At 48.2% G+C, this 57,671-nt stretch carries 58 protein-coding genes (1 of these 58 running past the window's edge); 38 read left to right on the plus strand and 20 right to left on the minus strand.

The genetic code is table 11. The features are described 5' to 3' along the window. Positions 1-505 precede the first annotated feature (505 nt). Positions 506-1,057: a gamma carbonic anhydrase family protein gene (locus F0265_RS23045; RefSeq protein ID WP_171750486.1), complete on the plus strand. Its 552-nt coding sequence runs from the start codon at positions 506-508 to the stop codon at positions 1,055-1,057. Here the strand turns inward: F0265_RS23045 and F0265_RS23050 are convergent. The 4 genes from F0265_RS23050 to F0265_RS23065 all read right to left on the minus strand — a co-directional run bounded on the left by F0265_RS23050 (position 1,047) and on the right by F0265_RS23065 (position 3,718). Further along, complete coding sequence (locus F0265_RS23050) at positions 1,047-1,313, minus strand: DUF1488 domain-containing protein (RefSeq protein ID WP_045987380.1); 267 nt, start codon at positions 1,311-1,313, stop codon at positions 1,047-1,049. The genes F0265_RS23045 and F0265_RS23050 overlap by 11 nt on opposite strands. After that, positions 1,313-2,146: a shikimate dehydrogenase gene (aroE, locus tag F0265_RS23055; RefSeq protein WP_171750487.1), complete on the minus strand. Its 834-nt coding sequence runs from the start codon at positions 2,144-2,146 to the stop codon at positions 1,313-1,315. Before aroE ends, F0265_RS23050 begins: the two co-directional genes overlap by 1 nt. A gap of 75 nt (positions 2,147-2,221) precedes the next feature. Next, entirely contained in the window at positions 2,222-3,139 is a 918-nt protein-coding gene (gene hemF, locus F0265_RS23060) for an oxygen-dependent coproporphyrinogen oxidase (protein ID WP_171750488.1), read from the minus strand. 21 nt (positions 3,140-3,160) lie between these two features. Further along, entirely contained in the window at positions 3,161-3,718 is a 558-nt protein-coding gene (locus F0265_RS23065) for an L-threonylcarbamoyladenylate synthase (protein WP_019274031.1), read from the minus strand. A gap of 196 nt (positions 3,719-3,914) precedes the next feature. Here F0265_RS23065 and purE point away from each other — a divergent pair, with 196 nt between their 5' ends. Next, complete coding sequence (purE, locus tag F0265_RS23070) at positions 3,915-4,400, plus strand: 5-(carboxyamino)imidazole ribonucleotide mutase (protein ID WP_006957519.1); 486 nt, start codon at positions 3,915-3,917, stop codon at positions 4,398-4,400. Between the two features lie 4 nt (positions 4,401-4,404). Beyond that, complete coding sequence (locus F0265_RS23075) at positions 4,405-5,538, plus strand: 5-(carboxyamino)imidazole ribonucleotide synthase (protein WP_171750489.1); 1,134 nt, start codon at positions 4,405-4,407, stop codon at positions 5,536-5,538. A gap of 49 nt (positions 5,539-5,587) precedes the next feature. Here the strand turns inward: F0265_RS23075 and F0265_RS23080 are convergent, their stop codons facing one another. Genes F0265_RS23080 through dprA form a run of 3 tightly spaced genes read right to left on the minus strand, consistent with a single transcriptional unit; the run spans position 5,588 to position 7,785 of the window. After that, positions 5,588-6,172, minus strand: coding sequence for a type I DNA topoisomerase (locus F0265_RS23080; RefSeq protein ID WP_171750490.1), 585 nt, complete (start codon positions 6,170-6,172; stop codon positions 5,588-5,590). Between the two features lie 15 nt (positions 6,173-6,187). Continuing rightward, positions 6,188-6,667, minus strand: a complete 480-nt coding sequence (locus tag F0265_RS23085; protein WP_006957516.1) for a DUF494 family protein — start codon at positions 6,665-6,667, stop codon at positions 6,188-6,190. Positions 6,668-6,669: 2 nt separating this feature from the next. Next, positions 6,670-7,785 carry a DNA-processing protein DprA gene (dprA, locus tag F0265_RS23090; RefSeq protein WP_171750491.1) on the minus strand — a complete coding sequence of 372 codons (1,116 nt, stop codon included), beginning with the start codon at positions 7,783-7,785 and terminating at the stop codon, positions 6,670-6,672. 250 nt (positions 7,786-8,035) lie between these two features. Between dprA and def the strand changes: the two genes are divergently transcribed. Genes def through F0265_RS23120 form a run of 6 tightly spaced genes read left to right on the plus strand, consistent with a single transcriptional unit; the run spans position 8,036 to position 14,356 of the window. Then, a complete protein-coding gene (gene def / locus F0265_RS23095) occupies positions 8,036-8,557 on the plus strand; it encodes a peptide deformylase (RefSeq protein ID WP_006957514.1) in 522 nt (173 codons plus the stop codon). Between the two features lie 22 nt (positions 8,558-8,579). Then, a complete protein-coding gene (fmt, locus tag F0265_RS23100; protein ID WP_171750492.1) occupies positions 8,580-9,527 on the plus strand; it encodes a methionyl-tRNA formyltransferase in 948 nt (315 codons plus the stop codon). 56 nt (positions 9,528-9,583) lie between these two features. After that, complete coding sequence (gene rsmB, locus F0265_RS23105) at positions 9,584-10,864, plus strand: 16S rRNA (cytosine(967)-C(5))-methyltransferase RsmB (RefSeq protein WP_045987373.1); 1,281 nt, start codon at positions 9,584-9,586, stop codon at positions 10,862-10,864. A gap of 49 nt (positions 10,865-10,913) precedes the next feature. Beyond that, positions 10,914-12,290, plus strand: coding sequence for a Trk system potassium transporter TrkA (gene trkA, locus F0265_RS23110; RefSeq protein WP_006957511.1), 1,377 nt, complete (start codon positions 10,914-10,916; stop codon positions 12,288-12,290). Between the two features lie 10 nt (positions 12,291-12,300). After that, positions 12,301-13,746: a TrkH family potassium uptake protein gene (locus F0265_RS23115; RefSeq protein WP_045987372.1), complete on the plus strand. Its 1,446-nt coding sequence runs from the start codon at positions 12,301-12,303 to the stop codon at positions 13,744-13,746. A gap of 10 nt (positions 13,747-13,756) precedes the next feature. Then, positions 13,757-14,356, plus strand: coding sequence for a DUF3157 family protein (locus F0265_RS23120; protein WP_171750493.1), 600 nt, complete (start codon positions 13,757-13,759; stop codon positions 14,354-14,356). Here F0265_RS23120 and F0265_RS23125 read toward each other — a convergent pair. Further along, positions 14,353-15,006 carry a hemolysin III family protein gene (locus tag F0265_RS23125; protein WP_082312994.1) on the minus strand — a complete coding sequence of 218 codons (654 nt, stop codon included), beginning with the start codon at positions 15,004-15,006 and terminating at the stop codon, positions 14,353-14,355. The two genes, F0265_RS23120 and F0265_RS23125, sit on opposite strands and share 4 nt — an antisense overlap. A gap of 84 nt (positions 15,007-15,090) precedes the next feature. Continuing rightward, entirely contained in the window at positions 15,091-15,888 is a 798-nt protein-coding gene (locus tag F0265_RS23130) for a sporulation protein (protein ID WP_171750494.1), read from the minus strand. Between the two features lie 312 nt (positions 15,889-16,200). Here F0265_RS23130 and F0265_RS23135 point away from each other — a divergent pair, with 312 nt between their 5' ends. The 5 genes from F0265_RS23135 (at position 16,201) to F0265_RS23155 (ending at position 20,131) form a co-directional block, all read left to right on the plus strand. Further along, positions 16,201-16,368 (plus strand): hypothetical protein, encoded by a 168-nt coding sequence (locus F0265_RS23135; RefSeq protein WP_171750495.1) that lies wholly within the window; start codon positions 16,201-16,203, stop codon positions 16,366-16,368. A gap of 133 nt (positions 16,369-16,501) precedes the next feature. After that, positions 16,502-16,768 (plus strand): YihD family protein, encoded by a 267-nt coding sequence (locus F0265_RS23140; protein ID WP_065740920.1) that lies wholly within the window; start codon positions 16,502-16,504, stop codon positions 16,766-16,768. Positions 16,769-17,019: 251 nt separating this feature from the next. Further along, complete coding sequence (gene ccoG / locus F0265_RS23145; RefSeq protein ID WP_171750496.1) at positions 17,020-18,438, plus strand: cytochrome c oxidase accessory protein CcoG; 1,419 nt, start codon at positions 17,020-17,022, stop codon at positions 18,436-18,438. A gap of 55 nt (positions 18,439-18,493) precedes the next feature. After that, on the plus strand, positions 18,494-19,480 hold the full coding sequence (locus F0265_RS23150; protein WP_171750497.1) for a serine/threonine protein kinase: 987 nt from the start codon (positions 18,494-18,496) through the stop codon (positions 19,478-19,480). A gap of 30 nt (positions 19,481-19,510) precedes the next feature. Further along, positions 19,511-20,131, plus strand: coding sequence for a thiol:disulfide interchange protein DsbA/DsbL (locus F0265_RS23155; protein WP_006957502.1), 621 nt, complete (start codon positions 19,511-19,513; stop codon positions 20,129-20,131). Between the two features lie 55 nt (positions 20,132-20,186). On the opposite strand, the gene F0265_RS23160 is transcribed toward F0265_RS23155, so the two are convergent. Beyond that, complete coding sequence (locus F0265_RS23160) at positions 20,187-21,071, minus strand: acyltransferase (RefSeq protein WP_171750498.1); 885 nt, start codon at positions 21,069-21,071, stop codon at positions 20,187-20,189. Between the two features lie 183 nt (positions 21,072-21,254). Between F0265_RS23160 and F0265_RS23165 the strand changes: the two genes are divergently transcribed. Then, positions 21,255-22,241, plus strand: coding sequence for a DUF2860 domain-containing protein (locus tag F0265_RS23165; protein WP_171750499.1), 987 nt, complete (start codon positions 21,255-21,257; stop codon positions 22,239-22,241). A gap of 32 nt (positions 22,242-22,273) precedes the next feature. Here F0265_RS23165 and F0265_RS23170 read toward each other — a convergent pair whose 3' ends face one another. Further along, on the minus strand, positions 22,274-23,797 hold the full coding sequence (locus tag F0265_RS23170; RefSeq protein ID WP_171750500.1) for a YifB family Mg chelatase-like AAA ATPase: 1,524 nt from the start codon (positions 23,795-23,797) through the stop codon (positions 22,274-22,276). Between the two features lie 504 nt (positions 23,798-24,301). Between F0265_RS23170 and ilvG the strand changes: the two genes are divergently transcribed. The 6 genes from ilvG to F0265_RS23200 all read left to right on the plus strand — a co-directional run bounded on the left by ilvG (position 24,302) and on the right by F0265_RS23200 (position 31,750). Beyond that, positions 24,302-25,948: an acetolactate synthase 2 catalytic subunit gene (gene ilvG, locus F0265_RS23175; RefSeq protein ID WP_171750501.1), complete on the plus strand. Its 1,647-nt coding sequence runs from the start codon at positions 24,302-24,304 to the stop codon at positions 25,946-25,948. 1 nt (position 25,949) lies between these two features. Then, complete coding sequence (gene ilvM, locus F0265_RS23180) at positions 25,950-26,234, plus strand: acetolactate synthase 2 small subunit (protein ID WP_006957495.1); 285 nt, start codon at positions 25,950-25,952, stop codon at positions 26,232-26,234. A 12-nt stretch (positions 26,235-26,246) separates the two neighbouring features. Further along, positions 26,247-27,191, plus strand: a complete 945-nt coding sequence (gene ilvE, locus F0265_RS23185) for a branched-chain-amino-acid transaminase (RefSeq protein WP_171750502.1) — start codon at positions 26,247-26,249, stop codon at positions 27,189-27,191. A gap of 13 nt (positions 27,192-27,204) precedes the next feature. Further along, a complete protein-coding gene (gene ilvD, locus F0265_RS23190) occupies positions 27,205-29,046 on the plus strand; it encodes a dihydroxy-acid dehydratase (protein WP_038163830.1) in 1,842 nt (613 codons plus the stop codon). A gap of 3 nt (positions 29,047-29,049) precedes the next feature. After that, positions 29,050-30,597: a threonine ammonia-lyase, biosynthetic gene (ilvA, locus tag F0265_RS23195; RefSeq protein WP_171750503.1), complete on the plus strand. Its 1,548-nt coding sequence runs from the start codon at positions 29,050-29,052 to the stop codon at positions 30,595-30,597. 172 nt (positions 30,598-30,769) lie between these two features. Next, positions 30,770-31,750, plus strand: a complete 981-nt coding sequence (locus tag F0265_RS23200; RefSeq protein ID WP_171750504.1) for an MDR family oxidoreductase — start codon at positions 30,770-30,772, stop codon at positions 31,748-31,750. 62 nt (positions 31,751-31,812) lie between these two features. On the opposite strand, the gene F0265_RS23205 is transcribed toward F0265_RS23200, so the two are convergent. Together F0265_RS23205 and F0265_RS23210 are read right to left on the minus strand one after the other, a co-directional pair. Further along, on the minus strand, positions 31,813-32,754 hold the full coding sequence (locus tag F0265_RS23205) for a LysR substrate-binding domain-containing protein (RefSeq protein WP_171750505.1): 942 nt from the start codon (positions 32,752-32,754) through the stop codon (positions 31,813-31,815). 157 nt (positions 32,755-32,911) lie between these two features. Further along, complete coding sequence (locus F0265_RS23210; RefSeq protein WP_006957487.1) at positions 32,912-33,097, minus strand: hypothetical protein; 186 nt, start codon at positions 33,095-33,097, stop codon at positions 32,912-32,914. Positions 33,098-33,232: 135 nt separating this feature from the next. On the opposite strand from F0265_RS23210, the gene tusA reads away from it, so the two are divergent. Continuing rightward, positions 33,233-33,481 carry a sulfurtransferase TusA gene (tusA, locus tag F0265_RS23215; RefSeq protein WP_043009580.1) on the plus strand — a complete coding sequence of 83 codons (249 nt, stop codon included), beginning with the start codon at positions 33,233-33,235 and terminating at the stop codon, positions 33,479-33,481. A gap of 54 nt (positions 33,482-33,535) precedes the next feature. Here the strand turns inward: tusA and F0265_RS23220 are convergent, their stop codons facing one another. Both F0265_RS23220 and F0265_RS23225 read right to left on the minus strand, forming a co-directional pair. Continuing rightward, on the minus strand, positions 33,536-33,796 hold the full coding sequence (locus F0265_RS23220) for a hypothetical protein (RefSeq protein WP_006957484.1): 261 nt from the start codon (positions 33,794-33,796) through the stop codon (positions 33,536-33,538). 208 nt (positions 33,797-34,004) lie between these two features. After that, complete coding sequence (locus F0265_RS23225; RefSeq protein WP_171750506.1) at positions 34,005-34,559, minus strand: TMEM165/GDT1 family protein; 555 nt, start codon at positions 34,557-34,559, stop codon at positions 34,005-34,007. A 478-nt stretch (positions 34,560-35,037) separates the two neighbouring features. Between F0265_RS23225 and glyQ the strand changes: the two genes are divergently transcribed. The 3 genes from glyQ (at position 35,038) to F0265_RS23240 (ending at position 39,505) form a co-directional block, all read left to right on the plus strand. Further along, positions 35,038-35,961 (plus strand): glycine--tRNA ligase subunit alpha, encoded by a 924-nt coding sequence (glyQ, locus tag F0265_RS23230; protein ID WP_006957480.1) that lies wholly within the window; start codon positions 35,038-35,040, stop codon positions 35,959-35,961. 2 nt (positions 35,962-35,963) lie between these two features. After that, positions 35,964-38,030, plus strand: coding sequence for a glycine--tRNA ligase subunit beta (gene glyS / locus F0265_RS23235; protein WP_171750507.1), 2,067 nt, complete (start codon positions 35,964-35,966; stop codon positions 38,028-38,030). Positions 38,031-38,254: 224 nt separating this feature from the next. Next, positions 38,255-39,505 (plus strand): valine--pyruvate transaminase, encoded by a 1,251-nt coding sequence (locus tag F0265_RS23240; protein WP_171750508.1) that lies wholly within the window; start codon positions 38,255-38,257, stop codon positions 39,503-39,505. A 106-nt stretch (positions 39,506-39,611) separates the two neighbouring features. Here the strand turns inward: F0265_RS23240 and F0265_RS23245 are convergent, their stop codons facing one another. From F0265_RS23245 to dnaA, 5 genes are all read right to left on the minus strand, one after another. Next, positions 39,612-40,046 carry an Hsp20 family protein gene (locus tag F0265_RS23245; protein ID WP_019273978.1) on the minus strand — a complete coding sequence of 145 codons (435 nt, stop codon included), beginning with the start codon at positions 40,044-40,046 and terminating at the stop codon, positions 39,612-39,614. 497 nt (positions 40,047-40,543) lie between these two features. Next, complete coding sequence (gene gyrB / locus F0265_RS23250) at positions 40,544-42,961, minus strand: DNA topoisomerase (ATP-hydrolyzing) subunit B (RefSeq protein ID WP_171750509.1); 2,418 nt, start codon at positions 42,959-42,961, stop codon at positions 40,544-40,546. 13 nt (positions 42,962-42,974) lie between these two features. Continuing rightward, positions 42,975-44,057 carry a DNA replication/repair protein RecF gene (recF, locus tag F0265_RS23255; RefSeq protein ID WP_019273976.1) on the minus strand — a complete coding sequence of 361 codons (1,083 nt, stop codon included), beginning with the start codon at positions 44,055-44,057 and terminating at the stop codon, positions 42,975-42,977. A 1-nt stretch (position 44,058) separates the two neighbouring features. After that, the gene (gene dnaN, locus F0265_RS23260; protein WP_043009586.1) at positions 44,059-45,159 is read right to left on the minus strand and encodes a DNA polymerase III subunit beta; all 1,101 of its coding nucleotides are present in this window, start codon (positions 45,157-45,159) and stop codon (positions 44,059-44,061) included. A 70-nt stretch (positions 45,160-45,229) separates the two neighbouring features. Next, positions 45,230-46,636: a chromosomal replication initiator protein DnaA gene (dnaA, locus tag F0265_RS23265; RefSeq protein ID WP_029235934.1), complete on the minus strand. Its 1,407-nt coding sequence runs from the start codon at positions 46,634-46,636 to the stop codon at positions 45,230-45,232. Between the two features lie 417 nt (positions 46,637-47,053). On the opposite strand from dnaA, the gene F0265_RS23270 reads away from it, so the two are divergent. The 13 genes from F0265_RS23270 to F0265_RS23330 form a co-directional block, all read left to right on the plus strand. Next, complete coding sequence (locus F0265_RS23270; protein WP_006957464.1) at positions 47,054-47,800, plus strand: amino acid ABC transporter substrate-binding protein; 747 nt, start codon at positions 47,054-47,056, stop codon at positions 47,798-47,800. 125 nt (positions 47,801-47,925) lie between these two features. Beyond that, the gene (locus F0265_RS23275) at positions 47,926-48,597 is read left to right on the plus strand and encodes an amino acid ABC transporter permease (RefSeq protein WP_006957462.1); all 672 of its coding nucleotides are present in this window, start codon (positions 47,926-47,928) and stop codon (positions 48,595-48,597) included. Beyond that, positions 48,594-49,331 (plus strand): amino acid ABC transporter ATP-binding protein, encoded by a 738-nt coding sequence (locus tag F0265_RS23280; RefSeq protein WP_006957460.1) that lies wholly within the window; start codon positions 48,594-48,596, stop codon positions 49,329-49,331. The genes F0265_RS23275 and F0265_RS23280 overlap by 4 nt, the downstream gene beginning before the upstream one ends. A gap of 230 nt (positions 49,332-49,561) precedes the next feature. Continuing rightward, complete coding sequence (gene rpmH / locus F0265_RS23285) at positions 49,562-49,696, plus strand: 50S ribosomal protein L34 (RefSeq protein ID WP_004411068.1); 135 nt, start codon at positions 49,562-49,564, stop codon at positions 49,694-49,696. 45 nt (positions 49,697-49,741) lie between these two features. After that, positions 49,742-50,065, plus strand: coding sequence for a ribonuclease P protein component (rnpA, locus tag F0265_RS23290; protein WP_006957457.1), 324 nt, complete (start codon positions 49,742-49,744; stop codon positions 50,063-50,065). Beyond that, positions 50,032-50,289 carry a membrane protein insertion efficiency factor YidD gene (gene yidD, locus F0265_RS23295; protein WP_080555897.1) on the plus strand — a complete coding sequence of 86 codons (258 nt, stop codon included), beginning with the start codon at positions 50,032-50,034 and terminating at the stop codon, positions 50,287-50,289. The genes rnpA and yidD overlap by 34 nt, the downstream gene beginning before the upstream one ends. 2 nt (positions 50,290-50,291) lie before the next feature. Further along, complete coding sequence (yidC, locus tag F0265_RS23300; RefSeq protein WP_019273974.1) at positions 50,292-51,911, plus strand: membrane protein insertase YidC; 1,620 nt, start codon at positions 50,292-50,294, stop codon at positions 51,909-51,911. A 120-nt stretch (positions 51,912-52,031) separates the two neighbouring features. Continuing rightward, entirely contained in the window at positions 52,032-53,393 is a 1,362-nt protein-coding gene (mnmE, locus tag F0265_RS23305; RefSeq protein ID WP_171750510.1) for a tRNA uridine-5-carboxymethylaminomethyl(34) synthesis GTPase MnmE, read from the plus strand. A 53-nt stretch (positions 53,394-53,446) separates the two neighbouring features. Beyond that, the gene (gene mioC / locus F0265_RS23310; protein ID WP_038163802.1) at positions 53,447-53,881 is read left to right on the plus strand and encodes an FMN-binding protein MioC; all 435 of its coding nucleotides are present in this window, start codon (positions 53,447-53,449) and stop codon (positions 53,879-53,881) included. A 448-nt stretch (positions 53,882-54,329) separates the two neighbouring features. Next, a complete protein-coding gene (gene mnmG, locus F0265_RS23315) occupies positions 54,330-56,225 on the plus strand; it encodes a tRNA uridine-5-carboxymethylaminomethyl(34) synthesis enzyme MnmG (protein ID WP_171750511.1) in 1,896 nt (631 codons plus the stop codon). Continuing rightward, a complete protein-coding gene (rsmG, locus tag F0265_RS23320; protein ID WP_171750512.1) occupies positions 56,225-56,857 on the plus strand; it encodes a 16S rRNA (guanine(527)-N(7))-methyltransferase RsmG in 633 nt (210 codons plus the stop codon). Before mnmG ends, rsmG begins: the two co-directional genes overlap by 1 nt. 14 nt (positions 56,858-56,871) lie before the next feature. Next, complete coding sequence (locus F0265_RS23325; RefSeq protein WP_006957452.1) at positions 56,872-57,645, plus strand: ParA family protein; 774 nt, start codon at positions 56,872-56,874, stop codon at positions 57,643-57,645. A 22-nt stretch (positions 57,646-57,667) separates the two neighbouring features. Next, positions 57,668-57,671 carry the start of a ParB/RepB/Spo0J family partition protein gene (locus F0265_RS23330; protein WP_006957451.1) on the plus strand. It continues 878 nt past the right edge of the window, so the window shows 4 of its 882 coding nt (coding positions 1-4); its start codon is at positions 57,668-57,670; its stop codon lies beyond the right edge, outside the window.

Here is a 57,671-nt window from a genome sequence, read left to right on the forward strand (position 1 = left end):
TGTCGGCTCAATGAATACTGAACATTACATAAAGTAATGTTTGAATTGACTGTGCTGAATCCGAAGATTCAATGGTCACTTCGTTTCATTGAAACCTAATTTGATACCGAAGTATCGAATTGGATTATCATCAACGAGTGCCCACACAGATTGATAGGTTTATATTGTTAAAGAGCGTTCTTCTTTGTGACTCACATCACTTCGAAAGAGGCGGTCATTTTAGCGAGATAAAGTTTAGTGTCAACCACTTTTTTCAAACTTATTTTCAAGCGTTTCCACTTGGCTAATCGACCTTGCTAACTGGGCTTCATCGTTTCGAAACGTAAGCTTCGAAGCGTTCCCGTGTCAGCGAGGGGGCATTATAGAGATCGACGTCACGTTGGCAACCCCTTTTTGCAGTTTTTTTTGATTTTTTTGCTGTTTGAGTATTTTCTATTCAAAGATAGCTATTTTCCTTACTCTTCTACCTCTGTTTATCCAGAATTCCTCTATATAAGGAGAAAAAATGAGCGCCTTGCGTAGTTATAAAGATACACGCCCCGTCATTGGTGAGCGTGTCTATATTGATCAAAGCTCAGTATTGGTGGGCGATATTAAAATTGGCGATGACTCGAGCATCTGGCCTTTGGTTGCGGCTCGCGGTGACGTCAATCATATTCACATTGGCAAGCGAACCAATGTCCAAGATGGCAGCGTATTGCATGTTACGCACAAAAATCAGGAAAACCCTGATGGTTACCCACTTATTATTGGCAACGATGTCACTGTCGGTCATAAAGTGATGCTGCATGGGTGCATTATAAAAGACAGAGTGCTGGTAGGTATGGGCGCGATTGTATTGGATGGGGCGGTAATAGAAGAAGACGTCATGATTGGCGCTGGCAGTTTGGTCCCACCGGGAAAAACTCTCGAAAGCGGCTACTTGTATGTAGGCAGCCCAGTCAAACAGGCACGTCCTCTTAATGATAAAGAACGCGCCTTCCTACAAAAGTCAGCCGACAATTATGTGCAGAACAAAGAAGATTACCTGCATCATGTCGACGTGATTAGCAAATGACTTCGACTTGCCCTGACTGATTGAAGGTTTCGTCTTCAATCAGCTCTTCGGCTAACTCTTCCAGGTCAAATCGGTGCTGACTAAAGCAAACGAGAGCTTGCTCAGCACCTTGAAGTTTTTGCCCAGCCAATACTTCCAGCTGATTCAAGGTAACCACGCACTCTATCAACGCGCCTGACTGCTGCGCGGGAAACACGATTGCTTGCAGGTGGTCATCCCAATGCTGCATATCGGGAAACAGAATCGACTGATTCATTACATACCCTCTAGATTCTTTCTTAATTCGCGTAGAATTTGTTTTGTCCCTGGTCGGATGCCTCGCCATAACATAAAGCTTTCCGCAGCCTGCCCCACCAGCATGCCCAAGCCGTCGTATACTACCGCCGCGTTATGCTCAATTGCCCACTGGTTGAATGTCGTGTGACCGGAGCCATACATCATGTCATAAACTGTAGCGTTAGATGAGAAGATTGCCGATGAAATCGCAGGCAACTCGCCACTGAGACTGGAGGACGTCGAGTTGATGATAATGTCGTAGCTCTGTTCGATGTGTGCCATCTCAACCGCTTTGATCGAACCAAAGCTCGCGAACATCTCTTGTAACGTCTGCGCTTTGGATAAGGTCCGGTTGGTAATCACAATTTCAGCAGGTTTTTGGTCAAGCAAAGGCTTGATTACACCACGGGCAGCCCCTCCTGCGCCGATCAAGAGAATTCTTGCGCCTTCAATCACGACCTGATTCTGCAGTAGGTCCTGTACCAGCCCTTCACCATCGGTGTTATCACCCAAGATCTCGCCATCGTCGAGCTTTTTCAACGTATTGACGGCTCCCGCCAACTGAGCCCGCTCTGTTAAACGTGTCGCCAGTCGGTAGGCATCTTCCTTGAATGGCACTGTGACATTGCATCCTTTTCCGTCTTGAGCAAAAAAGGCTTCAGCCGCCGCAACAAATCCATCCACTGGAGCCAGTTCAGCGGTATACGTCAGTGACTGATTGGTTTGACGAGCAAACAGCGTATGAATAAAGGGAGACTTACTTTGGCTTATCGGGTTTCCAAAAACGGCATAACGATCTATCTGCTGGGTCATATCCTTACCTACTCAAAACAAAAAGGGCCATTGCAAACCAATGACCCTATCATTAACCCTATAAGGAAGAAAGTGTTACCAATCGCGAGGCTTCAAGTAGTTCTGATACAGCTCTGCTTCATGGGTTCCTGGCTCCACTTGGTAACTGTATTCCCATCGCGCCAGTGGTGGCATCGACATCAGAATCGACTCCGTACGCCCACCACTTTGCAGGCCAAACAGCGTTCCGCGGTCATAAACCAAGTTAAACTCAACATAGCGACCACGACGATAGAGCTGGAACTGACGCTCTCGCTCACCGTATTCGGTTGCTTTGCGACGCTCGACAATTGGCAGGTAGGCTTGGCAATACCCTTCACCAACGGCTTTGATGTAATCAAAACACTTATCGAACTCCCAATGATTCAAATCGTCAAAGAACAAACCACCAACACCACGTGTTTCATCACGATGAGGTAGGTAGAAATATTTGTCACACCACTCTTTATGCTCTGGATAAACTTCACTGCCGAACGGTGCACACACCTCTTTCGCAGTGTTATGCCAATATTGGGCATCTTCTTCAAACGGATAGAAAGGTGTCAGGTCAAAGCCACCACCAAACCACCAGATAGGCGCTTCACCGTCTTTCTCGGCAATAAAGAAACGCACATTGGCGTGGGATGTGGGGATATAAGGGTTTTTCGGGTGCATGACCAAAGACACGCCCATCGCTTCAAATCGACGGCCTGCAAGTTCAGGGCGATGTGCCGTAGCCGACGCTGGCATTTCTTTTCCCTGTACGTGCGAAAAGTTCACACCACCTTGCTCAAATACAGCCCCCTCTTTCATCACTCGAGTGCGACCACCACCACCTAAACGTTCACCAGGCTCACGACTCCACGCGTCTTCTATAAACTCAGCATGACCATCGGCCTGTTCAAGTTGCTGACAAATGGAATCCTGTAGCTCCATCAGGAACTGTTTCACTGCTTGCTTGTCGATGGCTGACATGTTTCTACTTCCTTTGCAGGGCTAACCCTGTCTTAATACCTTGGATGTTTTTGCGTCGCGAATTTCACTTGGCTTATCTCGCCCACCCGTTTCTCCCGCCAGAATTGCCACTAAGCGATCACCAAGTTGTTGCTCCACTTCAGCAGTCGTCATACAAGGGGGTTCACCGGTCAAATTTGCGCTGGTAGAGGTTAACGGCTTTCCAAGCGCATTACACATCTTTTGTACCAAAGGATGATCGGTCACACGCACCGCAATCGAGTCAAACTGGCCTGAAACCCAATCCGACACTTTATCGCTGCACGGCATGATCCAAGTAACAGGGCCAGGCCAAGTCTGATGGACTTTCTGTAGCTGCTCATCCGTCAGCTGAGACTCGTCAATGTATGGCAGCAATTGTTCATAGCTAGCAGCGATCAGGATCAGACCTTTTTCCACTGGCCTTTGTTTCAGTTCTAATAGTTTCTGAATCGCTTCAGGGTTATCAGGATCGCAACCAACACCGAACACACCCTCCGTCGGGTACGCAATCACTTCACCGTTTTTCAGAGCCAATAGAGCCTGCTCAAAATTATCCACTGATTCTTTCCTGTCTGATGTACTGTCTAATCACTAAGTTTACAAACAATCATTGGTAGTGACTAAAGCTATTTATTTATAAATTGTGTCAATCTGGATTTAAACCTCGCGCAAACGTTTGCTTGAGATTAAAATCCCCGTATAATGCGCTCAAATTTATCTGCTCATCAATAGAGTTGCATTAAAGGAGTTTAAGATGAAAGTCGGTATCATCATGGGTTCTAAATCTGACTGGCCAACCATGAAACTAGCAGCTGAAATGCTGGATCAGTTTGGCGTCGAATATGAAACAAAAGTGGTGTCAGCTCACCGTACTCCGCAGCTTCTTGCTGACTATGCCAACAGCGCTAAAGAGCGCGGCCTGAAAGTCATCATTGCCGGTGCTGGTGGCGCCGCTCATTTACCAGGCATGGCGGCCGCTTTCACTAGCTTACCTGTTCTCGGTGTCCCTGTTCAATCGCGAGCATTAAAAGGGATGGACTCGCTACTATCAATTGTTCAAATGCCAAAAGGTATCGCGGTAGGCACATTGGCCATTGGCGAAGCAGGTGCGGCGAATGCAGGCATTCTCGCGGCCCAGATCATCGGCACACACGATGACGCCGTGATGGAGAAAGTCGAAGCATTTCGCAACCAACAAACTGAAACCGTGTTAGCGAACCCAAACCCGGCAGAGGACTAATCCCATGCAAGTGTTAGTGCTTGGAGCGGGACAGCTGGCACGCATGATGTCACTGGCTGGTGCTCCTCTGAACATCGATATTATTGCGTATGATGTCGCGAGCGAGAATATCGTCCATCCACTGACTCAGTCGCTACTGGGCAAAGGGTTGGACAATGCGATTGAGCAAGCAGATGTAATTACCGCCGAGTTCGAGCATATCCCACATGATATTCTTGATGTTTGCCAAGCAAGCGGAAAGCTCTTCCCCTCTGCCGACGCCATCAAAGCTGGCGGTGACCGACGAATCGAAAAAGCATTGCTGGACAGGGCTAAGGTCCACAACGCCAAATACCATGTAATCCAAACACGCGAAGACTTTGCTCACGCTATAGAGTATGTCGGTATCCCAATGGTACTAAAGAGTGCCTTAGGTGGTTATGACGGCAAAGGCCAGTGGCGACTCAAAGACCCTGCTCAGATAGACGCAATATGGGCTGAGATGGAAACGTGTATTGGCGCCACCGAAACACAAGCGATTGTTGCGGAGGAGTTCGTTCCTTTTCAACGTGAAGTGTCACTTGTCGGTGCACGCGGTAAAAATGGCGAAGTCGCGGTCTACCCACTTGCAGAAAACGTCCACACCAATGGCGTGCTGAGCGTCTCAACAGCCATTGCCGATACTGAGTTGCAACAACAGGCACAAGAGATGTTCACTGCGGTAGCTAACGAACTTAACTATGTGGGCGTGCTAGCCCTTGAGTTCTTTGATTTGAATGGTACCTTGCTGGTCAACGAAATCGCACCTCGTGTCCACAACTCTGGCCACTGGACACAACAAGGTGCAGAAACCTGTCAGTTTGAGAATCACTTACGAGCAGTGTGTGGCATGCCACTGGGTAGCACCAAGCTGATCCGCGAAACGTCGATGATCAATATCCTCGGTGAAGATACCCTGCCAGAAAGCGTACTCGCTATGCCGGGATGTCACGTTCACTGGTATGGAAAAGACAAACGCGCAGGACGTAAGATGGGCCACATTAACGTGTGCGGTGATTACAGCGGTGAACTGCAACGTCAATTATCTGCTCTGGCAGAAATCCTAGACGCGGATGCTTTCGCGGCGGTTCATGAGATCGCGCGTCACATTAAGCACTAGTCATCGCAAACTTGATAAAAACAAAAACGGCGCTGAAACAGCGCCGTTTTTATTGTTCACTCTGGGTGTGATGGCATTTTCGATCAGCGCACTGATGTTTAATCCCACTAGTGAGCTTTTTCTCAATTAATAAAAGAAAACCACACTTTTCACACTTACCCTTAACTGGCGGCTGATTGACCGCAAACTTGCATTTAGGGTAGTTATCGCAGGCAAAGAAAGCTTTGCCAAAGCGGTTCTTCCTCTCGACCAAATGACCTTTACCACACTCCGGGCACGCATGTTCTACTTGAGCCTCTTGTTCAGTCGGTTGCTCAAGCGACTCGATATGGTCACAGTGCGGATAATGACTGCAACCAATAAACATACCGTAACGCCCTTGGCGGAGCACCAGTTCATTAGAGCACTCCGGACAGGGTACGCCCAGCTCTTTAATGATATGGCCGTCATTCTGATGTAAAGGTTGGATAAAGTCGCAGGTTGGATACTGATTACAGCCCAAAAACGGGCCGTGCTTGCCGTGGCGAAGTTGTAGCTCGCCCTCGCGCTGCTCAGACTGGCATTTAGGGCACGCTTTATGTTCTAAAGCGTGCTCATGGGCCGAAAACAACTGATGATCTATTTTACCGCTCATAGCCACTCATGGAGTTTAGTGAAGAATACCTTGCTCTTTGGTATACAACAGCTCTTCCATAAGCGTGTAGGCGTTTTCATTACCTGGAACATTGAACAGCACCATCAGAACAATCCATTTCAGATCATCCAGTTCGAACTCGTCTGTTTCAAGCCCCATGATACGGTCAATCACCATTTCACGCGTCTCAGTCGTCAGCACATTGACCTGCTCAAGGAAAGTCAGAAAACCTCGCGATTCAAGGTTTAAGCGCTCACACTCTTTCGCGGTATAGATACGCGTTGAGGTGGATGTGCTGCAAATGGAAATCGCGGAATGCGTTTCGCTTTGCTGCAATGCAGCCAACTCTTCCAGCCAGACAAGGGCTTTATAGATGTCTTTTTGATGAAAGCCAGCACGAAGTAATTCTTCTTCTAGCTCATCTTGATTGACCTGTAACTCCGCATCGCTATGGATGTAAGTTTCAAACAGATACATAAGGATATCCATCATCATAGCTAGCCCCTCCCCTTTCGAATATAGCCACCGGAAACCGCAACAACATGCCCTGAGAGCTCAAGCTCCAAGAGCTGCATCATGACTTCATGCACAGGTATATTGGTCCTGCTTGCAAGAATATCAACTGGTGTAGCCTTACTTCCTACGTTAGCTAACAGCTGAGGAAATGGCAATTCTTCTTTGCAATCAATTTGTTCAAATAGATCGCTTTGCACTGGCGGCTTATTAACATCAGACCAGCGAATCAGACTGTCAATTTCATCGGTTATGTCAGAAACCTGCTGAACCAGACACGCGCCCTGTTTTATCAACAGGTTACATCCTCTCGCATGGGGATGATGAATCGAGCCGGGAATCGCAAACACTTCGCGACCTTGCTCCATCGCATAACGAGCGGTGATCAGAGAGCCACTTTTCTCTGCCGCTTCTATGACTAAAACGCCCAATGACAAACCACTAATGATTCGATTTCGGCGTGGAAAATTATCGGCTTTTGGCTTCACATTAGGATGGAACTCAGACACCAATGCCCCTTGTTGAACGATTCGTTGAGCTAACTTCTTATGCCGTGCCGGATACACAGAATTTAAGCCACAACCGAGCACGGCGATGGTTTGGCCATTGCCATTCAGAGCCCCATCATGAGCATAACCATCAACGCCTAACGCTAAACCACTGGTCACGACCATATCTTGATTCACCAGTTGGGTTGCAAAGTTGCGTGCGGTGTTAAGCCCATCAATACTGGCATTGCGACTGCCCACGATAGCCATTTGTGGCCGAGACAGGCTCTCTAGCTGACCTTCAACAAACAGTATTGCTGGCGCAGCGTCAGCCTGTTTCAGTAGTGCCGGATAACGCTGATCACTCAAAGGTAGAATGGTTCTGGCACTTGATTCTGCTTGCCACTCGAAACACGCCTCAATATCCTCCGCAGCTCGGTGTTGGAGATAATTCAGTTGCGAGTCGGAAAAGCCTAAACGGCGTAATGTCTCGGGTGAAGAGTCAATGATGTTAACTGGAGAGTCTACCGCTACCAGACGCTGAAACGTTTTGGGCCCAATCCGCGGCGTAAAGTACAAGCTCAGCCAAGCCGTCAGTTCTTCTTTCGTCATAGGAAAATTTAATCCGGCCTAACACCTTGTTACACGACACTGACGAGCTAGAGAGAGTCAGCCTAAACCTCTTATTCCAAACAAAGCTTGGCTACTCAGTGTTCGCCAAATTTGACATGATTCACAGTGCAATTTAACTCGGGGAAAATACGCAAAAGTGTAATGAGGCTGTCATTTGAGTGGCAAAATGTCTAGAATTGAGCCAACAAGGTTTATCCTGATTCGGCTCAGTTCAACATTTCGAGTGTATATGTCTGTATTACAAGTATTAACATTCCCAGATGAGCGCCTTCGCACTGTTGCAAAACCAGTGGAGAAGGTGACCCCTGAGATTCAAAAGTTCGTCGACGACATGATTGAAACCATGTATGACGAAGAAGGTATTGGTCTTGCGGCAACGCAGGTCGATTTCCACCAACGCATCGTCGTTATCGATATTTCAGAAACTCGAGATCAACCAATGGTTTTGATCAACCCTGAAATTCTTGATAAGCGTGGCGAAGATGGCATTGAGGAAGGCTGTCTGTCTGTTCCTGGTGCACGAGCACTGGTTTCGCGTGCTGCGGAAGTCACGGTGAAAGCACTTGACCGTGATGGCAAAGAATACACATTTGAAGCAGATGACCTGCTTGCTATTTGTGTTCAGCATGAGCTTGACCATTTAGAAGGCAAACTTTTTGTCGATTATCTTTCGCCTCTAAAACGCAAGCGCATTCAGGACAAACTGGCAAAAATCAAACGCTTTAACGAAAAGCAAGCCAGCCAAGCCTAATGGCTCACTAAAGGAACGTACTTTGAGCAAACCTTTGAAAATTGTTTTTGCCGGTACTCCGGACTTCGCCGCCCGTCACTTGGCGGCGTTGTTGTCTTCGGAGCACGAGGTTATTGCGGTCTACACCCAGCCAGACCGTCCAGCGGGCCGAGGCAAGAAGCTGACTGCCAGCCCAGTAAAGAACATCGCGCTTGAGCATGATATCCCGGTTTACCAACCAGAAAACTTTAAGTCAGATGACGCCAAGCAAGAACTGGCTGATTTGAATGCGGATCTGATGGTCGTGGTCGCTTACGGCTTATTGCTGCCACAAGCAGTACTTGATACGCCGAAACTAGGTTGTATCAACGTTCATGGTTCGATTCTGCCACGTTGGCGCGGTGCCGCTCCTATCCAGCGCTCTATTTGGGCTGGCGATCAGGAGACAGGCGTCACTATTATGCAGATGGATATCGGCTTAGATACTGGCGATATGCTGAAAATTGCCACTTTGCCGATCGAAGCCAAAGATACCAGCGCTTCTATGTATGAAAAGCTGGCAGGGCTTGGCCCGCAAGCTCTGGTTGAGTGTCTGGCTGACATTGCTGACGGCAAAGCGTCTCCTGAAAAGCAAGATGACGAGCTGGCCAATTACGCCAAAAAGCTCAGCAAAGAAGAAGCACGCATTAACTGGAGTGATGACGCTGAGCATATTGAACGTTGTGTGCGCGCCTTCAATCCTTGGCCGATGAGTCATTTTGAAGCCGCCGACAACAGCATCAAAGTCTGGCAAAGCCGCGTTGACGTTCAAACGACAACTGAAGCACCCGGCACCATACTGCAAGCAGATAAAACGGGAATCTACATTGCCACTGGCAAGCATGTTCTGGTTCTTGAACAGCTTCAGGTACCCGGTAAAAAAGCCATGCCAGTTCAGGATATCCTCAACTCGCGTGCCAGCTGGTTTGAAGTCGGCACTCAGCTGACCTAATTTATACGTACTTTTTGAGGGTGGAGACACCCTCCCTTACTGCTAAGGTATTCAACATGAATGTTCGCGCTGCTGCGGCTAATGTCCTTTTCCAAGTGGTCGATAAAGGCCAGTCTCTGTCTAACGCACTTCCTGCGGCTCAACAACAAGTCAAACCTCGCGACCAAGCACTGTTACAGGAAATCTGTTACGGATCGTTGCGTTATTTACCTCGCCTTGAATCGATCGCTAATGAGTTGATGGATAAGCCGCTTAAAGGCAAACAACGCGTTTTCCACCACCTGATTCTGGTTGGTATTTACCAATTGAGCTTTATGCGTATTCCAGCACACGCTGCCGTCGGTGAAACCGTTGAAGGCACCAAAACGCTCAAAGGCCCACGCCTACGCGGATTAATCAATGCAGTGTTACGTAACTATCAGCGTAGCCAAGAAGAGCTAGACGCTCATGCCATGAGCCACAATGCCGGTAAATACGGTCATCCGAGCTGGTTACTTAAACTGCTTCAGGACGCCTACCCACAGCAATGGCAAGACATTATTGAAGCCAACAACAGCAAAGCGCCAATGTGGCTGCGTGTGAATCACCAACATCACAGTCGTGATGAATACCAGCAACTGCTCAAAAATGAAAACATAGATAGCAGTATTCACAGTGAAGCGAGCGACGCCCTAAAATTGGCCGCCCCGTGCGATGTGACAAAATTGCCAGGCTTTGAGAAAGGTTGGGTTTCCGTTCAGGATGCCGCTGCTCAGTTGTCGATTAACTACCTGACGCCACAAGATGGCGAGTTAATTCTAGATTGCTGTGCCGCACCGGGAGGCAAAACCGCCCATATTCTTGAACGTACTCAAGATGCACAGGTTGTGGCTATTGACTGTGATGACAGCCGCCTCAAACGCGTACACGACAACCTGCAACGCCTTCAACTGAAAGCGCAAGTTATTTGCGGTGACGCACGTAAGCCAAAAGATTGGTGGCAAGGCGAGCAATTTGATCGCATCCTGCTTGATGCGCCTTGTTCAGCCACTGGTGTTATTCGCCGCCACCCAGATATCAAATGGCTGCGTCGTGGTGATGACATCGCAGCATTGGCAGAGCTACAAAGCGAGATTCTGGATGCGATGTGGCAACAGCTGAAGCCGGGCGGTACGCTGGTTTATGCGACCTGCTCTGTGACACCACAAGAAAACAGTGAACAGGTGAAAGCGTTTCTGGCGCGCACCGCGAATGCTCAGTTAGAGGGTTCGCCAGCAGACAATCCAGGACGCCAAGTTCTTCCGGGAGAAGAGGACATGGATGGCTTTTATTACGCCATCCTGACAAAAATCGCGTAGTAATTCGGGGATCATCGAGCCCCTAAATTTTGGTTAGACGAGAAACGGTATGAAAATCATCATTCTTGGCGCTGGTCAGGTAGGCGGTACACTGGCAGAGAATCTGGTCGGTGAAAACAACGACATCACCATAGTCGACAGAAACAGCGATCGGCTACGTGAGCTGCAAGATAAATATGATTTACGGGTAGTGAACGGTTACGCCAGTCACCCAGATGTACTGCGTGAAGCGGGCGCACAAGATGCCGACATGTTGGTCGCCGTGACCAATATGGATGAAACCAATATGGCCGCCTGTCAGGTTGCCTTTTCTCTGTTTAACACTCCCAATAGAATCGCTCGGATCCGCTCGCCACAATATCTGGCCGAGAAAGAAGCGTTATTCCAATCCGGTGCCGTTCCGGTTGACCACCTGATCGCACCTGAAGAATTGGTGACCAGCTACATCGAGCGCCTGATCCAATATCCGGGTGCACTGCAAGTGGTGAGCTTTGCCGAGCAGAAAGTCAGCTTAGTGGCGGTGAAAGCGTATTACGGTGGTCCACTGGTTGGTAATGCCCTATCAGCACTACGTGAGCACATGCCACATATTGATACGCGCGTTGCCGCCATTTTCCGTCAGGGTCGCCCTATCCGCCCTCAAGGCACCACCATTATCGAAGCCGATGATGAAGTGTTCTTCGTCGCTGCGAGTAACCACATCCGTTCGGTCATGAGTGAACTGCAGCGATTGGAAAAGCCGTATCGCCGCATCATGATTGTCGGGGGTGGCAACATCGGCGCCAGCTTAGCTAAGCGCCTTGAACAGTCTTACAGCGTCAAGTTGATTGAGCGCAGTTACCAGCGCGCGGAAAAGCTGTCTGAAGAGCTGGAAAACACCATTGTCTTCTGTGGTGACGCTGCGGATCAGGAACTGCTTACCGAAGAAAATATCGATCAGGTCGACGTGTTCATCGCCCTGACCAATGAAGACGAAACCAACATCATGTCCGCCATGCTGGCAAAACGCATGGGGGCCAAAAAAGTGATGGTGCTTATCCAGCGCGGCGCCTATGTGGATCTGGTTCAGGGTGGAGTGATTGACGTCGCTATCTCACCTCAGCAAGCAACCATTTCTGCCTTGCTAACGCACGTCCGCCGGGCTGACATTGTTAACGTCTCTTCCCTGCGTCGCGGCGCAGCAGAAGCCATCGAAGCCATCGCTCACGGTGATGAAACCACGTCTAAAGTCGTTGGCCGCGCGATTGGCGATATAAAACTACCACCGGGCACGACGATCGGTGCCATTGTCCGTGGTGAAGAAGTATTGATTGCTCATGACCGAACCGTGATTGAGCAAGACGACCACGTGGTGATGTTCCTGGTGGATAAAAAGTACGTCCCAGACGTCGAAGCATTATTCCAACCGAGTCCTTTCTTCCTTTAGGATTGACACTATGGTCAACTTCCGTCCTGTACTGTTTGTTATCGGGCTGGTTCTGTCGAAACTGGCCCTATTCATGTATGTACCCACGCTGGTGGCTTTCTTTACCGGCACCTCAGGTTTCCTTGAGTTTGGCCAGTCAGTGGTCATCACTCACCTTGCCGCGTTCGTCTGTCTGACAATCGGTCGCACCAGAGATTTCAAACTCAGCGCACGCGATATGTTCCTCATCACCAGTCTGGTGTGGATGGTCGCCAGTGCCTTTGCCGCGCTGCCGTTTGTGTTTATCAACCACATCAGCTTTACCGATGCGTACTTTGAAACCATGTCTGGCATTACGACAACAGGCTCAACCGTACTCAGTGGGCTGGATGACATGGCTCCGAGCATCTTGCTGTGGCGTTCTATCTTGCAATGGCTTGGCGGGATAGGCTTCATTGTTATGGCGGTCGCGGTGCTGCCGATGCTCAACGTCGGTGGTATGAAGCTATTCCATACCGAGTCTTCTGATTGGTCAGACAAAAGCAGCCCACGCGCCAAAACCGTGGCAAAAAACATCATGTTGGTGTATTTGATCCTGACTGGATTGTGCATGGTGGGCTACCTTCTGACCGGCATGAATTTGTTTGAGGCCATTAACCATTCGTTCACAACTCTCTCGACTGGCGGCTATTCCACTTCAGATGGCTCAATGAACCACTTTTCTAAAGGGTCTCACTGGGTTGCGACGCTGTTTATGTTCCTCGGTGGGTTACCCTTCCTGCTGTTTGTGGCAGCGATGCGCAAGCGGCGGATAAATGAGCTTGTCAACGACGCGCAGGTGCGCGGTTTCACCTATCTGTTTCTCATCACCAGCCTAATCATTTCATCTTGGCTAGTGATACGGGATGACTACAGCATCATGGATGCACTACGGGTGTCGATGTTCAACATCGTCTCTGTGGTGACAACCACAGGGTTTGGCCTAGAAGACTTCACCGCGTGGGGCGCATTGCCAACCACCTTATTTGCCTTCTTAATGATGGCGGGGGCTTGTTCGGGGTCGACCTCTGGCGGAATCAAAGTCTTCCGCTTTCAGATTGCGATGACGCTACTCAACAAACAGATGATGAAGCTGATCCACCCTTCTGGGGTATTTGTTCAGCGTTACAACCACAGACCGGTAAACGACGACATCGTACGCTCTGTGGTTGCGTTCGCACTGATGTTCTTTATCACGATTATTTTTATTGCTGGATGCTTAAGTGCATTGGGACTGGATCCTATTACCAGCATTTCCGGGTCTATCACCGCCGTGGCCAACGTTGGCCCAGGCATGGGTGCAGTGATTGGGCCGACAGGTAACTTTGCCCCATTACCAGATGCCGCTAAGTGGCTCCTCAGCTTCGGAATGCTGATGGGACGACTGGAAATCCTCACCTTATTGGTGCTGTTTTTCCCGGCTTTCTGGAAACGTTAAGGACACAACAATGAACAAACTTATCGGACTTTTTACCTTGCTGACCAGTTCACTGGTGTTTGCCAGCCAAACCGTCACCCTTGAAGATGGTCGCCAGGTTCAGCTCAATGACGACTTCACTTGGCAATATGTAATGCCAGTGGAAGCAACCAAAACCGATGAGATGGCAGTAGCTGAAGAGACCGTTCAGCCCGCTGCTACCATTCCGGTCAAGAAGCCCAAGGTGGCAGCCATTCCGTTGATCGGAAAAGCGGTAGGGACCATTGTCACTGTCGGTAGCGAGCGTGCCACCATGCAGCTATCTGACTCAGGTGTGGAAGTGTTATTAGGCGCGGTGAGCTATCAAGATGGTCAGCTGATGATTCCAACCTCAGTCACGAACCAAAGCAGCCAGTCAGTGATTTTAGTTGAAATCGAAATTCAGGTCGCGACGACCTCTGGAGATGTGCTGAGCAAAGAGTCGGTCAAAGTGTGGCAATCTATCAAACGCATGGCCGACACGTATCTACGCCCTCAACAGGCAGAGCAGGGTAAAACAATTGAACTGGCGATCGATCAGGCTGAGCAGTATTTAGTGACCGCCAAAGTCGTTAATCTCGAAACGCGTTAGATCGGATCGACATAAAGATAAATCGCCAGAAAGTGACAAGCGCATCCTGCTAAAACGAACCCGTGCCAAATGGCATGATTAAATGGGATGCGCTTAGCAACATAGAAAATCACCCCTAGTGAATAGATCACTCCTCCCGCGGCCAGCAAAGTTAACCCACCGACATCCAGATTCAATGCCAGTTGATAAATGACCACCAGCGATAGCCAACCCATCAATAAGTAGGTCACAAGCGAAAGCTTTTTAAAACGATAGACAAACGCCAATTTCATGATGATGCCGACCAGCGCGATGGTCCATATGACGATCATCAAACCAATCGCCAAAGGCGTTCTGAGACTGACAAGCAGAAATGGTGTATAGCTGCCAGCAATCAGCAAATAAATCGCACAGTGATCAAACGTCTTCAGCGCCCGCTTGGCTTTCTGATAAGGAATCGCGTGATACAGAGTAGAAGCCAGAAACAGCACGATCATGCTGCCACCGTAGATGCTCATACTGGTAATAGTCAGAGCATCCGCATTGTGATCAACAGCTTTGATCAGCAGCAATACTAAGCCCACTATGCCAAGTACCATACCGATACCGTGGGTCAGTGTATTGGCGATTTCTTCTTTGACGCTGTAAGGCGCAGTGTGATTGGTCGACATAACAAGCCATACTCTGGTGGAATATTTACTCCAAAGTATGGCACATTCAGCTTACACTTGTAAGCCCAAACTGTTAACTTTACGTTAAGAGTGACTGTCGAGATACTCTAAAACTTGCTGACCTGCCTGATCTGCTGGGGTATGAACGGAGATCGTCAACTGACGTTTTAACTGCCCACCGCCTAACAAGCTCGCTAGCATTCCTCTTGCACCTTCACGATGTCGATCAATTTCAAACCACATCTGTAATTCATCATCACTGCGATACGCCACCATTTCCAATTCACGCCAGCGACCGTGGAAAGGCCCCGTGGTCGGCACAAATTCAAACTCCTGAACAAAAGGCAGCTCAAATCCCTCTACCGCTTCACACTCAACCTGACGGATACGCAGCCCCTGCTCTTCCAAAGCCGTAAAAATGCCATCTAACAAAGGATCAGGACGAACTGTAAGAATATCAGTGTCACTGGGATCTTTAGCTAAGGCGATATTCAGCCCGGTTTCCAACCACACTTTGGAGTCGCCAATGGTGACGGGCGCATTCCACGGCACATCCAGCTCTACTTCAAAATCACGCGTTTCACCCGGCTCGATGGTAAATGCATACGGCAACGTCCAGTGAGCCAAGGTATAGCTGGTCGGTATACGACGCATATGGCCGCTGTTATGCTCGTCTCTGTCTTGATTGGCTGGTACTTCTTTGATGTAGCGGCAATAAAGCTTCATCTCAATATTATCAATTTCCTGCGCCGTCGAGCCGCCGTAGACATGAATCGTCACATTGACTTTTTCACCCGGATACAGCACTTCCTGCTGCAGAACGGAATCGACTTTTGCAGAACCGATACCAAAACTCGCGAGGGTTTTCTTAAAAAACGACATACACACCTCCTTGGTAAAGCGCAGCCATCCACATAATCACACGGTATCATACTAATCCGCACGCTTGTCTCACTGCTACTACGCCTCTCACATAATTGTAGTGAGAGGAAACAAACACGATCGATTAGATATCGATCAATTGATCGGATGATGCTAATCTGATCCCTGATATGCATATTTCATATCATTATTCCTGATTAGCTACTTGGATTGGCGTGAGCCAGAAGAGCCATCCTTCAGTAATGAAGCGCAACTCATAGTTAATCAGGCCATAAGTTCGGCAATGGATGTGCCTGGCAGTTAGGTTAATCAATGCGCCCAACAGCAGTCAGGTGTACGTCGCACACAAACCGTGCGATGCGTCGTCGTGGTGGCTTTGTCACTACTCCAGCGGCACAAAAACTCGCGCCCGGAATGACTTTAGTGAAAAAGACGGCTTTGATGGCGTCTTCTTCAGCCAAAGTCACTAAGGCGGCATAGACATAAAGCGCAGTCTCCACTGCGCTTTTTTCTTTTTTCTTTTCTCACTCTCCCCATCCCTGAATCCATGGTATTGCCCTGCCTGATTTGGTACCTTAACCTCATACCAACATAAAAAGTGTGGAGAAAGCCGATGAAGTGTCATCGCATTGAAGAGCTGCTCGAACTACTCGAGCCTGAATGGCAAAAAGATCAGCAAATGAACCTGCTGCAGTTTATTGTCCAACTCACGCAGGAAGCGGGTTACGAAGGAAAGCTGGAAGATCTCACCGATGATGTACTGATCTACCATCTCAAAATGCGCAACAGCGGCAAAGATGAAATGATTCCGGGGCTAAAAAAAGATCAAGAAGACGATTTTAAAACCGCTATTTTGCGGGCGCGTGGCATCATCGAATAATCAGGCTTAAGCCAGAGCGACCAGGAGGTCGCTTTTTTTATATCCAAATCATTTAGACAGGCAAAACTGTTAGGCGATTTATTTATAAAACTGTACTGATCTTTGTTGTTAAAGGTTGATAGCCTTAAAGAAATAAAAAAATGATTGCGTATATAATCGCCGTCCATAAGAAAATACTAAAATATTAAAGAGCAAAGTCGACAGAGCGGGATCGCTAAGAAATCTCGCCTTTAGCCCAAGAAGGAAGCGTAATGAGTCAGGACAAAATTGAGATAAAAGACGTGACTCCAAAAACCTTTAACCCCAAGACGCACAAAAACACTGGGGACAGGTTTAACCCGAGCAACCGCATCTACGTGCGTGAAAGTAAGGGCACATTTCAACAGTTACGTCGCTATGGAGGCTGGTTGCTGCTGGTTCTCTTCGCTATGGTGCCATGGATTCCATACGGAGAACGTCAGGCGGTTTTACTAGACCTTGGTCATCAGCAGTTTAACTTCTTTGGTACCACACTTTACCCGCAAGATCTGACCTTGCTGGCACTGCTGTTCATGATTTCCGCGTTCGGTCTGTTCTTCCTTACCACCTTCTTAGGTCGGGTATGGTGTGGCTATTTGTGTCCGCAAACCGTCTGGACCTTCATGTACATCTGGTTTGAAGAGAAGCTGGAAGGCAGCGCCAACAAACGCCGCAAACAAGATTCAGGCAAGCTGACCGCTAACCTCGCCATGCGCAAAGGGCTTAAGCACTTAGCATGGTGGGCCATTGCACTGGCAACAGGCTTCACCTTTACTGGCTACTTTGTCCCGATCAAAGATCTTGTACTCGGGTTCTTCACCTTTAACGCCGATTTCTGGCCTGTGTTCTGGGTGCTATTCTTTGCAGGCTGTACCTACGCCAATGCAGGCTGGATGCGCTCGATCATGTGTGTCCACATGTGCCCGTATGCGCGCTTCCAGTCAGCCATGTTTGATAAAGATACCTTCATCGTTGGCTATGACACGAAACGAGGCGAATCTCGTGGTGCTCGCTCACGTAAAGCCGATCCAAAAGCTCTGGGTTTAGGCGACTGTATCGACTGTAACCTGTGTGTGCAGGTGTGTCCGACCGGTATCGATATTCGCGATGGCCTGCAATATGAGTGCATCAACTGTGGCGCTTGTATTGATGCCTGTGACAATACGATGGATCGTATGGGCTATGAAAAAGGCCTGATCAGCTACACCACAGAGCATCGTTTGTCAGGCAAACACACTAAAGTCATGCGCCCTAAATTACTTGGCTATGGCGCAGTACTGTTAGTCATGATCGGTTTGTTCTTTGCTCAAGTGGCTGCCGTTGACCCAGCAGGCCTTAGCGTGCTGCGTGACCGTAATCAGTTATTCCGCGTCAACAGCTCCGGCGAAGTCGAAAACACCTACACACTGAAGATCATCAACAAAACTCAGCAAACTCAAGAGTATAAGTTGGATGTGTCAGGACTCACTGATGTATCTTGGTATGGCAAACAAACTGTCCACGTTTCACCGGGTGAAGTGTACAACCTGCCAATGAGCTTAGGCGTCAATCCGGACAATCTCAGCTCTCCTGTCGCGACAATTCAGTTTATACTGTCCGATAGAGAAGACTTTACGATTGAAGTAGAAAGCCGCTTTATTAAAAAACTTTAGCGGCTACCTCTACCTAAAACATGGAAAAGGGCTCAGCAATGAGCCCTTTTTATTTATGACACAACAAGCCTTTAACTTTGATGCTCTGACGCCCGACTTTATGTGGTACGCCTTGGAAAGCATCGGCATTCGCGCCGAATCTGGCTTTCTGCCACTCAACAGCTATGAAAACCGTGTTTATCAGTTTACCGATGAAGAGCGTCAACGTTATGTGGTGAAGTTCTATCGCCCCGAGCGCTGGAGCTCAGAGCAGATACAAGAAGAACACGACTTTACCCTGGAGCTGATTGAATCCGACATCCCGGTTGCCCCTCCGATAAAAATCCAAGGGAAAACTCTGCATCAGTATCAGGGGTATCTGTTTGCACTGTTTGCCAGTGTTGGCGGACGCCAGTTTGAAGTGGATAACCTCGAACAACTGGAAGGCGTAGGGCGTTTCCTTGGTCGAATCCATAAAGTCGGTGCTCGAATGCCCTTTCAGCACAGACCCACCATCAGCCTCGAAGAATACCTGCATCAACCACGTAAGATTCTGGAGCAATCACAGTTTATTCCATTTCATCTGGAGAATGCCTTCTTCAATGATTTAGACTTGTTGATTCAATCGTTGCAACAACAATGGGATGACTCAGCCAACATCATTCGCCTTCACGGTGATTGCCATCCGGGTAATATTCTCTGGCGCGACGGCCCGATGTTTGTCGACCTTGATGATTCTCGTAATGGGCCAGCAGTGCAAGACTTGTGGATGATGCTCAATGGCGAGCGTGCCGATAAGCTGATGCAGCTCGATATCCTGCTTGAGGCGTATCAGGAGTTTAACGACTTTAATACCAACGAATTGAAACTAATTGAACCTTCACGCGGTCTACGTATGGTGCACTATATGGCATGGTTGGCAAAAAGATGGCAGGATCCTGCTTTTCCTATCGCCTTCCCGTGGTTTGATGATCCAAAATACTGGGAAAGCCAGGTATTAGCTTTCAAAGAACAAATTTCGGCATTGAGTGAGCCACCACTCTCACTGATGCCTCAGTGGTAAGAAGCCAAAATGAAAAACATGGAGTCAATAATGAAAAAGCTGTTTGCACTTGTCGCAACTGTTATGTTGAGCCTTTCTGCTCACGCCGCTCAATTCAAAGAAGGTGAACATTATCAAGTTCTTGATATTCCTTCAGCTTCTCTCAGCAAGGCTTCACAAAAGCCAACCGTGACCGAGTTCTTCTCTTTCTACTGCCCACACTGTAATACGTTTGAGCCAATCATCGAGCAGCTAAAAGCTCAACTTCCAGAAGGGGCAAAATTCCAGAAAAATCACGTTTCCTTCATGGGTGGTAGCATGGGTGAGTCGATGAGCAAAGCTTACGCGACTATGGTAGCGCTGAAAGTGGAAGACAAAATGGTGCCAGTCATGTTTAACCGCATTCACAACATGCGTAAGCCACCAAAAAATGATGAAGAATTGCGTCAAATCTTCCTAGACGAAGGCATTGATGCGAAGAAATTTGATGCGGCATTCAAAGGCTTTGCCGTTGACTCTATGGTACGCCGCTTCGACAAGCAGTTTAAAGACAGCGGCCTGTCTGGCGTACCAGCAGTGGTCGTGAACAATAAGTACCTTGTTCAGGCACAGAGCATCAAGACGATTAACGAATACTTCGAGCTGGTTAACTTCCTGCTGACTAAAAAGTAATGAGTTGATTACGTAAAAAAGGGAGCCTTGGCTCCCTTTTTAGTGTTCGATTGATTTACTTATCCTGATGAATCTCTTTTAGCAGTTCATCTTTATCCTGCCATACTTCACCCAGCCATTGCTGAAACTGGCGTTTAAACGGCTTATCATTGAAGTAATCACCGCGTACGCTGTCATCGACAGGCAACACTTTAATACGTACGACTATCTTGGTCATTCGCCCCATCAGCATGTCGCGAAAAGGCTTATCGGTGTTTTCCGGATACGCCAGCGTGACATCAATAATGTTTTCGAACTGATCGCCCATAGCCGCCAACGTATACGCAATCCCGCCCGTTTTAGGCTGCAACAAATACTGATAGCCCGCTTTGCTCTTTTTCTGCTTCTGCTCAGTAAAACGTGTGCCTTCCACATAATTCACCACGGTCGTTGGGGTATGCTTGAACTTGGCACAAGATCGACGAGTTGTTGCCAAATCCTGACCACGCTTTTCCGGGTGGCGAATCAAATACTCTCTGGAATAGCGGCGCATAAACGGCATATCCAGCGCCCAACACGCCATGCCTATAAACGGAACGTAAAATAATTGTTGCTTAAGAAAGAACTTCGGCATGGGAATGCGGTCTTTAAACACACAGCACAATACTACGATGTCCGTCCAGCTGAGATGATTGCTGATCAGTAAATACCAACCGTCCTTTCTCAGACTTTCTCCGCCTTCGATGTCCCACTCGACACGATTGAACATAGAAAGAATGGCCGAATTTATGGTTGCCCATAACCACATCATCCGATTGGCCATTGCAGTACCTTTTGCCTGCAATTTACTTGTTGGTAACACGACTTTAATCAAAGCAATGATACAAATGGCGACCGAGCAAAAAGCTGAGTTAAGGATGACCAGAGTCACATTCAGTACAAGGAGTAGGTATGCAAACATAACGCTTATTAATGAGATCCCAGATAGAATTTATAACGTTTCATTTATGAATAATAAAACAGCGTGTAATTATACAATTCCTTAACCACATTGGAATCACTCTGACGATGGTCAGATTAGTTCGACAAAACTTCGACAACCACTTATCTAAAGTACAACGGTTCATAACAAGGAGAACCCTCAATGAAAGCCAAACTCTCTCTAATAGCCCTGTCGCTGGTTGCCCTTCCAACGATGGCTCAGCTATCAGAACAAGCAGGATTTAGTGGTGAAGTGTCACTCAGCGCTGGATTTGCCTCTACCACTTCAAACTTCAATACCGATGGCGATAAGACCATCAATGATGTCAATCAAACGGCGTCTTCAGACAGTGGCGCGCTGGTACTGCCACTTGGTAGCTTGGCCTATACCTTCGGTACAAATTTAGACAAACAGTTTTACGTAGGTATGGCTCGTGAAGATATTGCTGTCGGTACCCTAGCATTAGAACTGGGCTACAAGCAGCAGCTTGCTTCAGGGATGGTGATCGATGCTTCTTTCCTACCAACTGTGATGTCAGGCGAAACTTGGTCGGATCCATTCTTAACCGGTCAGGAACGTCAAACCACAGACGAAACAGGTAATGCATTCCGTCTGAAGTTCAACAATATTATGGGTTCTAACTTCAGCCTAGATACTGCCTACGCGACTCGCGATATTGACGATGAGAAGTCTGGTGCCGGAGATAGCACTCTAACAACCGCAGAGCGAAATTCCTTACAACGCGACGCTTCGTCCATCTACCTAAAAGGGGACTATCGTCAGCAACTCACTCGCACTTCTTTCCTACAACCGTCATTAACCTACGTCAAAACCGATGCCGACGGTGATGCCAACTCACTCGATTCGATTGGCGGTGAGCTAAGTTACTTTAAGATCATGAATCGTCATCAGTTCGCACTGACCGCTGGCTACACCAACCGTTCTTACGACGCCGTCAACCCAATTTACGGCAAGACGCGTGACGAAGATGAACTGAGCTTCTTTGCTGCCTACGAATATCAAGAGTTCATGGGCTGGAAAGACTGGTCATTGATTTCGTTTGCCGGTTACTCCACCACCGACTCCAACATCGACTTCTACGATGAAGACCAGTACTTGTTCTCGGTTGGTATGAACTACCAGTTCTAAATGGAACGACAGCCCGCCTAGCGCGGGCTTTTTTATACTGCCTGAGCAGTCAATTGCTTAAGCAATCGGTCCATTGCCCGATACCCCAACGCTTCAGCCAGATGATGGCGAGCAATCTGTGACTGACCATCTAAATCCGCAATGGTGCGCGCGACCTTGATGATTCGATGATAAGCCCGAATTGACAACCCGAGCCGGTGCAACGCACTTTCCAAAAACTGCGCATCTTCTTTTTTCAATGGGCAATACTCCTCTATCTCGCGACTGCCCAACAGTGCATTGACCTTATTGGAGCGCTCCAGCATACAGGCTCTGGCATTGAGCACTCTTTGCTTAACCACCTGTGTTGGTTCACCACGATCGCCACCTTCGGCCAAAGTACCTTTAGGCAAGGCTGGGATCTCAAGTGACATATCAAAACGATCCAGTAAAGGGCCAGATAGCCGACTCAGATAACGTAAAATGGTTTGCGGATTCACTCTGGATTGATTGCCTTCGTAATACCCCGTCGGGCTCGGATTGAGCGCCCCCACCAGTTGAAAGCGTGCAGGGAAGCGAGTTTTTCCCTGAGCGCGAGAGATAATAATTTCCCCAGATTCCAGCGGCTCACGCAGCGAATCAAGTACTTTGCGTTCAAACTCTGGCATTTCATCAAGAAACAGCAAGCCATTGTGCGCCAAAGAAATTTCACCCGGCCTTGGAATCGTGCCACCACCAACAAGGGCGGCCATTGAGCTTGAGTGGTGCGGAGCACGAAAGGGGCGCCGCTTCCAGTTGAGCGCATTAATCTCCTGCTGAGTCAGCGACGCAACAGACGCCGTTTCCATTGCTTCGTCGTCACTCATTTCCGGCAGCAAATCGCACAAACGCGAGGCAAGCATGGTTTTCCCTGTCCCGGGCGGACCTAAAAATAACAAGTTGTGGTTTCCTGCTGCGGCAATTTCCAAAGCACGTTTGCCTTGCTGCTGACCAATGATGTCTTGTAAGTCACGGCCATTATCCACCGCTCGGTGCAGATTTTGCGTTTGATGCAGGCTAAGTTGTTGTTGGCCGCAAAGATCAGCACATACTTCCAATAAGCTTTGAGCGGATTTATGTTGTTCTTCGCCCACTAAAGCGGCTTGATCGCCGTTGTAATGAGGTACCACTAGGCTTCGCTGTGCTTTATTGGCTGCCAGTGCCGCAGGCAATACCCCTTTCACTCCGCGCAGCTCACCTGACAAAGCCAGTTCACCAACAAATTCTTTTTCTGCCAAACCGCTGACTGGGATCTGCTCTGAAGCGGCAAGAATGCCAAGTGCAATCGGCAGATCAAAACGCCCTCCTTCCTTGGGCAGATCGGCGGGCGCAAGATTGACCGTGATTCGCTTGGCTGGAAACTCAAATCGAGAGTTAATGATCGCACTGCGCACTCTGTCGCGTGATTCTTTAACAGTGGTTTCCGGTAATCCGACCAAGCAGAAACCTGGCATTCCATTACTGATATGCACTTCTACTGTCACAGGGGGTGCTTCGACCCCCACCGATGCCCGACTGTAAATAATGGCTAGGCCCATAATCTTCCCTACATTCTCTGCTATCTATTTATCTGTTTGATAACTTGCGCACTTTTCTAACAATCTTGTTATATAGCTTGGTGAGATGATGAGAGAATGTGAAAAAAGAATGACTTTTTGCTTGTCATGTAACGGAATTCTATGTTACCACTAGTGACGCAAACAATTTCGTACCATATTACGTAAGCACAACATTAAAAAAGAATATGAATTTCAACGCCCGCATTAACGCACTGATTGTCCTGATTATCGTGGTCATTATTGATTCCGCGCGGGGGCTGGTGGGCGAAAAATAAAACACCAAATTCAAAAAAACCCCCGCACTGAAAAGTCCGGGGGTTTTTTTCAACTTAAACGCTGAAAATCAGCGAAAAAATAAACACTGACTTAGTCAGGCAGACAGAAAAATAAAGAGCTCAGCCGCGAGCTGGCAGGAAGAATGGGAGCGCACATGACGTGCACAACAACACAACATTGCTACTTAGGTAGCCAAGGAGGCTTACGATGACAGGTGCTGAATTAGTCGTAGCCGCATTAAAACAACAAGGCATTAAAACCGTATTCGGCTATCCGGGCGGTGCAATCATGCCAATTTATGACGCGCTGTATGACGGTGGCGTCGAGCACATCCTCTGCCGCCACGAGCAAGGCGCAGCCATGGCCGCTATCGGTATGGCCCGTGCAACTCAGGACGTCGCAGTCTGTATGGCGACATCCGGCCCCGGCGCCACTAACCTTGTAACTGGTTTGGCCGATGCTTTTATGGACTCGATCCCAATGGTGGCAATCACGGGTCAGGTAGCCAGTTCCCACATCGGAACAGACGCTTTCCAGGAAATGGACGTGATTGGCATGTCGCTATCCTGTACCAAGCACAGCTACCTAGTGACGGAAATTGACGATCTTGCGCCAACCTTAGCCGAAGCGTTTGAAGTGGCGAAAGCAGGCCGACCGGGGCCAGTGATTGTCGATATCGCTAAAGATGTTCAGCTGGCTCAAGCACCGGTTGACGTTTTGCCTCCATTTACGCCACCAGCGCTTCCCGTTCCTCAAGCAGAAGCCGTTTCTGCCGCTCAAGAGATTCTTTCGCAAAGTACCCGCCCAGTTTTCTATGTCGGTGGTGGTGTACAACTGGGTAAAGCTACAGACGCCGTTCGCGAATTCCTACGTTTAAACCCAATGCCTTCGGTCAGCACCCTGAAAGGCTTAGGTACTATCGAGCGTCACGATCCACATTACCTTGGCATGCTGGGTATGCACGGCACCAAAGCCGCGAACCTAGTCGTTCAGGAATGTGATTTGCTGATTGCCGTTGGCGCACGATTCGATGACCGAGTCACAGGTAAGCTGGAAACGTTCGCCCCTCATGCTCGTGTTATCCATATCGATATCGATGCTGCTGAGATCAACAAGCTGCGTCACGCCCATGCGCCACTGCGTGGTGATATCAATTCCCTTCTTCCTCAGCTCGAACTGACTCAGGACATCACGCCATGGGTCAAGCACAGCGAAAGTCTGCGTAGTGGCTTTAAGTGGCGCTACGACCACCCGGGCGATCTGATTTTTGCTCCGGGTATGCTCAAGCAGTTGTCCGACATGATGCCTGATAGCTCAATGGTCTCAACCGATGTCGGGCAGCACCAGATGTGGGCAGCGCAACATATTCAGCCACGTGACCCACAGAACTTCATCACATCGGCTGGCTTAGGCACCATGGGCTTTGGCCTTCCTGCCGCTATGGGTGCCGCGGTCGCACGTCCGGATGATCAGTCTATCCTTATTACAGGTGACGGCTCTTTCATGATGAACGTTCAGGAGCTGGGCACGCTAAAACGTCGCCAGATTCCGGTCAAAATCGTTCTATTGAACAACCAACGCTTAGGCATGGTACGTCAGTGGCAGTCGCTGTTCTTTGATGGTCGCCACAGTGAAACCATTCTGGATGACAACCCAGATTTCATCACCTTAGCGAAAGCGTTTGATATTCCTGGAAAAACGATCACAAGAAAAGAAGAAGTTGAGCCAGCGATTCAGGAAATGCTGGATAGTGAAACCTCGTACTTGTTACACGTTTTGATCGACGAAGAAGAAAACGTATGGCCACTGGTACCGCCGGGTGCTTCTAACAATGACATGCTGGAGAACACTTAAGATGGAAAGATATCTAATCGACATTAAAGCAGACGACAAACCTGTACTGCTGGAGCGTGTTCTTCGTGTGGTTCGCCATCGTGGTTTCATTGTTAGGCAAGTTGCAGGCACACAGAACCATGAGAGCAAGATTGCCAGTGTCGAGATCATCGTCGACAGTGATCGTCCGATCTCCTTTCTGACCAATCAGATTGAAAAGCTCTGGGATGTGCGCACGGTTGAGGTAACACAAATCGCCAGTGACGAGCTACCGAATAACAACCTACAACAAAAAATTTGTGCATAAAGGAAGGCAATAATGGCTACTACAACAGCGGATTACATTTGGTTTAATGGCAAGCTGGTACCGTGGAAAGAAGCGAATGTTCACGTACTGACTCATGCGATGCACTACGGTACTTCAGTATTTGAAGGCGTGCGCTGCTACAACACGCCCAAAGGACCAATTATCTTCCGCCATCGTGAGCATGCGAAGCGACTGAAAGATTCAGCCAAAATCTACCGTTTCCCTATCCCTTACTCTGTGGATGAAATCATGGAAGCGACGCGCGAAACACTGCGCGAGAACAAACTCGATAGCGCTTACATTCGCCCGCTCGGTTTTGTCGGCAATGTTGGCCTCGGTGTGTGTCCACCGCAGGGCACTGAAATGGACCTAATCATCGCCGCTTTCCCATGGGGCTCTTACCTAGGTGAAGAAGCCTTGGAAAAAGGGGTCGATGCGATGATTTCCAGCTGGAACCGCGCGGCGCCAAACACCATTCCAACCGCAGCGAAAGCTGGCGGTAACTACCTGTCTTCATTGCTGGTTGGCGGCGAAGCACGTCGTCATGGCTACGATGAAGGTATTGCATTAAGCGTTGACGGTTACTTATCTGAAGGCGCAGGTGAGAACATCTTTGTGATTAAAGGTGGTGTGATCACCACGCCACCAGCAACCAGCGCCATCCTACCGGGCATTACTCGTGATTCGATCATGACTATCGCTCGTGACAAAGGTTACCAAGTACGCGAAGCAAACATTGCTCGCGAAGCACTTTACCTAGCAGACGAAGTGTTTATGACAGGTACTGCAGCAGAGGTCGTTCCTGTTGCAACCATAGATAAAATTGACGTAGGCAGCGGTAAACGCGGCCCTATCACCAAAGAGCTGCAAGAAGCTTACTTTGGGCTATTCAACGGCACCACTGAAGATAAGTGGGGCTGGTTAGATTACGTTTACCCAGCAGACGCGGCAAAATAAAGGAAGTAGTAAGATGCCTAAATACAGATCAGCAACCACCACTCACGGTCGTAACATGGCGGGTGCTCGTGCACTGTGGCGTGCAACTGGCGTAAAAGATGAAGATTTTGGTAAGCCAATCATCGCAGTCGTGAACTCATTCACTCAGTTTGTACCGGGCCACGTTCACCTTAAAGACATGGGCCAACTGGTCGCCGGTGAAATCGAGAAAGCAGGCGGTATCGCCAAAGAATTCAACACCATCGCGGTCGACGATGGTATCGCAATGGGCCACGGTGGTATGCTCTACTCACTGCCATCGCGTGAGCTTATCGCAGACTCGGTCGAATACATGGTGAATGCTCACTGTGCTGATGCCATGGTGTGTATCTCCAACTGTGACAAAATCACTCCGGGAATGCTAATGGCGTCAATGCGCCTAAACATCCCAGTGATCTTTGTATCTGGCGGCCCGATGGAAGCGGGTAAAACCAAGCTGTCTGATCAACTGATCAAACTCGACTTGGTTGATGCGATGATCCAAGGTGCTGACCCGAAAGTCTCTGACGAGCAGAGCGAGCAAATTGAACGTAGCGCCTGTCCGACATGTGGTTCATGTTCAGGTATGTTCACAGCGAACTCAATGAACTGTCTGACTGAAGCATTAGGTCTGTCTCAGCCAGGTAACGGTTCGATGCTAGCAACACACGCTGACCGCGAAGAACTATTTATCAACGCTGGTAAACGTATCGTTGAACTGACACGTCGTTACTACGAGCAAGATGACGAATCAGCGCTGCCACGCAATATCGCTACTTTTGATGCATTCGAAAACGCAATGGCTCTGGATATCGCGATGGGCGGCTCAACCAACACCATTCTCCACCTGCTTGCGGCAGCACAAGAAGGCGAAGTGGATTTCGATATGGAAGATATCGACCGCCTGTCTCGCCAAGTACCTCACCTATGTAAAGTGGCACCATCTACTCAGAAATATCACATGGAAGACGTACACCGCGCGGGTGGTGTGATGGCTATCCTCGGCGAGCTGGACCGCGCAGGTTTGCTGCACAATGATGCACGCACCGTACTCGGCCTTTCAATGAAAGAGCAGCTAGCGCAATACGACATCATCCAGACCGAAGATGAAGAAGTACTCAAGTTCTTCCGTGCAGGTCCTGCCGGTATTCGTACCACCAAAGCGTTCTCACAAGATTGTCGCTGGGATCGCCTTGATGACGACCGAGCAGAAGGTTGTATCCGCACCAAAGAAAACGCCTTCAGCCAAGAAGGTGGCCTAGCTGTTCTATCAGGTAATATCGCTCTTGATGGTTGTATTGTGAAGACGGCTGGCGTTGATGAAAGCATCCACAAATTCACTGGTCCTGCTGTAGTGTTTGAAAGCCAGGAAGACGCGGTTGAAGGCATCTTAGGCGGCAAAGTCAAAGCAGGCGATGTAGTAGTAATCCGCTATGAAGGTCCTAAAGGGGGCCCGGGTATGCAGGAAATGCTTTACCCAACCACTTACCTGAAGTCAATGGGGCTTGGTAAAGAGTGTGCTCTGCTGACGGATGGTCGCTTCTCTGGCGGTACGTCTGGCCTGTCCATTGGTCACGCTTCACCTGAAGCGGCGAATGGTGGCGCGATTGGTCTGGTAAAACAGGGCGATATGATCGCGATTGATATTCCAAACCGCTCTATTTCTCTAGAAGTCTCAGAGCAGGAACTTGCTGAGCGCCGTGCAAAACAAGACGAACTGGGATGGAAGCCAGTCGATCGTCAACGTGAAGTTTCTTTTGCACTCAAAGCGTACGCAAGTATGGCAACCAGTGCTGACAAAGGGGCAGTACGAGATAAATCTAAGCTAGAGGACTAGCTTATGTCTGATTCTCTCTTTTCAGGGAAAGCTCATCAGACTGGCGCAGATTATCTGCGCCATATCTTAAGAGCTCCGGTTTATGAAGCAGCAACGGTAACGCCTCTGCAGGAGATGCCACGCTTGAGTGAACGAATTGGCAACAAGGTGCAAATCAAGCGCGAAGACCGCCAGCCTGTTCATTCGTTCAAACTGCGCGGCGCCTACAATATGGTGGCCAGTTTGTCTGAAGCGCAGAAAGCCGCTGGCGTGATTGCCGCCTCAGCGGGTAACCATGCTCAAGGCATGGCGCTTTCTGGTACTAAGCTTGGTATCAAAACCACGATTGTGATGCCAAAAACCACACCTGACATTAAGGTCGAGGCGGTGCGTGGTTTTGGTGGTCACGTGGTGCTGCACGGCAATAACTTTGATGAAGCCAAAGCCGAAGCCGAGCGTTTATCTGAACAACATGGCTATACGTTTGTGCCACCTTTTGATCACCCATTAGTGATCGCGGGGCAAGGCACTATAGGTATGGAGATGCTGCAACAAAATGGCCATCTCGATCATATCTTCGTCCCAGTTGGTGGCGGTGGTTTAGCAGCGGGTGTGGCAGTGTTGGTCAAACAGCTGATGCCAGAAATCAAAGTCATCGCGGTTGAGCCTGAAGATTCTGCGTGTCTTAAAGCCGCGCTAGATGCTGGTGAGCCGGTCGTGCTCGACCAGGTCAGCATGTTTGCTGACGGTGTTGCGGTAAAGCGCATCGGTGAAGAGACCTTCCGCTTGTGTCAAAAGTACCTCGATGGACACATTACCGTTTCCAGCGATGAGATTTGCGCTGCAGTCAAAGACATCTTTGAAGATACGCGTGCTATCGCAGAGCCTTCTGGCGCGCTAGCGTTAGCAGGGTTGAAGAAATACGCCGAGCAAAACCAGCTTAAGAACAGCAACCTCGGTACTGTTCTGTCTGGTGCTAATACGAACTTCCACGGTCTGCGTTACGTCTCTGAGCGTTGTGAACTGGGTGAAAAACGTGAAGGCCTGCTGGCGGTCACGATTCCAGAACGCCAAGGCGCATTCTTTGAGTTCTGTAACTTAATTGGCGGCCGAGCGGTCACTGAGTTCAACTACCGCTACAACGATGATGATCTGGCCAACATTTTTGTTGGTGTCCGTCTACAAGGTGGGCAGGAAGAGCTGGAACACATCATTCACGATCTGCGTGAAGGTGGTTACCCTGTGGTCGACTTGTCAGACGACGAAATGGCAAAACTGCACATTCGTTACATGATTGGTGGTAAACCATCGAAGCAGTTGAAAGAACGCCTATACAGCTTTGAATTCCCAGAATACCCAGGTGCATTGCTGAAATTCCTCAGCACATTAGGCACCCATTGGAACATCAGTCTGTTCAACTATCGCAATCATGGTGCCGACTACGGTCGAGTATTGTGTGGTTTTGAACTGGATGAAGCCGATTTATCGCGCTTTTCCGCCCATTTGCGAGAGCTGGGCTATCAATGCAAAGACGAAACCGACAACCCGTCGTATAAGTTTTTCCTTTCTTAATCATCAAAAAGCCAGTCACATGACTGGCTTTTTCTTTACGACCCAAAGCGACTTTCCGCAATGCACTGTATGCATGTATATAATGCTAAAGTTTCATTTTAGTCATAGTGACTTTCAGTCTACACTCAATATCAGTTTTTAAATGTTTGCTACCGCGTAGTGGAGACCATCTATGTTTAACGCACTGATTCTAAACCAAGAAGAAAAACGCACCATCGCCTCTGTAGAACAAATCGACGAAGCACAATTGCCACAAGGCGAGGTACTGATCGATGTCGATTACTCATCACTCAACTACAAAGATGGTCTGGCGATCACTGGCAAAGGTAAGATCATCCGCAACTTCCCTATGGTGCCGGGCATCGATATGGCAGGTACCGTTGCTCACTCAGATGATGAACGTTACCAAGTCGGCGATAAAGTCGTATTAACTGGCTGGGGTGTGGGTGAGAATCACTGGGGTGGTATGGCTCAACGCGCGCGCCTAAAAGCTGACTGGTTGGTACCACTGCCAAAAGGGATCGACAGCAAAAAGGCCATGATGGTTGGCACCGCTGGCTTTACTGCCATGCTGTGTGTTCAAGCGCTGATCGACGCTGGTGTCAAACCTGAGTCGGGTGAAATTCTGGTGACTGGTGCCAGTGGTGGTGTGGGGTCAGTAGCGGTAACGCTATTGGCAACGCTCGGCTACAAAGTGGCCGCGGTGACAGGCCGTATTGAACAAAATGGTCCTCTCTTAGAAAAGCTGGGCGCAAGCCGCATCATTGATCGTGTCGAGTTTGAAGAACCCGCACGTCCACTGGAAAAACAAGTTTGGGCTGGCGCCGTTGATACCGTGGGCAGCAAGGTCCTAGCTAAAGTACTGGCGCAAATGGATTACAACAGCGCAGTAGCCGCTTGTGGTCTGGCGGGTGGCTTTGACCTACCGACCACAGTGATGCCTTTTATCCTGCGTAATGTTCGCCTGCAAGGCGTAGACTCAGTGATGTGCCCAACAGAGAAGCGTATCGCTGCTTGGGAAAAGCTGGTTGAGCTACTACCTGACAGCTACTTTGAGCAAGCCTGTACTGAAGTGGCTCTTGCCGATGCACCAAAATACGCAGAAGACATTACCAACGGCCAAGTAACAGGTCGCGTTGTGATTAAGCTGTAATTCTAAGATTCAAAATAAAAGAGCCAGCATTGCTGGCTCTTTTTGTATCAATAGAAATAATGTTAATCCAATCCCATGTCTGCGATACGTTTGGCAATCAAACGACTACACTCTTCTCTCACCACAGATCGCAGCCATTCCTGCGCCGGTGAGTGCTCGCAACGTGCATGCCAGATCATCGAATAATCAAACGGCGTGAACTGGAATGGTAAAGGCTTAACTGCCAAGTCATAACGCTCTGCAACCAGATAAGCTAAATCCGCTGGCACCGTAATGATCAGCGGCATGGTATCCACAATGGCTAGTGCCGCTTCCAAATGATAAGCCCGCAGTACCATTTTTCGCTTGGGCTGGTCCACTAACGCCTGTTCAATTAAGGCTTTGACACCATCACTGATAGCGATCATCGCATGTGGATAGGTAAGGTAGTCCTTCAAACTGAGTGACGTATTAGCCAACGGGTGCTGTTTAGATAAAAGACATAAAACCCCTACACGACCAAGAATTTCACTACGCAGTGGCTTCACTGGACCAATGGGTCGGCATATGGCTAAATCCGCCCCCTCATACGTCAACTGATCAGCTAATCGGTCATGTTGTAGCGGCAGAAAGTTAATCGACACATTAGGCGCTTCCTGATAAATACGCGGCAAAGCAAAGGGCAGAATAGTCTGCATCGCATAGTCTGTGGTGGCGATATTAAAGGTATTCTCAAAGCTTTGCGGTTCAGTTTGAATCGGAGACAGCACCTGACGCAGCGACTCCAGTGGCTCTCCCAGTGCTTTGTCGACCTCGAGCGCTTTTTCGGTTGGAATCAGATGCTGACCCTGACGCGTAAACAAGGGGTCACCCAGCATGTCACGCAGCCGACCTAACACTCGGCTCATCGCTGACTGGCTGAGATTAAGCCGATGTGCCGCCTTACTGACACTGCACTCTTCGATTAAAACTCGCAACGCCACCAGCAAATTCAGATCACGGCGATAGATGTCTTCTAATTCCACAAATAGCCACTTAAAATGAAGGGTATATTTATTGAATTGTACTCTTTAGATAAAAAAAATCCCGCCTTTCAGCGGGGAAGCCCAAGAAAAATGGGGATAGTGTCGGAATGTAATTGAGCGTAGTTACAATTGAGAATGGTTGTTGGAAGTTCAACCATCAATTTTCTTGCTCTTCAGATGCGCTCGGCCAGCGATGCATCTCGAGCCAAATCCCTACAACCGTCGCAACCATGCCGAGCAAAGGCATAAACGACGATTCTGCTGGTGTACGTAAAACAAGTGCGCAAAAAGAAATAAAGCACAGCACGGAATAGATTGTTAGACGATCTAAAGCTGTCAACATAAGCGCTCCTTGTTTTAAATGTTACCAACTTGTTAACTAAGTTAAAACAATTTGATCGCTTTGCCAAGGGGTTATTGAATATTTTTTCTTCACCAGTATTATCTACCCCCTATTGAGGTAACCAAAGATATGACCATGACAATCAATTCAGAACAGGCGACCCAAACTTTAGAGGCAGAAGGACTGCGCTGCCCAGAGCCCGTGATGATGGTCAGGAAGACAATCCGTAACATGCAAGAGGGTGAGATTCTGCTGGTAAAAGCCGATGATCCATCCACCACACGCGACATTCCGAGCTTCTGCCGCTTTATGGATCACCAGCTGATTGCAGCTCAAACCGAAGAGCTGCCTTACCAGTACCTGATCAAGAAAGGAATGGAATAGCGTTAACGCTAAGCTAATAGAAATGAAAAACGGCTGCCTGGGGCAGCCGTTTGTTTATTCGTCATATTCAATGGTATGGACTTCCGATTGTAATTTTCTCAGCTGTTTTTGCATTGCCCGCATTTCTTCGTGCATTGGGATAATGTGCGCGACTCGAATCCAGGCTTCAACCGTCAACGCGGTCAACACAAATGAACCTGCAACAATCGGTAGCCACATGTCGGTCAGTACCATTGCCAGTAAACACAGTACCAAGCCGAAAGTGAATAGATAACTCTGACTTTTTGGGGTCATCCCCATATAACGTGTAAGCATAATATTGCCCTCTCGCTATACTCTAGGTGTTTGAAGAATAAACAGAATTTTTCTCACCTTGAGTAACATCATTCACACCGTTAAGTTAGCATGACAAGTATGACACGAATATGTCAGCGATCACGCCCTTACACGAATTTAGCATAGAGTTTGATCTATCGCATTTCTCCACCAGATATCCGCTTTTTATCGCACGTTAGCGACCGTTTTACAAAAACGCAGCGCCAACCGCCAGAGCGATAAATAGCAGAGCCGTCACCTTACGGATCAGGTTGAGCGGCATTTTGTCGGCCGACAATTTACCAATCAAAACCACAGGAACATTGGCTGCCAGCATACCCAGCGTAGTACCGATAATCACCAACGTCAGCGCATCGGCAAACTGAGCCCCTAAGATAGAGGTAGCAATCTGGGTTTTATCACCAATTTCAGCGATAAAGAACGCAATAAAACTGGCAACAAACGGTCCTCGGTTGGAAATTTCATCGTCATCATCCAGCTTATCTGGGATCAGCACCCAACCCGCCATAGCGAGAAAACTTGCCACCACGACCCACTTAAGCACCTCTGGTAATAAATAGTCGGCCACAACCACACCTAACCAAGCCGCAAGGGCGTGATTGGCAATAGTAGCGAAGAAAATAGCGGCGATAATCGGTATCGGTTTTCGATAACGACTGGCCAACAGTAAAGACAATAGCTGGGTTTTGTCACCAATTTCGGCTAAAGCGACAGTGGTAATTGAAATAGCTAAAACGCTCACGACATGCTCATTGAGGCAGGGATAATTATTTTAAACCTAAGACAAACCTCGTGCCCCACCCCGGTTCACGATGTTTATCTAAGGTCTTGCTAAACCCATCAGGCGATGAGTCTCGAGCGCCATGGTGATTGTGCACCAATTATGTTGACGAACGAACCAAACAATCAGGCTGATTGTGTTGGTAAGCTACTCCCCAAAGATGGACGCAATTCTAGCCAGCTCTATGTCATTTCTCAAGTAACAAAGTGGTCAAAAACTTCCTTTTAGGAAAATTTGGACGAATAAGCCATTAAAAATCCATTAAAGGAGAATTCTGACTAGGAATTAATCAAGATTAGCCCTACTCCCCTACGCAATATCTGGGTATACTTGATTGTTATTTTCATTATATTAATGTGCTGAAAGTGATAGAAATCGCCATGACTACGGCGAACATTTGATCAATAACAGCAACAGAAGAATCGCGCGAACCTGACTTATGCAAAAATACGATATCAAAACCTTCCAGGGAATGATCCTCGCGCTGCAGGATTATTGGGCTCAAAATGGTTGTACCATTGTTCAACCGCTAGATATGGAAGTGGGTGCGGGTACCTCTCACCCAATGACTTGTCTACGAGCGCTTGGCCCAGAGCCAATGTCTACAGCTTACGTACAACCTTCACGTCGTCCGACCGATGGCCGTTACGGTGAAAACCCTAACCGTCTTCAGCACTACTACCAATTCCAAGTAGCGCTAAAACCATCGCCGGACAATATTCAGGAGCTGTACCTAGGTTCTCTAGAAGTACTTGGTGTCGATCCTCTGGTTCACGACATTCGTTTCGTCGAAGATAACTGGGAAAACCCAACGTTAGGCGCATGGGGCCTAGGCTGGGAAGTGTGGCTAAACGGCATGGAAGTGACTCAGTTTACGTACTTCCAGCAGGTTGGCGGCCTTGAATGTAAACCAGTAACCGGTGAGATCACTTACGGTATCGAGCGTCTCGCTATGTACATCCAAGAAGTAGACTCAGTTTACGATCTCGTCTGGAACATCGCTCCAGACGGCAGCAAAGTCACTTACGGTGACATTTTCCACCAAAACGAAGTGGAGCAGTCAACGTACAACTTCGAGCACGCGGACGTCGATTTCCTATTCACTTTCTTCGACCAATGTGAAAAAGAAACCAAAGAACTGCTTGAGCTTGAGAAGCCACTGCCGCTTCCAGCTTACGAACGCATTCTTAAAGCGGGTCATGCATTCAACATTCTTGATGCACGCAAAGCTATCTCGGTAACAGAACGCCAGCGTTACATCCTTCGTATCCGCAACCTGACTAAATCGGTTGCAGAAGCGTACTACGCATCACGTGAAGCTCTTGGCTTCCCAATGTGTAAGAAAGAAGGCGAGGAGAAGTAATCATGGCAAAAGAATTTCTAATTGAACTGGGTACAGAAGAGCTACCACCAACGCAACTTCGCACCCTAGCGGAAGCGTTCGCAGCTAACTTCGAAGCGGAACTTAAAGGTGCAGACCTAGCACACGAAGGCGTGAAATGGTACGCCGCTCCTCGTCGTCTAGCACTTAAAGTTACTGCATTGGCTGAAGGCCAAGCGGACAAAGTGGTTGAGAAACGTGGACCAGCAGTTTCTGTCGCATTCGATGCGGACGGTAACGCGACGAAAGCCGCTCAAGGTTGGGCGCGTGGTAACGGCATAACTGTTGAACAAGCTGACCGTCTAGTAACAGACAAAGGCGAATGGCTTCTTTTCAAACAAGAAGTGAAAGGCCAAGCAACATCTGAAATCGTTGTCGACCTAGCAGCTAAAGCACTGGGTAACCTACCTATTGCGAAGCCAATGCGTTGGGGTAACAAGACTACTCAGTTTATCCGCCCAGTTAAAACACTGACTATGCTAATGGGCTCTGACCTTATCGAAGGTGAAATCCTTGGCGTTGCATCAGATCGCACTATCCGTGGTCACCGCTTCATGGGTGAACAAGAGTTCACTATCGAATCTGCAGAGCAATACCCAGCGATCCTAGAAGAGCGCGGTAAAGTGATGGCAGATTACGAAGCACGTAAAGCCATCATCCTTGCTGACTCGCAAAAAGCAGCGGCTGCCGTTGGCGGTGTTGCTGATCTAGAAGATGACCTAGTTGAAGAAGTAACGTCTCTGGTTGAATGGCCAGTGGTACTGACTGCGAAGTTCGAAGAAGAGTTCCTAAAGGTGCCTTCTGAAGCGCTGGTTTACACCATGAAAGGTGACCAGAAGTACTTCCCAGTGTATGACGAGAACAAGAAGCTACTGCCAAACTTCATCTTCGTTTCTAACATCGAATCGAAAGAGCCTCGCTACGTCATCGAAGGTAACGAGAAGGTAGTACGTCCACGTCTAGCGGATGCTGAGTTCTTCTTTAACACTGACCGTAAGCGTCCTCTTATCGACCGCCTGCCTGAACTAGAGCAAGCGATCTTCCAGAAGCAGCTTGGTACTATCAAAGACAAGACTGACCGCATCACAGAACTTGCTGGCTACATCGCTGAGCAGATCGATGCTGACGTTGAGAAATCTAAGCGTGCAGGTCTGCTAGCCAAATGTGACCTAATGACATCTATGGTATTCGAATTTACCGATACTCAAGGTGTAATGGGCATGCACTATGCGACTCACGATGGTGAAGACGAGCAAGTTGCACTGGCACTTTACGAGCAGTACATGCCTCGTTTCGCCGGTGACGAACTGCCAAGCACTGGCATCTCATCTGCTGTAGCAATGGCTGACAAGCTAGATACGATCGTTGGTATCTTCGGTATTAGCCAAGCACCTAAGGGGTCTGACCCATTCGCACTTCGTCGTGCATCACTAGGTGTGCTACGTATCATCGTAGAAAACGGCTACAACCTAGACCTAACAGATTTGATTGCTAAGGCAAAATCTCTGTTTGGTGACCGTTTGACCAACGACAACGTAGAAGCTGACGTAATCGACTTTATGCTCGGTCGTTTCCGCGCATGGTACCAAGATGCTGGTTTCAGCGTGGATATCATTCAAGCGGTACTGGCGAATCGTCCAACTAAGCCTGCAGACTTTGACCAACGTGTTAAAGCGGTTTCTCACTTCCGTGAACTGGAAGCGGCAGAAGCACTAGCCGCAGCGAACAAACGTGTAGGTAACATCCTAGCGAAATTCGACGGTGAGCTAGCAGCAGACATCGACCTTGCGCTTCTACAAGAAGACGCAGAGAAAGCACTGGCAGAAAGTGTTGAAGTGATGACAGAAGCGCTAGAGCCAGCGTTCGCAACGGGTAACTACCAACAAGCGCTAAGCAAGCTTGCAGACCTGCGCGAGCCAGTCGATTCATTCTTCGACAACGTCATGGTAATGGCAGATGACGAAGCGCTGAAGAAGAACCGTCTAACGCTACTGAACAACCTGCGCAACCTATTCCTACAGATCGCGGATATTTCACTTCTACAGAAGTAATATCTCGAACAATATAGGTTCTATGAAGCCCAACTCCTCGGAGTTGGGCTTTGTTTTTATCAGTGACGGAATTTTGTGCTTTGCCTCGTAATCACATTAAGGTATGTTCAGGGATTACCCGATTATCCATAGACCACTATGCTCAAGGTGAGTCTTGGAATTACTAGCTTCGACTAGTAACTATTACACTTAAAGCAATCACAATGAATTAGGTATAACTACAAATGCAATTCTCTAAGTTTGGTGAAAAATTCAATCAGTATTCCGGTATCACGCGTTTAATGGATGACTTAAACGACGGCCTGCGCACGCCAGGTGCGATCATGCTCGGAGGTGGTAACCCAGCCGCTATTCCAGCCATGCTCGAATACTTTCGCCAAGCCAGTGAGGAGATGCTCGCCAACGGGGACCTCGTGGCCGCCATGGCCAACTATGATGGCCCGCAAGGCAAAGACGCGTTTGTAAAAGCTCTGGCTAAGCTATTAAAAGACACTTATGGCTGGAACATATCAGAAAAAAACATCAGCCTGACCAACGGCAGTCAGAGCGGCTTCTTTTATCTGTTCAACCTGCTGGCGGGTAAGCAGCCAGATGGCTCGCATAAGAAAATCTTACTGCCTTTAGCGCCTGAATACATTGGCTACGGCGATGCAGGCGTTGATGAAGATATCTTTGTCTCTTACCACCCAGAAATTGAAATGCTCGACAATGGCCTGTTTAAATACCATGTTGACTTCGAACAGCTCAAAGTCGATGACTCGGTTGCCGCCATTTGTGCATCACGCCCAACCAACCCCACCGGTAACGTGCTCACTGATGAAGAAATCCATAAACTGGATAAACTGGCGCGCGAAAATAACATTCCGCTCATCATCGACAATGCCTATGGTCTGCCATTCCCGAATATCATCTTTGAAGATGTTCAGCCGTTCTGGAACGAAAACACCATCCTATGTATGAGCCTGTCTAAACTCGGCCTTCCGGGTGTACGTTGCGGGATTGTGATTGCCAGTGAAGAAGTGACTCAGGCCATGACCAATATGAATGGCATCATCAGTTTGGCTCCTGGGAGCCTTGGCCCAGCATTAGGCCATCATATGATTAAGAATGATGACCTGCTGAACCTCAGCACCAATGTTATCAAGCCGTTTTATAAGCAAAAATCTCAGCGAGCTGTCGAACTGCTGCAAACCGCCATCACTGACTCACGTTTTCGCATTCACAAACCGGAAGGGGCAATCTTCCTATGGCTTTGGTTTGATGAGCTGCCAATCACCACTATGGAGCTTTATCAAAGGCTGAAAGCACGCGGTGTGTTAATCGTGCCAGGCGAGTACTTCTTTATTGGTCAGAAAGATGACTGGGAGCACGCACACCAATGCCTGCGCATGAACTACGTTCAAGAAGACGACATGATGCAGAAAGGCATCAAGATTATTGCTGAAGAAGTCAAGAAAGCGTATCAGGAAGCCTAAATAAACTGCTCCGGTTAGATCAAAAAAGAGCACCTAGATGGTGCTCTTTCACTCTTATTCCCGATCTATTTGGCTAGTTAAAGCCAGTGGTTCCTAATGTGACGGGTTAACCTTCGATTAGGTTCTTACCACCAATCGCAATCTTACGTGGTTGCATCGCCTCTGGAATTTCGCGCTCTAGGTCAATGTGCAGCAGACCATTTTCCATGCTTGCACCGACGACTTTTACATAGTCTGCTAGCTGGAATTTACGCTCGAAGTCGCGCTCTGCGATACCTTGATATACGTATTGCTTCTCTTCTTCTGATTTACGCTCACCCTTAACAATCAGCATGTTTTCTTTTTGAGTAAGGTCTAGCTGCTCTTCAGCAAAACCTGCAACTGCCATAGTAATACGGTAGTTGTTTTCATCTTTTTGCTCGATATTGTATGGAGGGTAACCGCCAGAAGTGTTCTTCGAAGTGTTCGCTTCCATCATGTTGAATAGACGATCGAAGCCGATTGCGTTGCGGTAAAGTGGAGTGAAATCTACAGTTCTCATAATGCTATCCTCATAGTAAGCAATAGTCTTAGCCGTGAGTTTGCGCGGATCTATCTTGTACAGGTCCTTGCCGACTAAGGGATTCATTCACTACTCCTCGGGTTCTGTTAACTCTGGGACCTAGTGTCGAATCAAGTTCAATTGTGTGCCTCTAAAGTCATCCTCTCCTGAGCGATACTTTGTTGGCGGTTAGTGAGGTTCTGTTTCTTCTCTCTTGAGCAAGACAGCCTTCCTCTTCACAACTAGATATGTGGATAACTCAAATTAGTTTCAAGGGATTATTTTCAATTATTTCGCCAAACCAATATTTTTCAATACCTTACAGACACAAAAAAGCACCACCAATAGGCAGTGCTTTAAATACAATGAAGCCATCAATTTAATTGCTTCGAGGCTAAGTTAGTTCGCATTAGTTCAAGTGAGGCGCACGCAGCATACAAGTGTATGTGAGTACGCCGAACGCAGAAATCATGCGAAATAACGACGCATCGTAGTGATTAAACGTCTAGGTTTGCTACTTTCAGCGCATTCTCTTCGATAAAGTTACGACGCGGTTCTACTTGGTCACCCATTAGTGTCGTAAACAGCTGATCTGCACCAACTGCATCTTCAATCGTAACCTGCATCATACGGCGCGTTTCTGGGTCCATTGTCGTTTCCCAAAGCTGCTCTGGGTTCATCTCACCCAGACCTTTGTAGCGCTGTAGGCTTAGGCCACGACGTGACTCTTTGATTAACCAGTTCAGTGCATCAACGAAGCTTGAAACAGGCTGAGTACGTTCACCACGCTTGATGTAGGCGCCTTCTTCAATCAGGCCGTTAAGCGCTTCTGACAGATCGGCCAGCTTACCGTATTCTTTCGAGTTAATCAGATCAATACTCAGTGCATGCTCATGCGTCACACCATGAGTACGTACAACAATCTTAGGTAGGTTTAAACCAAGCTCTGCATGTTGTTCTACTTCAAAGCTGTACTGGCTCGCACCCACTTCTTTAGCATTAAGCTGCTCGACCAGCTGTTTAGTCCACGCTTCAACGGCTGCTGCATCGTGGCACTGCTCAGCGGTCAGACGCGGTGTGTAGATAAGCTCATGAACCAATGCGTGTGGGTAGCGACGGCTCATGCGCTCCACCAGCTTAATACCTGAGTTGTATTGCTTAACAAGGCTTTCTAGTGCTTCACCCGATAGGGCTGGCGCTTCTGCGTTTACGTGCAGAGATGCATTGTCTAATGCTAATGCCACTTGGTATTGGCTCATTGCATCTTCATCTTTGATGTACTGCTCTTGTTTGCCTTTCTTCACTTTGTAAAGTGGTGGCTGAGCGATGTACACGTAACCGCGCTCGATAAGCTCTGGCATTTGACGATAGAAGAAGGTCAATAGTAGTGTACGGATGTGCGAACCATCGACATCCGCATCGGTCATGATGATGATGTTGTGGTAGCGCAGTTTATCTGGGTTGTATTCGTCACGACCGATACCACAGCCAAGTGCGGTGATAAGCGTTGCAACCTCTTGTGAAGAGAGCATCTTATCGAAACGCGCTTTCTCAACGTTAAGGATTTTACCTTTCAGTGGAAGAATCGCTTGGTTCTTACGGTTACGGCCTTGTTTTGCGGAGCCGCCTGCCGAATCACCCTCCACTATGTATAGTTCAGAAAGTGCTGGGTCTTTTTCCTGACAGTCAGCCAGCTTACCTGGCAGACCCGCTAGGTCTAACGCGCCTTTGCGGCGAGTCATTTCACGAGCTTTACGCGCCGCTTCACGAGCACGCGCCGCATCGATAATCTTGCTACAAACCGTCTTGGCTTCCGTTGGGTGCTCAACTAGGAATTCAGATAGCTTTTCACCCATCACAGATTCAACGGCTGACTTCACTTCCGAAGACACTAGCTTATCTTTGGTTTGGCTTGAGAACTTAGGATCCGGCACCTTAACCGAAATAACAGCAGTTAGGCCTTCACGTGCATCATCACCTGAAGTGGCGGTTTTTGCTTTCTTCGAGAAACCTTCTTTGTCCATGAACGAGTTCAGTGTACGTGTTAACGCAGCACGGAAACCCGCTAGGTGCGTACCACCATCGCGTTGAGGGATATTGTTGGTGAAACAGTAGATGTTTTCCTGGAAACCATCGTTCCACTGCATCGCTACTTCAACGGCAATACCATCTTCACGCTCAGCATTGAAGTGGAATACTTTCTCGATGATCGGCGTCTTGTTAGTGTTTAAGTGTTCTACGAATGCTTGAATACCACCTTCGTACATGAAGTGGTCACTCTTGTCTTCTTCACGCTCATCAGCCAGCTTGATCGAGACACCTGAGTTAAGGAACGAAAGTTCGCGCAGACGTTTAGCCAGAATATCGTAATGGAATTCAGTGTTAGAGAAGGTTTCTTCACTAGGCCAGAAACGGATTTCCGTACCCGTTTTGTCCGTTTCACCAATCACAGCAAGTGGCGCTTGCGGCTCACCGTGGTGATAAGTTTGCGTATGGATTTTGCCACCGCGGTGAATGGTCAGAGTCACTTGCTTAGACAGTGCGTTTACTACCGAAACACCTACACCGTGCAGACCACCCGATACTTTGTACGAGTTGTCATCGAACTTACCACCTGCGTGCAGAACCGTCATGATAACTTCTGCTGCCGAAACATTCTCTTCCGGGTGCATTTCGGTCGGGATACCACGACCGTCATCGCGTACCGATACTGAGCAATCCTCATGAATCGTCACGATGATGTCTTTACAGTGACCCGCTAACGCTTCATCAATTGAGTTATCCACCACCTCAAAAACCATGTGGTGTAGACCGGTACCATCGTCCGTGTCGCCGATGTACATCCCCGGACGCTTACGTACTGCATCCAGGCCCTTTAGTACTTTAATACTCGATGAATCGTAATTTTCAGACATGAGTTATCTTCCACTATATATTTTGTTCTATTGTGCCATGTTCCACATGGAACATCCTGCCATTTTCGTCCAACATGTCGGCGATTTGGCTTTCTGTAATAGAACTGACAAAAACTTGCGCCCCCGTCTCCTTCAAGCAGTCTGCTAGACGCTTACGACGTTGACTATCTAATTCAGAGGCAAAGTCATCAATTAAGTAGACACATTGCTTGCCGGTCATCTCAGTGAGGTGTTGACCTTGCGCCACGCGCAGTGCGCACACCATGAGTTTGAGCTGACCTCGTGACAGAACATCCTCAACCGGAGTCCCGTTCACTTTAATTTTTAAATCGGCTTTATTCGGACCACTAAAGGTGTAACCCAGTGCCTGATCCCGTTCAAAGTTGTTCTCAAGAATAGCCTGATAAGGTGTGTCCTTATCCCATCCTCGGTAGTACTTCAGCTGGATCTCAAATTCGGGGAGAAATGTCTGACAGATTTCCGTGGCTTTCTCGGTCATCTGCTCAACATATGTAGCTCGCCACTGGCTGATGTTTTCAGCCAACCTTGCCATCTCCTGATCCCAATACGACAGCTCACGATAGCTGGTGGCCGTTTTTAACAACGCGTTGCGCTGTTTATTCAGACGTTTAAATCGCCCCCAAGCATCATAGAATGCCGACTCAGTGTGAAACACACCCCAGTCGATAAATGCTCGGCGATGTTTTGGGCCGTCCGTCAGTAAATCAAACCCTTCCGGATGGATCAATTGCAGTGGCAGAACCTGCGCCAATTGAGCCAGTTTTTGTCCGGATTGACCGCCTATTTTAACCTCTGTTGAGCCATCACGCTGCTTATTAATGCCAATTGGTAGCTCAAATTGATCCGAGTTCAAAAAACGACCGTGCACAAACAGCTCCTCACAGTCATTTTGGATGACTCGGCCTGTCAGAGAGCTTTTAAAAGAGCGGCCGTGGCCGAGCAAGTAGACCGCTTCCAGAACACTGGTTTTGCCACTGCCGTTCGGACCTATAAGAAAGTTAAAGCCTGCTGATAGTTCAATATCACAGGCTTTAATATTGCGAAACTGCTGAATAATAAGACGTGAAAGCGGCATGCTAGAGTCGAATCGGCATTACCACGTACATAGCGCCGTCGTCATCCACGTTTTCAATCATGGCACTGGCGTTAGCGTCCGACATCGACACGCGTACTTTTTCACAACGCAGAGTATTTAGTACATCCAAGACGTAGCTGACGTTAAAGCCAATCTCGATCGGCTCACCTTCGAAGCTGACATCCAGCATCTCTTCCGCTTCTTCTTGCTCTGGGTTATTGGCGGTAATACGCATTTCCGTATCCGCTAAGTTGACGCGTACCCCACGGAATTTTTCATTCGACAAGATAGCGGCACGCGAAAACGCCTGACGCAGTTCATCACATTCCGCTTCAAGCGTTTTGGTCGTCGTTTGCGGCATCACGCGGCGGTAATCCGGGAAACGGCCATCCACCAGCTTAGAGGTAAAGACAAAGTTGTTCACTTCGGCGCGAACATTGGAGCTACCAATTTGAAGTGTCACAGGCTGCTCAGGCGCATCCAGCAACTTAACCAGCTCCAGCACACCTTTACGTGGCACAATGATTTGCTGCTGAGCAAAATCAGCACCTAGCTGAACCTGAGATACCGCCATACGGTGTCCATCAGTGGCCACACTGCGTAGTGTCGTACCATCAATCTCAAACAACATACCGTTCAGGTAGTAACGCACGTCCTGGTTTGCCATCGAGAATTGGGTTTTCTCAATCAATCCGCGCAACTCGCCTTGAGTCAGCGAGACTTCGACTTCACTCTGCCAATCTTCAATGTTCGGGAAATCGTTAGCAGGTAAGGTAGATAGAGAGAATCGGCTGCGTCCTGAACGAACCTGAACACGGTCGCCTTCTAAAACAAAGGTAATGACAGAGTCATCAGGCAAGCCACGACAGATATCTAAAAATTTACGCGAGGGAACCGTCACACTGCCCGCTTCAAAGTCGCCTTCAAGAGCGACGCGGCTGATAAGCTCGACTTCCAGATCCGTTGCCGTCATCGACAACATGTTGTCTTCAACTTTCAGTAACAGGTTACCCAGAATAGGAAGAGTTGGACGACCACCTAACGCGCCAGACACTTGCTGCAGCGGTTTAAGTAAGTGGTTACGTTCAATGGAAAATTTCATAGTACGCTCTTATCAGAATTCGTTTAGCTTAATACGGTATTATTCTATTTAGTGCTTAGAATACTGTGATTTAAGAAGAAAGGGTACGAATCAGGTTAGAATAATCTTCCTTGATGTCGTGACTCTCTTCGCGCAGTTGTTCAATTTTACGGCAGGCGTGAAGAACCGTGGTATGGTCGCGGCCACCAAAAGCATCGCCGATTTCAGGCAAGCTGTGGTTAGTCAGCTCTTTCGCAAGAGCCATCGCTAGCTGACGCGGACGCGCAACCGAACGCGAGCGGCGCTTAGATAGCAGATCAGCGACTTTAATCTTGTAGTATTCCGCCACCGTCTTTTGAATGTTATCGATAGTGACCAGCTTTTCTTGTAGAGCCAATAAGTCACGCAGTGCTTCACGGACAAAATCGATGGTGATTGGGCGACCGGTAAAGTTGGCATTAGCAATCACGCGGTTTAACGCACCTTCCAGTTCACGTACGTTCGAGCGCAGTCGCTTAGCGATAAAGAACGCCACTTCATCGGCAAGGTGGATTTGGTGATCTTCGGCTTTTTTCATCAAGATCGCGACACGGGTTTCCAATTCAGGCGGCTCGATCGCCACCGTCAATCCCCAACCAAAGCGAGATTTTAAGCGATCTTCTACGCCACTGATCTCTTTTGGATAGCGGTCAGACGTCAAAATGATCTGTTGATTGCCTTCTAAAAGCGCATTGAAGGTATGGAAGAACTCTTCCTGAGAGCGCTCTTTATTGGCGAAGAATTGGATGTCATCGATCAGCAGGGCATCAACACTGCGGTAGTAACGCTTAAACTCTTCTATCGCGTTGTTTTGCAGCGCTTTTACCATGTCCTGAACAAATCGCTCAGAGTGCATGTAAACCACTTTCGCGTTCGGTTTGTTATCCACAATCGCATTGCCCACCGCGTGCAACAAGTGTGTTTTACCTAGGCCCGTGCCGCCGTAGAGGAATAACGGGTTGTACGCTGCACCTGGATTATCAGCCACCTGACGAGCGGCCGCTAAACCGAGTTGGTTTGATTTACCTTCAACGAAGTTGTTGAACTTGTGCTTGATGTTCACATTTGAGCGGTGGTTGATTTCTGCCACCTGCTGTTCATCATCATCCCAGGTTTTATGCACTGGCTTACGCGCTTGGAGCTGAGCCGGTGCTGAAGATTCTGCCGCCACGTCAGCTGGTGTGCGCTTCGGCGCTGGCTTAGGTGCAGAAACAGGGCGACTCCCGACTTCAAAACGTAAGCTCGGGATGTCATTGCCGCAGTATTCCTGCAACAAACGATTAATGCTGTTGAGGTAACGATCGCGAACCCAATCCATTACAAAACGGTTAGGCGCAAATAAAGTGAGAGTATTGTCATTGAGCTCCGCTTGTAACGGACGTACCCACATACTGAATTCTGTAGCTGGTAGCTCTTCTTGAAGCTGCTGCATACATTGCAACCAAAGCGAAGATGACACGGTGCCCCCACTCAAAGTTAATGATCGAAAAAGATTGGTAATTTTACCTGTTGATAACCAAGATCGCCAGCAAATGATCGACGATCCAGTGAATAAGATCTAAGTTATTCACAATATTTACGTCATTATCCGCTAGATCAACACAAGCTGCCCTATTCTTACTCACATAAGGATCCACATTTGCGCTTTTTCTCACAGATCCGTCATCTGGTGATAAGTCTGTGAATCAAGCTTTCGCAAGGTGTGATTTTATTCCAATCTCGTCTTTTTATTTTTTGCTACGTCTTTACTCACACGACTGGCCACCTTTAGTAAGCTATCTTATTCCACAGACGTCTAGGTTATTGCTCTTGGTTATTTATCTAATTAACTAAAGTGACAGTAGTATTTGTGCCCATAAAACTATGGAGTTGTACTATGAAAAACTGGATTAAAGCTGCTGTAGCAGCAATTGCGCTTTCTGCTGCGACGGTTCAAGCCGCGACTGAAGTTAAAGTCGGTATGTCTGGCCGCTACTTCCCATTCACTTTCGTTCAGCAAGACAAGCTGCAAGGCTTCGAAGTGGACCTATGGGATGAAATTGGTAAGCGTAACGATTACAAAGTGGAATACGTTACAGCAAACTTTTCTGGTTTGTTTGGTCTGCTAGAGACAGGTCGTATTGATACGATTTCAAACCAGATCACGATGACGGATGCCCGTAAAGCGAAATACCTTTTTGCTGACCCATACGTTGTTGATGGTGCGCAGATAACTGTTCGCAAAGGAAACGACAGCATCCAAGGTATTAAAGATCTTGAAGGCAAAACGGTGGCGGTTAACCTAGGTTCAAACTTTGAGCAGTTGCTACGCAACTACGACAAAGACGGCAAGATCAACATCAAAACTTACGATACAGGTATCGAACACGATGTGGCACTTGGTCGTGCAGACGCGTTTGTTATGGACCGTTTATCAGCACTTGAGCTGATCAAAAAAACTGGTCTACCGCTGCAACTTGCTGGCGAACCATTTGAGACGATTCAAAACGCTTGGCCTTTTGTTGACAATGACAACGGCAAAAAGCTTCAGGCTGAAGTGAATAAAGCACTGGCTGAAATGCGTGCTGACGGTACACTAGAGAAAATTTCTCAGAAGTGGTTTGGTGCTGATATCACTAAATAACCACTGTTGAGTATTGCTCGTCCGGTTGAGTCACTCAATCGGATTTGCTCTTAACCCACTGCTTTCCTTCCTTTGCAGTGGGTTTTGCTTTTTGTATAGAAGCTTATTTTTAACTGGGATACGTTATGGGATTCGATTTTAATTACATGCTGAACCTGATGCCGATACTGCTCAAGTATCTGGGCACCACCATGGAAATGGCGACATGGGGTTTAGTATTTTCACTGATTTTGGCCGTCATTTTAGCGAATATCCGTGTATTTCGCGTTCCCGTTCTTGATCAGTTAAGCCAGCTGTACATCAGCTTCTTCCGTGGTACACCACTGTTGGTTCAGCTGTTTCTGCTTTACTACGGCTTACCGCAGATTTTTCCGTTCCTAGTCGGTCTGGATGCATTCAGCGCCGCAGTGATTGGTTTGACTCTGCACTTTGCCGCTTACATGGCGGAGAGTATCCGCGCCGCGATCATTGGTATCGATCGTAGCCAAATGGAAGCCAGCCTGTCAGTGGGTATGACAACGACACAAGCGATGCGCCGAGTGATCTTGCCGCAGGCAACGCGTGTGGCGCTGCCGTCATTGATGAACTACTTCATTGATATGATCAAATCGACCTCACTGGCGTTTACGCTAGGTGTGGCAGAAATCATGGCAAAAGCGCAAATGGAAGCGTCATCGAGCTTCCGCTTTTTCGAAGCCTTCCTTGCCGTCGCGCTGATTTACTGGGGCGTTGTAGTGATACTGACTCGCGTACAAATCTGGGCAGAAGCTAAGTTGAATAAGGCATACGTAAGATGATCAAGTTAGATAACATTCACAAACGCTTTGGTGAGACAGAAGTCCTTAAAGGCATCGATCTCGATATCAAACAGGGCGAGATTATTGTCATTATCGGCTCTAGCGGTACGGGTAAGTCCACCCTGCTACGCACGGTCAATTTTCTAGAAAATGCCGACAAAGGCGTCATCACCATTGATGATGTCAGTGTGGATACTGAAAAGCACACCAAAGCGGAAGTATTAGCTCTGCGTCGTAAGACAGGGTTTGTTTTCCAGAACTATGCCTTGTTTGCCCATATGACCGCCCGTCAGAATATTGCTGAAGGCCTCATCACCGTTCGCGGCTGGAAAAAAGACCAAGCATTGGCACGCGCTCAGCAGATTCTTGACGACATTGGCCTTGGCGATAAAGGAGACAGTTATCCAGCGGCGCTGTCTGGTGGCCAGCAGCAGCGTGTGGGTATCGGACGAGCGATGGCACTGCAACCCGAATTATTGCTGTTTGACGAACCGACCTCAGCACTGGACCCAGAGTGGGTGGGCGAAGTTCTTCAATTAATGAAGGAGTTAGCGACTAAACACCAAACCATGCTGGTGGTCACACACGAAATGCAGTTCGCCCGAGAAGTGGCGGATCGCGTGATCTTTATGGCGGAAGGCAATATCGTTGAGCAAGGCTCTCCACAGGATATCTTTAATAATCCACAGGATCCTCGTTTACAGAGATTCCTTCGCCAAGTAGGAGCTGAGTAAAGATCACCAAAGAAGATCGCTTGATCCTTGAGATTTTGCTCACACTACGTATAATCGCCCGGCCGGAATTTAGCAGTTGCTCAATGATTGACACTTTGTGTGACTGTGATTACAATTCCGCCTCTTTGTTGAGAGGCGTCGGTTTGTCCTCTTTATATATAAAGAAGACCAAATGGCCCACGCCGGGTTAACTAAGAACCTAAAACTACTGATCAGTAAAGGTAATTATCATGAAACGCACTTTTCAACCTTCAGTTCTAAAGCGCAAGCGTACTCACGGTTTCCGTGCACGTATGGCTACTAAGAACGGTCGTGCAACAATCAATGCACGTCGTGCAAAAGGCCGTAAGCGTCTTTCTAAGTAATCTTCGATTATTTTGAAAACGTACGCGTTCGATCGGGAGTTACGTTTGTTAACTCCCGAGCATTATCAAAATGTCTTCCAGCAAGCTCATCGAGCTGGCTCACCACATTTCACCATCATTGCTCGCAATAACAACCTATCTCACCCTCGATTAGGTTTAGCCGTTCCCAAAAAACAGATTAAAACCGCTGTTGGTCGTAATCGTTTTAAACGCCTTGCTCGTGAAAGCTTTCGTAACAATCAACATCAACTTGCTCACAAAGATTTTGTTGTGATTGCCAAGAAAAGCGCCCAAGATCTGAGCAATGAAGAAATGTTCAAACTGTTTGATAAATTATGGCAGCGCCTGTCTCGCCCTTCGCGTGGGTAGCAATCGGATTCGTCCGTCTTTATCAAGGTCTCATTAGTCCGCTTATCGGACCACGCTGTCGTTTTACTCCAACCTGCTCCACATACGCCATAGAAGCACTAAAAGCTCACGGTTTTGTAAAAGGGTGTTGGTTATCAAGCAAACGTCTATTAAAATGCCACCCTTTGAATGAGGGCGGTTTTGATCCCGTTCCACCAGTCCAGAAACAAGACAGAGATAAATAACGATGGATTCTCAACGTAATATCCTGTTAATCGCGCTAGCACTGGTTTCTTTCTTGTTGTTTCAACAATGGCAAGTCGCAAAGAACCCAGCACCACAGCCGGTTGAACAGGCACAATCAAGCAGTACCCTACCTGCCCCTACTCTTGCGGATGATTTAGATCCCGCGCCTGCGCAGCAAGCGTCTGCTAAAACGATTACCGTGACAACTGACGTCTTGACTCTGTCGATTGATACGGTTGGTGGTGATGTTATCACTGCAGACCTGAACCAATACTCTGCAGAACTGGATTCATCAGACCCATTCGTTCTACTGAAGAACGAACCAGGTCACCAATTCATTGCGCAAAGTGGTCTAGTGGGCCCTCAAGGTATCGATCTGAGCAGCTCAAATCGTCCGGCTTACTCAGTGAATGCCGATAGCTTCACTCTGGAAGACGGTCAGGATGAACTTCGCATCCCAATGACATACCAAGCAAATGGCCTTGAGTACACCAAAACATTTATTGTTAAGCGTGGCAGCTACGCGGTTGACGTTGAATACGATGTGGTCAACAACTCAGGTAACAACGCGACATTTGGTATGTACGCTCACCTGCGTCAAAACCTAATGGACGCGGGCGGCAGCATCACTATGCCAACTTACCGTGGCGGTGCGTACTCAACAGAAGAAACGCGTTACAAGAAATACAGCTTTGACGATATGCAGGATCGTAACCTGTCTATCACTCTACCAGACGGTCAGGGTTGGGCAGCAATGATCCAACACTACTTCGCGTCTGCATGGATCCCTCGCAACGAGCCAGGTACTAACCTGTACACTCGCGTGATTGGTAATCTGGGTGACATTGGTGTTCGTATGCCGAACAAAACCATCGCCACGGGTGATTCAGCCAAATTCAACGCGACGCTTTGGGTAGGTCCAAAACTTCAGCAAGAAATGGCTGAAACCGCGCCGAACCTAGACTTGGTTGTGGATTACGGCTGGCTATGGTTTATCGCTAAACCACTGCACACGCTGCTGTCGTTCATTCAAAGCTTCGTGTCTAACTGGGGTCTGGCGATCATCGTGCTGACCTTCATTGTTCGTGGTGCAATGTACCCACTAACCAAGGCACAGTACACCTCAATGGCAAAAATGCGCATGCTACAGCCTAAGCTGCAAGCGATGCGTGAGCGTATTGGCGACGACCGTCAGCGTATGAGCCAAGAAATGATGGAACTGTACAAGAAAGAGAAAGTAAACCCACTGGGTGGCTGTCTACCTCTGCTTCTACAGATGCCTATTTTCATTGCACTATATTGGGCACTGATGGAATCGGTGGAACTGCGTCACTCACCATTCTTTGGTTGGATTACTGACTTGTCAGCGCAAGACCCTTACTACATCTTGCCGCTACTGATGGGTGCATCCATGTTCCTGATCCAGAAGATGAGCCCAACCACAGTGACAGATCCAATGCAGCAGAAGATCATGACATTCATGCCTGTTCTGTTCACTGGTTTCTTCCTGTTCTTCCCATCAGGTCTGGTTCTTTACTGGTTGGTATCGAACATCGTGACTCTGATCCAACAGACGCTGATTTATAAGGCGCTGGAGAAGAAAGGCTTGCACTCAAAATAACGAGTCGGCGTAAATAATCGAGAAAGGCGACCAAAAGGTCGCCTTTTTGTTTTTGGCTGATTACAATTCACCTCATTCACTATTTACCCTCACAGGGTATGCATCGCACAGGCTACCACTATGACTACAGAGACCATTGTCGCTCAAGCGACTGCGCCCGGACGAGGCGGTGTCGGCATTATTCGCGTATCCGGTCCCCTTGCGGCCAAAGTCGCTTCTGAGGTGACAGGCAAAGAATTACGTCCAAGATACGCAGAGTATCTGTCATTTACGGCTCAGGATGGCACTCAGCTCGATCAGGGTATCGCGCTCTACTTCCCTAATCCAAACTCCTTTACCGGCGAAGATGTCCTAGAACTGCAAGGCCATGGCGGCCCAGTCGTAATGGATATGCTGATCAAGCGCATCCTGCAAATTCCAGGGATCCGTACCGCTCGTCCGGGTGAGTTTTCAGAGCGCGCCTTCCTCAATGACAAGCTCGATTTAGCCCAAGCAGAAGCCATTGCGGACTTAATTGATGCCAGCTCAGAACAAGCGGCAAAATCGGCCCTTAAATCGCTTCAAGGCGCGTTTTCAAATCGAATCCAAACCTTGGTAGAGTCTCTGATACACCTGCGTATCTACGTCGAAGCCGCGATTGATTTCCCCGAAGAAGAAATCGATTTTCTTGCTGATGGTAAAGTCTCCGCCGACCTTCAGACGATTATTGATAACCTCACCGCCGTGCGCAAAGAAGCGACACAAGGCGCTATCATGCGCGAAGGGATGAAGGTAGTCATTGCCGGTCGACCAAATGCGGGCAAATCCAGCCTTCTGAACGCTCTGTCGGGTAAAGAGTCTGCCATTGTGACCGACATTGCTGGCACCACCCGAGATGTATTGAGAGAGCACATCCATATTGATGGCATGCCACTGCATATCATCGATACTGCAGGCCTACGCGATGCGTCAGATGAAGTCGAAAAGATAGGTATCGAACGTGCGTGGGAAGAAATCGATCAAGCCGACCGCGTCTTGTTTATGGTCGATGGCACCACCACAGATGCCACTGACCCGAAAGAGATTTGGCCTGACTTCGTCGATCGATTGCCGAGCAATATCGGCATGACAGTGATCCGCAATAAAGTCGATCAAACCGATGAAACACTTGGTATCTGTCATGTTAACGATCCAACGTTGATTCGTCTGTCGGCCAGAACGGGTCAGGGCGTCGAGTCACTGCGTACGCACCTTAAAGAGTGCATGGGCTTTGCGGGTGGGCACGAAGGTGGCTTTATGGCTCGTCGTCGTCACCTAGAAGCGCTGGAAAAAGCGGCTGAACACCTTGATATAGGTCAGCAGCAACTGGAAGGTTACATGGCGGGCGAAATCCTCGCAGAAGAATTGAGAATTGCGCAGCAGCACCTGAATGAAATCACCGGAGAGTTCAGCTCAGATGACTTGCTCGGGCGCATCTTCTCCTCCTTCTGTATTGGCAAATAATCCCCATACACGCGACCTTTGAGTCGCGTGTTTTTTAGGTAAAAGGAAACCCTATGATCCAAATAATTACCGGCAGTACATTAGGTGGTGCTGAATACGTTGGCGATCATCTCAGTGATCTCCTGATTGAAAAAGGCTTTGAGACCTGCATTCACAACCAACCTGAGCTGAGTGAGATCCCGGCTGAAGGCACCTGGCTACTAATCACTTCCACCCATGGTGCTGGTGAATACCCAGATAACATTCAGCCATTTATCCAAGCTCTGCAAGACACCCCACCAAGAATGTCTGGGGTTAAATATGCCGTGATTGCGATTGGCGACTCCAGTTACGATACATTCTGTGCTGCGGGCCAGCATGCTCATGCGCTACTCGCGGACATAGGTGGTACACCGGTTGCAGACTGCCTGACAATCGATGTGCTCAATCATGATGTCCCTGAAGATGCCGCTGAAGCTTGGCTAGCCGATCATATTGATAGCCTATAATCCCCCAACAAGGAAGTGATTGCTCATTGTCACTTCCTCTCTTCTTTCTCAATCTAGTGAAATTTCAATCGTTCTAGCTGTGGATAAAATGCAAACTATCCGGTGATTAACCTATAGTTATCCAAAGAACAACTCTTGATCTATTTTTCGCCTGTGAATAACTAGCCATTTTGATCTCAGGTAATCCTCGATCTGATCAAGGCAAGATCACATCATTTGATCTGTTTAAGATCCATGATCTTGTTGATCATTTTTTACTTATCCACAGAGATCGTCGATCCTTATAATAGATCTAATAAAAGATCATATATAGAGATCCTATATAAGTAAGCTTTGTCAGAGGCTTAGATTAAAAACGCGAAAAGCGATTTTCTATCAATGTGAAAGCAGGTAGAATAGCGCTCTTTTTTATCTGCCCATCTCTCTATTGAATACCAGAGGTCAGTTCATGCTTTATCACGAAAAATTTGACGTCATTGTTGTCGGTGGCGGACACGCAGGAACGGAAGCCGCACTCGCATCAGCTCGCACAGGACAAAAGACGCTGTTACTGACACATAACATCGACACTTTAGGTCAGATGTCATGTAATCCAGCCATTGGTGGCATCGGTAAAGGCCACTTAGTCAAAGAAGTGGATGCGATGGGAGGGTTAATGGCCCAAGCCATCGATCACGCTGGTATTCAATTCAGAACACTGAATGCATCTAAAGGTCCTGCAGTAAGAGCAACTCGTGCTCAAGCTGATCGTGCTCTGTACAAAGCCTATGTTCGTGAAGCATTAGAAAATGCCCCCAACCTGACCTTATTCCAGCAATCTGTCGATGATCTGATTGTTGAGCAGGACAAAGCTGTCGGTGTTGTGACGCAGATGGGCCTGCGTTTTCATGCCAAAGCAGTCGTATTGACGGTTGGGACTTTCCTTGGCGGTAAGATCCATATCGGTATGGAAAGCTCTTCTGGTGGTCGTGCGGGCGATCCTCCTTCCATAGCACTGGCGGATCGTTTACGTGAATTACCATTCCGTGTTGATCGCCTTAAGACAGGAACTCCACCACGAATTGACGCGCGAAGTGTTGATTTCTCCCAGTTGGAAGCCCAACACGGTGATAATCCAACCCCTGTATTCTCCTTTATGGGTCAGAGAACACAACATCCTCGTCAGATCCCGTGTTTTATTACCCATACCAACGATCAAACCCACGAAGTGATCCGCAATAACTTAGATCGTAGCCCGATGTATGCAGGTGTGATCGAGGGGATTGGCCCACGTTACTGCCCATCGATTGAAGACAAAGTGATGCGTTTTGCTGACAAAAACAGCCATCAGATCTTTATCGAGCCTGAAGGACTGAACACGCATGAGCTCTATCCAAATGGCATCTCCACCAGCTTGCCGTTTGATGTTCAAGTTCAGATCGTTCGTTCAATGAAAGGGTTTGAAAATGCCCACATTGTGCGACCAGGCTACGCGATAGAATACGATTTCTTTGATCCACGTGATTTAAAACAGACCTACGAAACCAAATTTATTAATGGTTTGTTCTTTGCTGGCCAGATCAACGGCACCACAGGCTATGAAGAAGCGGCTGCGCAAGGTTTAATGGCGGGTTTGAACGCCAGCCTGTACAGTCAGGACAAAGACGGTTGGAGCCCACGTCGTGATCAGGCTTATGTCGGTGTTTTGATTGATGACCTGTCAACGATGGGCACCAAAGAACCGTATCGCATGTTCACTTCACGCGCCGAGTATCGTTTGTTGCTGCGCGAAGATAACGCGGATCTGCGTCTGACAGAGCAGGCACGTGAACTTGGTTTGATCGATGATCTTCGTTGGGCGCGTTTCAATGAAAAGATCGACAACATGACCAAAGAGCGCCAGCGTCTGAAAGACACTTGGATGAACCCTAAATCACAAGGCATTGATGCGCTCAACCAACTGCTAAAAACACCAATGGTGCGTGAAGCCAGTGGTGAAGATCTGCTGCGTCGCCCTGAGATGACCTATCAGCAGCTGACTGAGCTGGAAGCCTTTGCGCCTGCGCTGGAGGATCATCAGGCTGCTGAGCAAGTAGAAATCCAAGTCAAATACGAAGGTTACATTAAGCGTCAGCAAGACGAGATTGAAAAATCTCTGCGTCATGAGCACACGCACCTGCCACTTGATATGGATTACGCCAACGTGAAAGGCCTGTCAAATGAAGTGGTAGCAAAATTGAATGAATCGAAGCCGGAATCCATTGGTATCGCATCGCGCATCTCTGGAATTACGCCAGCGGCCATCTCCATCTTGCTTGTTCATCTCAAAAAGCAAGGCATGTTGAAAAAAGGTGAGGAAGCATAATGAGCGCATTACGTTCTCAACTGGATGCACTGATCGGACAAACTACGCTTGAGGTGTCAGAACGCCAACGAGATCAACTTGTTGGTTATGTTGAAATGCTCAACAAATGGAACAAAGCTTATAATCTGACCTCAGTACGCGATCCCAGTGACATGCTGGTGAAACACATCCTCGATAGCATAGTGGTCAGCACTCACTTACAAGGCCAACGTTTTATTGACGTGGGTACAGGGCCGGGTCTGCCGGGGATCCCTTTGTCTATCATGAATCCAGACAAAGAATTCTATTTGCTCGACAGCCTTGGTAAGCGCATTCGTTTTATTAAACAAGTGCTGCATGAACTTAAGATCGACAATGTCACGCCGATTCAAAGCCGCGTTGAAGAGTTTCAGCCACAGGACAAATTTGATGGCGTATTAAGCCGAGCGTTTGCCTCTATGGTTGATATGGTGGAGTGGTGTCATCACTTACCTAAAGCCCAAACCGGCTGTTTCATGGCCCTTAAGGGCCAACTGCCTCAGGATGAGATTGACCAGCTTCCGGACTGGTGTTCTGTGACCGACATCAAAGCTTTGCAAGTTCCTGAATTGGAAGGTGAGCGTCATCTAGTAATCTTATCCCGCAAGGAATAAAAGCGAGGTTCACCGTGGGAAAAATCGTAGCAATCGCCAACCAGAAAGGTGGAGTTGGTAAAACAACAACGTGCATCAACTTAGCCGCGTCTATGGCTGCGACCAAGCGCAAAGTATTGGTGATTGATCTCGATCCGCAAGGTAACGCCACTATGGCCAGTGGCGTTGATAAGTATCAGGTCGATGCCACCGCTTATGAGCTGTTGGTTGAAGACGTCGCCTTTGATGATGTCGTGTGTCGCAAGACCTCTGGCAATTATGATTTGATTGCTGCCAACGGCGACGTCACTGCCGCTGAAATTAAACTGATGGAAGTGTTTGCGCGCGAAGTTCGTCTTAAACATGCACTTGCGTCAGTTCGCGATAACTATGATTTCATCTTTATCGATTGTCCTCCATCGCTAAACCTTCTTACAATCAATGCCATGGCCGCAGCAGATTCGGTCTTGGTTCCTATGCAGTGTGAGTATTTCGCACTGGAAGGTCTAACAGCATTAATGGATACCATCAGTAAGCTGGCAGCGGTGGTAAATGAAAATCTTAAAATCGAAGGTCTGCTTCGCACCATGTATGACCCTCGTAACCGCTTATCCAACGAAGTATCCGATCAGTTGAAAAAGCACTTTGGTAACAAGGTGTACCGCACTGTTATTCCGCGCAATGTTCGTCTGGCCGAAGCGCCAAGTCATGGTAAACCTGCCATGTATTACGACAAATACTCCGCAGGCGCAAAAGCGTATCTGGCTCTAGCCGGAGAAATGCTGCGCCGCGATGAAGTCCCTGCATAACCCAACCAAAGGAATTTGTCTCATGT

Origin of the sequence: Vibrio sp. RE88, assembly GCF_013113835.1 — a bacterium.
Classification (GTDB): Bacteria; Pseudomonadota; Gammaproteobacteria; order Enterobacterales; family Vibrionaceae; genus Vibrio.

What these genes read in the sequence shown, in the direction of transcription:
- F0265_RS23045 (WP_171750486.1), top strand. Translation starts at nt 506, where the DNA reads ATGAGCGCCTTGCGTAGTTATAAAGATACACGCCCCGTCATTGGTGAG.
- F0265_RS23050 (WP_045987380.1), bottom strand. Translation starts at nt 1,313, where the DNA reads ATGAATCAGTCGATTCTGTTTCCCGATATGCAGCATTGGGATGACCAC.
- aroE (WP_171750487.1), bottom strand. Translation starts at nt 2,146, where the DNA reads ATGACCCAGCAGATAGATCGTTATGCCGTTTTTGGAAACCCGATAAGC.
- hemF (WP_171750488.1), bottom strand. Translation starts at nt 3,139, where the DNA reads ATGTCAGCCATCGACAAGCAAGCAGTGAAACAGTTCCTGATGGAGCTA.
- purE (WP_006957519.1), top strand. Translation starts at nt 3,915, where the DNA reads ATGAAAGTCGGTATCATCATGGGTTCTAAATCTGACTGGCCAACCATG.
- F0265_RS23075 (WP_171750489.1), top strand. Translation starts at nt 4,405, where the DNA reads ATGCAAGTGTTAGTGCTTGGAGCGGGACAGCTGGCACGCATGATGTCA.
- F0265_RS23080 (WP_171750490.1), bottom strand. Translation starts at nt 6,172, where the DNA reads ATGAGCGGTAAAATAGATCATCAGTTGTTTTCGGCCCATGAGCACGCT.
- F0265_RS23085 (WP_006957516.1), bottom strand. Translation starts at nt 6,667, where the DNA reads ATGATGATGGATATCCTTATGTATCTGTTTGAAACTTACATCCATAGC.
- dprA (WP_171750491.1), bottom strand. Translation starts at nt 7,785, where the DNA reads ATGACGAAAGAAGAACTGACGGCTTGGCTGAGCTTGTACTTTACGCCG.
- def (WP_006957514.1), top strand. Translation starts at nt 8,036, where the DNA reads ATGTCTGTATTACAAGTATTAACATTCCCAGATGAGCGCCTTCGCACT.
- rsmB (WP_045987373.1), top strand. Translation starts at nt 9,584, where the DNA reads ATGAATGTTCGCGCTGCTGCGGCTAATGTCCTTTTCCAAGTGGTCGAT.
- trkA (WP_006957511.1), top strand. Translation starts at nt 10,914, where the DNA reads ATGAAAATCATCATTCTTGGCGCTGGTCAGGTAGGCGGTACACTGGCA.
- F0265_RS23115 (WP_045987372.1), top strand. Translation starts at nt 12,301, where the DNA reads ATGGTCAACTTCCGTCCTGTACTGTTTGTTATCGGGCTGGTTCTGTCG.
- F0265_RS23120 (WP_171750493.1), top strand. Translation starts at nt 13,757, where the DNA reads ATGAACAAACTTATCGGACTTTTTACCTTGCTGACCAGTTCACTGGTG.
- F0265_RS23125 (WP_082312994.1), bottom strand. Translation starts at nt 15,006, where the DNA reads ATGTCGACCAATCACACTGCGCCTTACAGCGTCAAAGAAGAAATCGCC.
- F0265_RS23130 (WP_171750494.1), bottom strand. Translation starts at nt 15,888, where the DNA reads ATGTCGTTTTTTAAGAAAACCCTCGCGAGTTTTGGTATCGGTTCTGCA.
- F0265_RS23135 (WP_171750495.1), top strand. Translation starts at nt 16,201, where the DNA reads ATGCGCCCAACAGCAGTCAGGTGTACGTCGCACACAAACCGTGCGATG.
- F0265_RS23140 (WP_065740920.1), top strand. Translation starts at nt 16,502, where the DNA reads ATGAAGTGTCATCGCATTGAAGAGCTGCTCGAACTACTCGAGCCTGAA.
- ccoG (WP_171750496.1), top strand. Translation starts at nt 17,020, where the DNA reads ATGAGTCAGGACAAAATTGAGATAAAAGACGTGACTCCAAAAACCTTT.
- F0265_RS23150 (WP_171750497.1), top strand. Translation starts at nt 18,494, where the DNA reads ATGACACAACAAGCCTTTAACTTTGATGCTCTGACGCCCGACTTTATG.
- F0265_RS23155 (WP_006957502.1), top strand. Translation starts at nt 19,511, where the DNA reads ATGAAAAAGCTGTTTGCACTTGTCGCAACTGTTATGTTGAGCCTTTCT.
- F0265_RS23160 (WP_171750498.1), bottom strand. Translation starts at nt 21,071, where the DNA reads ATGTTTGCATACCTACTCCTTGTACTGAATGTGACTCTGGTCATCCTT.
- F0265_RS23165 (WP_171750499.1), top strand. Translation starts at nt 21,255, where the DNA reads ATGAAAGCCAAACTCTCTCTAATAGCCCTGTCGCTGGTTGCCCTTCCA.
- F0265_RS23170 (WP_171750500.1), bottom strand. Translation starts at nt 23,797, where the DNA reads ATGGGCCTAGCCATTATTTACAGTCGGGCATCGGTGGGGGTCGAAGCA.
- ilvG (WP_171750501.1), top strand. Translation starts at nt 24,302, where the DNA reads ATGACAGGTGCTGAATTAGTCGTAGCCGCATTAAAACAACAAGGCATT.
- ilvM (WP_006957495.1), top strand. Translation starts at nt 25,950, where the DNA reads ATGGAAAGATATCTAATCGACATTAAAGCAGACGACAAACCTGTACTG.
- ilvE (WP_171750502.1), top strand. Translation starts at nt 26,247, where the DNA reads ATGGCTACTACAACAGCGGATTACATTTGGTTTAATGGCAAGCTGGTA.
- ilvD (WP_038163830.1), top strand. Translation starts at nt 27,205, where the DNA reads ATGCCTAAATACAGATCAGCAACCACCACTCACGGTCGTAACATGGCG.
- ilvA (WP_171750503.1), top strand. Translation starts at nt 29,050, where the DNA reads ATGTCTGATTCTCTCTTTTCAGGGAAAGCTCATCAGACTGGCGCAGAT.
- F0265_RS23200 (WP_171750504.1), top strand. Translation starts at nt 30,770, where the DNA reads ATGTTTAACGCACTGATTCTAAACCAAGAAGAAAAACGCACCATCGCC.
- F0265_RS23210 (WP_006957487.1), bottom strand. Translation starts at nt 33,097, where the DNA reads ATGTTGACAGCTTTAGATCGTCTAACAATCTATTCCGTGCTGTGCTTT.
- tusA (WP_043009580.1), top strand. Translation starts at nt 33,233, where the DNA reads ATGACAATCAATTCAGAACAGGCGACCCAAACTTTAGAGGCAGAAGGA.
- F0265_RS23220 (WP_006957484.1), bottom strand. Translation starts at nt 33,796, where the DNA reads ATGCTTACACGTTATATGGGGATGACCCCAAAAAGTCAGAGTTATCTA.
- glyQ (WP_006957480.1), top strand. Translation starts at nt 35,038, where the DNA reads ATGCAAAAATACGATATCAAAACCTTCCAGGGAATGATCCTCGCGCTG.
- glyS (WP_171750507.1), top strand. Translation starts at nt 35,964, where the DNA reads ATGGCAAAAGAATTTCTAATTGAACTGGGTACAGAAGAGCTACCACCA.
- F0265_RS23240 (WP_171750508.1), top strand. Translation starts at nt 38,255, where the DNA reads ATGCAATTCTCTAAGTTTGGTGAAAAATTCAATCAGTATTCCGGTATC.
- F0265_RS23245 (WP_019273978.1), bottom strand. Translation starts at nt 40,046, where the DNA reads ATGAGAACTGTAGATTTCACTCCACTTTACCGCAACGCAATCGGCTTC.
- gyrB (WP_171750509.1), bottom strand. Translation starts at nt 42,961, where the DNA reads ATGTCTGAAAATTACGATTCATCGAGTATTAAAGTACTAAAGGGCCTG.
- recF (WP_019273976.1), bottom strand. Translation starts at nt 44,057, where the DNA reads ATGCCGCTTTCACGTCTTATTATTCAGCAGTTTCGCAATATTAAAGCC.
- dnaN (WP_043009586.1), bottom strand. Translation starts at nt 45,159, where the DNA reads ATGAAATTTTCCATTGAACGTAACCACTTACTTAAACCGCTGCAGCAA.
- F0265_RS23270 (WP_006957464.1), top strand. Translation starts at nt 47,054, where the DNA reads ATGAAAAACTGGATTAAAGCTGCTGTAGCAGCAATTGCGCTTTCTGCT.
- F0265_RS23275 (WP_006957462.1), top strand. Translation starts at nt 47,926, where the DNA reads ATGGGATTCGATTTTAATTACATGCTGAACCTGATGCCGATACTGCTC.
- F0265_RS23280 (WP_006957460.1), top strand. Translation starts at nt 48,594, where the DNA reads ATGATCAAGTTAGATAACATTCACAAACGCTTTGGTGAGACAGAAGTC.
- rpmH (WP_004411068.1), top strand. Translation starts at nt 49,562, where the DNA reads ATGAAACGCACTTTTCAACCTTCAGTTCTAAAGCGCAAGCGTACTCAC.
- yidD (WP_080555897.1), top strand. Translation starts at nt 50,032, where the DNA reads ATGGCAGCGCCTGTCTCGCCCTTCGCGTGGGTAGCAATCGGATTCGTC.
- yidC (WP_019273974.1), top strand. Translation starts at nt 50,292, where the DNA reads ATGGATTCTCAACGTAATATCCTGTTAATCGCGCTAGCACTGGTTTCT.
- mnmE (WP_171750510.1), top strand. Translation starts at nt 52,032, where the DNA reads ATGACTACAGAGACCATTGTCGCTCAAGCGACTGCGCCCGGACGAGGC.
- mioC (WP_038163802.1), top strand. Translation starts at nt 53,447, where the DNA reads ATGATCCAAATAATTACCGGCAGTACATTAGGTGGTGCTGAATACGTT.
- mnmG (WP_171750511.1), top strand. Translation starts at nt 54,330, where the DNA reads ATGCTTTATCACGAAAAATTTGACGTCATTGTTGTCGGTGGCGGACAC.
- rsmG (WP_171750512.1), top strand. Translation starts at nt 56,225, where the DNA reads ATGAGCGCATTACGTTCTCAACTGGATGCACTGATCGGACAAACTACG.